We start from the raw sequence: 55,367 nt of genomic DNA, 5'->3' as shown, positions 1-55,367 counted from the left end.
CACTTTGGGTTCTCTCCTTGTGTGCAGGTGGTGCGTCCCACCGTATGACGGCGGGCGGGAAGGAAGTTCGGGGGTCTCGGCATACGGGCGGCCGTAGGTCGCCGGCCGCCCGTTCTCAGTCTTACGCCGTCCGGTCGAGAGCGCGCAGCGAGCGGTCCGTGATCGAACGGGCGCCGCGGCCGATCGCGATCGTGCCGGACTGGACCAGTTCCTTGATGCCGTACGGCTCCAGCATCTTGAGCATGGCGGACAGCTTGTCGCTGGAACCGGTGGCCTCGATGGTCACGGCCTCCGGGGAGACGTCGACGGTCTTGGCGCGGAACAGCTGGACGATCTCCACGATCTGGGAACGCGTCTCGTTGTCGGCGCGGACCTTCACGAGAACGAGTTCGCGCTGCACGGCCTGGCCGGGCTCCAGCTCGACGATCTTCAGCACGTTGACGAGCTTGTTGAGCTGCTTGGTGACCTGCTCCAGCGGCAGGTCCTCGACGGTCACCACGATGGTGATGCGGGAGATGTCGGGGTGCTCGGTGACGCCGACCGCGAGCGAGTCGATGTTGAAGCCGCGCCGGGAGAACAGGGCGGCGATGCGGGCGAGGATGCCCGGCGTGTTCTCCACCAGGACGGAGAGCGTGTGCTTGGACATGGTCTTTTTGCTCTTCCTTGCCTGTTGAGGTCAGTCGTCTTCGTTGTCGCCGAAGTCGGGGCGGACGTCCCGGGCGGCCATGATCTCGTCGTTGGAGGTGCCGGCGGCGACCATCGGCCAGACCATCGCGTCCTCGTGGACGATGAAGTCGATGACGACCGGGCGGTCGTTGATGGAGTTGGCCTCCTCGATGACCTTGTCCAGGTCCTCCGGGCGCTCGCAGCGCAGGCCCACGCAGCCCATCGCCTCGGACAGCTTCACGAAGTCCGGCACGCGCGTGCCCTTGGCCTCCGGGTTGATGTCCTCGGGGCCGCTGTGCAGCACGGTGTTGGAGTAGCGCTGGTTGTAGAAGAGGGTCTGCCACTGGCGGACCATCCCCAGGGCGCCGTTGTTGATGATGGCGACCTTGATCGGGATGTTGTTCAGGGCGCAGGTGGTCAGTTCCTGATTGGTCATCTGGAAGCAGCCGTCGCCGTCGATCGCCCAGACCGTCTGGCCCGGCTGCCCGGCCTTGGCGCCCATCGCGGCCGGGACCGCGTAGCCCATCGTCCCGGCGCCGCCGGAGTTGAGCCAGGTGGCGGGCTTGTCGTACTGGATGAAGTGCGCGGCCCACATCTGGTGCTGGCCGACGCCCGCCGCGAAGATCGTGCCCTCGGGGGCCAGCTGACCGACGCGCTCGATGACCTGCTGCGGGGAGAGCGAGCCGTCGTCCGGCAGGTCGTAGCCGAGCGGGTAGGTCTGGCGCCACCGGTTCAGGTCGCTCCACCAGGCGCTGTAGTCGCCCGTGTGGCCCTCGCTGTGCTCCTTCTGCACGGCCTGCACCAGGTCGGCGATGACCTCGCGGGCGTCGCCGACGATCGGCACGTCCGCGGCGCGGTTCTTGCCGATCTCGGCCGGGTCGATGTCCGCGTGGACGATCTTGGCGTAGGGGGCGAAGCTGTCCAGCTTGCCGGTGACGCGGTCGTCGAAGCGGGCGCCGAGGGCGACGATCAGGTCGGCCTTCTGCAGCGCGGTGACCGCGGCGACGCTGCCGTGCATGCCGGGCATGCCCAGGTGCTGCGGGTGGCTGTCGGGGAACGCGCCGAGCGCCATCAGGGTGGTGGTGACCGGCGCGCCGGTCAGCTCGGCGAGGACCTTCAGCTCGGCCGTGGCCTGCGCCTTGAGGACTCCGCCGCCGACGTAGAGGACGGGCCGCCGGGCGGTGGTGATGAGCTTGGCGGCCTCGCGGATCTGCTTGGCGTGCGGCTTGGTCACCGGGCGGTAGCCGGGCAGGTCCATCACCGGGGGCCAGGTGAAGGTGGTCTTCGCCTGGAGGGCGTCCTTGGCGATGTCGACCAGGACCGGGCCGGGGCGGCCGGTGGAGGCGATGTGGAACGCCTGCGCGATGACCCGCGGGATGTCCTCGGCCTTGGTGACGAGGAAGTTGTGCTTGGTGATCGGCATGGTGATGCCGACGATGTCCGCCTCCTGGAAGGCGTCCGTGCCGATCGCCTTGGAGGCGACCTGGCCGGTGATCGCGACCAGCGGCACCGAGTCCATGTGCGCGTCGGCGATCGGCGTCACCAGGTTCGTCGCGCCCGGGCCGCTCGTCGCCATGCAGACGCCGACCTTGCCGGTGGCCTGCGCGTAGCCGGTGGCCGCGTGGCCGGCGCCCTGCTCGTGCCGGACCAGGACGTGCCGCACCCGGGTGGAGTCCATCAGCGGGTCGTAGGCCGGCAGGATCGCGCCGCCCGGAATGCCGAATACCGTGTCCGCGCCGACCTCCTCGAGGGAGCGGATGAGGGACTGCGCACCCGTGACGTGCTCGACGGGGGCGGACTGCTGTCCTCCGGAACGGGGCCGCGGCTGCGGATGGTGGGCCCCGGTGGCCTGCTCGGTCATCGGCATTCTCTTCTCGATGCTGAGGGTTTTTGCGAGGTTCGGGCGGAGTGGGAGCACTGCACGAAAGTCACTCGTGCAACAAAAAACCCCTCGTGCCGGAAGGCAAGCGAGGGGAGCGCGCCGGTGAGGTCGCTGGGGATTCCGGATCGTCCTCCGGTGGGTCCCAGCTCAGCCGACGCGCTGTCCAAGTACGAGAATTCGGGTGCGCATGGGACTGACCCTCCCCCCGGCACGCACCACGTGTCAAGTGGGTGGGACGGGCGTCTCAGAATGTGAACGAAGGGCACTGCCGCCTCCGAAGACAGCGGGTACACCCCCGGTGTACACCCCCGCCGCCTTCCCTGCGAACGCCGGTTCGGCCGGGGCGTGCGGCACCGGATAGTGGCCGGATCCGAGCGCCCGGCGCAGCCGGTACTCGTCCAGCGGACCGGCGAACGCCATGCCCTGTCCATGGGTGCAGCCCATCGCGCGCAGCGCCACCACCTGCTCGGGCAGGTCCACGCCCTCGGCGACCGACTGGAGCCCGAGGTCCCCGGCGATCCGCAGCAGACCGCTGGTGATCTTGTGCAGCCGCGCGGACTCGACCACACCCTCGACCAGGCTGCGGTCGAGCTTGAGGATGTCCACGGGCAGCCGCCTGAGCGCCGTGATGGCCGCGTAGCCGCTGCCGAAGCCGTCCAGCGCGATCCGCACCCCGAGCCGGCTGAGCGCGGTCAGCCGCCGCTCCAGCTCGTCCAGCGAGACCCGCGGATCGGTGTCGGACAGCTCGACGACCAGCGCCCCGGGCGGCAGCCCGTGCCGGGTCAGCAGCGCCTCCACCGAGCCCAGCGGCGTCGAACGGTCCAGCAGCCGCCGCGCGCTCATCCGCACCGCCACCGGCACCGCGACCCCGGTCGCGGCCCGCTCGGCCGCCTGCTGCACGGCCTCCTGGAAGATCCAGCGGTCCAGTTCGGCGGTCTTGTCGCCGTCCTCGGCCACCCGCAGGAACTCGGCGGGCGTGAACAGCACCCCCTGCGAGGAGCGCCAGCGCGCCTGCGCGCAGACCGCCGTGATCCGGCCGTTCTCCAGGCACACCACGGGCTGGTGCAGCAGCGTGAACTCGCCGTCGTGCAGCGCGGCACGCAGGCGCGTGGCCAGCTCCGCCTTGCGGACGACGTCCTGCTGCATCTGCGGTTTGTACAACTCGACCCGGCCCTTTCCGGCCGACTTCGCGCGGTACATCGCCAGGTCGGCGTTGCGCAGCAACTCGCCCGCGCCCAGGCCCGGTTCGGCGAAGGCCACGCCGATGGAGGCGTTGACCCGGACATCGTTGCCGTCGATGGCGTACGGCTGGGAGAGGGTCGTCCTGAGGCGGTCGGCGAGCTCCAGGATGTTCCGCTCCCGGGCGGCACGGTCGCGGGTGCCGTCCCCGACGATCAGGGCCGCGAACTCGTCGCCGCCCAGCCGGGACGCGGTGTCGCCCTGCCGGACCGCGTCCTGGAGCCTGCGGGCGGCCTGGATGAGCAGCTCGTCCCCGGCCTGGTGGCCGATCGTGTCGTTGACGGCCTTGAAGCCGTCCAGGTCGATGAAGAGCACCGCCGTACCGCGCAGGGCGGCGCCCCGGTCGGTGGCCCGGCGGCCGGACAGGGCCTGCTGCACGCGCTTGGTGAACAGCGCGCGGTTGGGCAGGTCGGTCAGCGGGTCGTGCTCGGCGTTGTGCTGCAACTGCGCCTGGAGGCGCACTCTTTCGGTCACGTCCCGGCTGTTGAAGATCAGCCCGCCGTGGTGCCGGTTGACGGTCGACTCGACGTTGAGCCAGCCGCCCTCGCCGGAACGGAACCGGCACTCGATGCGGGTGGTGGGCTCCTCCAGCGGGCTGGCGGCGAGGAAGCGGCGCACCTCGTGCACCACACAGCCCAGGTCCTCGGGGTGGATGAGCGCGGCCAGCTCGGTGCCCACCAGGTCCTCGGCGGGCCGGCCGTACACCCCGGCGGCGGCCGGGGAGACGTACCGGAGGATGCCGTTCGGGGCGGCGATCATGATGACGTCGCTGGAGCCCTGGACCAGGGAGCGGAAGTGGTTCTCCTTCTGGGCCAGTTCCTGGGTGAGGGTGATGTTGTCCAGCAGCATGATGCCCTGCCGCATGACGAGCGCCAGCACCACGGCGCCCGCGGTGATCAGCACCACGTGGTCGGGCCTGCGGCCGTTGAGGACGTTGTACAGGATGCCCAGGGTGCACACGGCTGCGGCGAGGTACGGGGTGAGGGCGGCGAGGGAGCCGGTGAGCGGGCGGCCGGCCGGGTACCGGCTGTGCTCGCCGCCGGGCGCGGGCAGGAGCGGGGGGTGGTGTCCCGTACTCCGCTGGCCCGGCACGTGCTCGTGGACCACGCGCGTGTGCCCGTCCGCCGCGCGGGCCTCCTGCGCGCTCCCGCGCCGGGGGGCGGCCCAGGGGGCGTAGGCGAGCAGCAGCGAGCCGGCGAACCAGCCCGCGTCCAGCAGCTGCCCGGAGCGGTAGCTGCTGTGCAGCAGCGGCGAGGTGAACAGGGCGTCGCACATCACGGTCAGCGCGAGCGCGCCGATCGCGGTGTTCACCGCCGTACGGTTGCCCGGGGCGCGGCGGAAGTGCAGCGCGAGGACCATGCTGACGAGCGCGATGTCGAGCAGCGGGTACGCCAGCGACAGCGCGGCGTGCGCCACGCTGGAGCCGTCGATCCGGGCCGCCTGGGCGAGCGCGAGGCTCCAGGACAGGGTGAGCAGCGAGCCGCCGATCAGCCAGGCGTCCAGACCCAGACAGATCCAGCCGGCCCGCGACGCCGGCCGCTTGGCAAGCACCAGCAGGCCCACGATGGCGGGCGGCGCGAAGCACAGGAAGAACAGGTCGGCGTAGCTGGGGCTGGGCACGGCCCGGCCCAGCACCACCTCGTACCAGCCCCAGACCGCGTTGCCCAGCGCGGCCATGGTCGAGGAGAGGGCGAACAGCAGCCAGGCCGAGCGGAAGCGCACGCGCCGGCTGCGGGCGTACAGGAAGCAGGAGACGGCGGCGGTGCCGGCCGCGGCGCTCAGGCCGAAGTCGCCCATGATGAGCGCGACTTCGTTCGTGCCCCAGCCGGACGCGGCTCCGACGGCGTAGGCCGCGCAGATCAGGGCGAGGACGAGCTGCTCCAGCAGCCGGTTGCCGCCGGCGGCGGCCTGGCGGCGGGGCGGCGGCGCCTCGTGCGGGTGCGGTGCGCGCACCGCTCCGTCGAGGGTGGTCGTCACAGAGGGCGGGGCGCTCACCGGGGCCTCCCGGTCTGCGCCGCTCCCGGGTCCCGACGGTCCCGGTGCGCTGGGTGCGCATGCCTGCGGCGGCCGCTGTGCCTGCGCTGGTGATGGCTGTGGTGGCTGGTGTGGTGGCCGCGCCTGCGCGCGGCCGTGCGCCAGGGTCGCCGTCGGCGGCTCCGCCGCGTCGGATCGTTCGTCCATAGGCCGTGCATCGCCCGTCGCCCCCCTCACAAATCTGAAATGTCCATCCCCGGCGCCGAACGGTCAGCGGCGCAGCCCCTGTCGGGACGATACACCAGGATCGTCACTCAGGGACATAGTGTCTCTACGCTCCGTGACGACCAGCGGGGATGCGGGCACGGGCCGCGTCCGAAAGGTTGCGGAGGGTGTCGGAAGCGGTTTAGCGCCCGGTATCTCCCGCCGCCCCCGGTCCGGTCGTAAGGATCACGTTGCGCAGCGGCTCCTGGTTCACGTACCGGGTCAACTGGTCCACGAGGAGCCGCTTCGCGCGGGGCAGGAAGGCCGACGACGGGCCGCCGACATGCGGGCTGATCAGCACTCCTGGCGCCTGCCACAGGGGATGGCCCGGGGGCAGCGGCTCGGGATCCGTGACGTCCAGGGCGGCCGTGATCCGGCCCCGCTCCAGCTCGGCGAGGAGCGCCTTGGTGTCGACGACGGCTCCGCGCGCGACGTTCACGAGCAGCGCGCCGTCCTTCATCCGGCCGAGGAAGTCGGCGTCGACAAGCCCCCTGGTGGTCTCCGTGAGCGGGGTGCAGAGGATCACGACGTCCGCTTCGGGGAGCAGTGAAAGCACATCGGTGATCGGGTGCACAAGACCGCGCGCCGTGGTGCGCTGGGAGCGCGCGATGCGCGCCACCCGCGCTACCTCGAAGGGAGCGAGCCGGTCCTCGATGGCGGCACCGATCGCCCCGTAACCGACGATCAGCACGTTCTTGTCGGCGAGGGCCGGGTGGAAACCGCCCAGCCAGCGCTCCTGCTGCTGGGCGCGGACGAACTCGGGGACGCCGCGCAGCGCGGCGAGGGTCAGGGTGAGCGCCAGCTCGGCCGTGCTCGTCTCGTGCACCCCTCGCGCGTTGCACAGCCGCACCCCCGGCGGGATCGCCGGCAGCCGGTCGGTGATGTCGTCGACGCCGGCGGTGAGCGTCTGGATGACCCGGACGTTCGTCAGGTGCTCCAGCGGGCCGACCCGGACCGACAGCCGCTTCATGTACGGCACGACGTACACGGCGCACTCCGCGGGGTCGCCGGGAAACGGCTGGTCACCGTCGTCTCCCCCGTCCCAGAACAGGTACCGGGGGCCAGCGGGCAGCCCCTTGATCTCCTCGGGCGGAATGGGAAGCCACACCTGTGAAGTCATGCCAGGAGGCTATGTCAGGCACGCGCGCGTGCAGAGGTTAGGTTGGGGGCCGGGCAGAGGGAGGTTCACGAGCAGGTGGAGCGCAGGACGATCGGCGCGGGGGGACTCGCGGTGGGGGCCGTCGGACTCGGGTGCATGCCGATGAGCTGGGCGTACAGCGGATCGCGGCAGCGGGGTGACGAGTCGCTCAGAACCGTGCACCGGGCGCTGGACCTGGGCTCCGACCTGCTGGACACCGCGGACATGTACGGGCCGTTCACCAACGAGCTGCTGCTGGGCCGGGTGCTGAAGGACCGGCGCCGGGACGCCTTCGTGTCCACGAAGGTGGGGCTGCTGGTGGGCGAGCAGCACATCGTGGCCAACGGCCGCCCCGGCTATGTGCGGCGGGCCTGCGACGCCTCGCTGCGGCGGCTGCAGACGGACGTGATCGACCTGTACCAGCTGCACCGCGCCGACCCGGAGGTGCCCGTCGAGGAGACCTGGGGCGCGATGGCGGACCTGGTGCGGGCCGGGAAGGTGCGGGCGCTGGGTCTGTGCGCGGTGGGGGCGCGCGGCGGGCGCCGCACGGGCGCCGGCCTGTACGACGCGACGCTGCGCCAGTTGCAGCGGGTCCAGCAGGTGTTCCCGGTGAGCGCGGTGCAGGCGGAGCTGTCGGTGTGGTCGCCGGAGGCGCTCCGGGCGCTGCTGCCGTGGTGCGAGGCGCGCGGGGTGGGCTTCCTGGCGGCGATGCCGCTGGGCAACGGCTTCCTGACCGGCACGCTGACGCCGGGCGAGGGCTTCGAGCCGGACGACGTGCGCGCCCGGCATCCCCGGTTCACCGCGGAGATGATGGCGGCCAACCAGCCGATCGTCGTGGGCCTGCGGCGCATCGCCCGCCGGCACGGCGAGGAGGTCACCCCGGCCCAGGTGGCGCTGGCCTGGGTGCTGGCGCAGGGCCGCCATGTGATCGCGCTGCCGGGCACCAAGCGGGAGCGCTGGGCGGCACAGAACGCGGCGGCCGCCGGGCTGCGGCTGACCGCGGAGGACCTGACGGAGGTGTCCCGGCTGCCGGCCGCGCAGGGGTCGTGGGACTGAGGTTTCCCCCGATCGGTTGCCGGGGACCGGGAACCCGGGAGTGCGCGGGCGGTGTCGGACAAGGAGAGCGACAGCGACAGCGTGCCGTTCGGACCGCCGCGTCGAAGGGACCATGATCGTGCAACGTGGAGCTGTGACGGCGGTGTTGGCCGCGGCCGCCCTGATGCTGACGGCCGGCTGCTCCTCCGGCGGGCAGGGACGGCCGGAGCGGGCCGGGCGCACGGCGGACGGGACGGCGTCGGGCACCTCCTCGCCGCGGGCCACCGAGTCCGTGCCGCCGGCCAAGGGCTCGGTGCGGGTGCTGCGCACGGTGGCCGAGGGGCTGAAGACGCCGTGGGGACTGGCTCCGCTGCCCGGTGGCGGGCTGCTGGTGTCGTCCCGGGACGAGGGCACGATCAGCCGGATCGACGAGAAGACGGGCCGGAAGACCGAGCTGGGCACGGTCTCCGGGGTCTCCCCGGCCGGCGAGGGCGGCCTGCTGGGCATCGCCCTCTCCCCCGACTACGCCTCGGACCACATGGTCTACGCCTACTTCACCTCGGCCTCGGACAACCGCATCGTGCGCATGCGCTACGACGAGCGGAAGCCGGCCGGTGAGCAACTGGGCGCCCCGGACACGGTGTTCAGGGGCATCCCGAAGGGCTTCATCCACAACGGCGGCCGGATCGCCTTCGGCCCGGACGGCATGCTGTACGCGGGCACCGGCGAGAGCGGGCGGAAGGGGCTGGCGCAGGACCGGAAGTCGCCGGGCGGCAAGATCCTGCGGCTGACCCCGGACGGCGAACCGGCGCCGGGCAACCCGTTGCCCGGCTCGCCGGTGTACTCGTACGGCCACCGGAACGTGCAGGGCCTCGCCTGGGACGGCCGGCAGCGGCTGTTCGCCTCGGAGTTCGGCCAGGACACCTGGGACGAGCTGAACGCCGTCAAGCCGGGCGGGAACTACGGCTGGCCGCGGGCCGAGGGCAGGTCCTCCGACCCCTCCTTGCAGAACCCGGTGGCCCAGTGGCGCACCGACGACGCCTCCCCCAGCGGGATCGCCCTCGTGAACGGCGTGGTCTGGATGGCGGGCCTGAAGGGCGAGCGGCTGTGGCGTGTCCCGCTGAACGGCACGTCGGCCTCGGCCGCCCCGCAGGCGTTCCTCACCGGCACCTACGGCCGCCTGCGTACGGTCGTCCCGGCGGGCGGCGACAGGCTGTGGCTGGTGACGAGCAACACGGACGGCCGGGGCAGCCCGGAGAAGGGGGACGACCGGGTGCTGGAGCTGCGGGTGCGGTAGCCCCGGCCGACCGGCTCACCCCGCGTCCGGCGCCGTCGGCTGCTCGTCCGGTTCCGTCCCGCCGGGTTCCGTCCCAGCCGGGGCCGGGCCCGGCAGGCGTATCACCGCCTTGCCGGAGGCGAGGTCTATCGGGCCGCGGCCGGGGTCGTTGTCGCCCACGTCCTCGCGGGTCAGTTCCAGTCGTTTCTGTTCGTCCCGGGTGTGTTTGCGCCCCGGTGCGAACAGTTCCTCGAACGCGTTGAACACGGCTCCCCCCTCATTGCCGGTTTTCTCCAGCGTAGGTCTCAGCCCGGTGTGTCGGCAGCGAGCGGCCCGGCCGTGAACAGTCCCAGCCGGTGGGCCACGGCCGCCGCCTCGCCCCGGCCCGAGACGCCGAGCTTGCTGAGGATGTTGGAGACGTGGACGCTCGCGGTCTTCGGGGAGATGAACAGCTCCTCGGCTATCTGGCGGTTGGTGCGGCCGGCCGCGACCAGGCCGAGGACGTCCCGCTCCCGGCTGGTGAGGCCGAGCGCCGCGGCCGGGTCGGCGGGGCCCGGCCGGGCGGCGCGGGTCAGGGTGAGGCGGGCGCGCTGGGCGAGCCGGGCGACGGCGTCGGCGAGGGGGCGGGCGCCCAGGTGGGCGGCGACCGCCGCGGCCAGCCGGAGCAGTTCCACCGCGCGGTCGCGCTCGTCGTCTCCGCCCTCGGCCAGCAGCGCCCCGGCCAGCCGGTGGCGGACCCGGGCGAGGTCGTAGGGCCGGTCCAGGCACTCGAAGGCGGCGACGACCGGGGACCAGGTGCAGGCGGTGTCCCGGCCCTCCGCGCGCAGCAGTTCGGCCCGGGTCCACTGGTCGTAGGCGTGCCAGAGCGGGACGCCGGTGGTGAGGGTCCGTCCGGCGGCCGAGAGGCGGTCGAGCATCTCGGCTCGGCCGGGCCGGGCGGCGGGCAGGGTGCGGGCGTCGGCCTCTGCGGTGGCGGCGGCCAGCAGCAGCGGCCAGCCGTAGCGGTGGGTGCCGGGCGGGAAACCGGCGTCCAGGGCCGGGAGCAGGGCAGCGCGGGCGTCGGCGATCCGGCCGTCGGCGGCGGCGACCCCGAGGGTGATGCGGGCCAGGGGCAGCAGCTGCTGGGGCATCGGGTCGTGCGTGCCGTACCAGGCGCGGGCGGCGGCGAGTTGCCGGCCGGCCTCGGCGAGGTCGCCGCGGGCCAGCGCGAGGTGGGCCAGGCGCAGGGCGCCGGCGCCGCGGGGCTTGGCGCTGTGGCCGACCCGGGTGGCGTGCGCGGCGGCCTCGGCGGCCTCCTGCCACTGGCCGAGCGAGTACAGCGCCTCGGACAGGTTGCCCCACGCCCAGGCGCCGGAGTCCAGCAGCCCGTATCCGCGGCAGAACTCGATGCCCTCGCGCAGCAGCGGGACGGCCTCCCGGTCGCGGCCGACGCTCTGCAGCGCGGACGGCAGGTTCACATAGGCGCGGCCCGCGACATGGTGCATGCCCTCCGCGCGGGTCTCCCGCAGCACCTGGCGCATCTGCGCGAGGCCGGCCTCCGGGTCACCGGACTCCACGGTCAGGCCGCCCAGGGTGAGGCGGGCGTGGAGTTCGGTCTCACGGGCACCCACCATCCCCGCGTACTCCACCGCCCGCTCGGCGGCGGCGAGGGCCTCGGGTCCCGGCCGGCGCTGCATGGACCAGTTGGCGGCGACCGCCAGCACCTCGGCGTGCACCTCGGACGGCGGCAGGCCGCGCACCAGGTCCTGGGCGGTGGCCAGTTCCCGCCAGCCGTCGCCGCGGGCCAGGGCCTGGACGAGCCGGGAGCGCTGCACCCAGAACCAGGCGGCGCGCAAGGGGTCCGGTTCCTCCTCCAGGAGGCGCAGGGCGCGCTTGGTGATCTTCAGGGCGCGTTCGCGTTCGCCGCCGAAGCGGCCCGCCACGGCGGCCTCGGCCATCAGGTCGAGGTAGCGCAGCGGGGTGGTGGCCGGGTCGCAGCCGCACGGGGGGTAGACCTCGGTGTAGTCGACCGGGCGCAGGGCGGAGCGCACCTCCTGCGGGGCGCTGTCCCACAGCTCCATCGCCCGTTCGAGCAGCCCGAGTTGTTCGGTGTAGGCGTGCCGGCGGCGGGCGACGACGGCGGCGGCCAGGACGGCGGGCAGGGCCTTGGCGGCGTCGTGTGCGTGGTACCAGTAGCTGGCCAGGCGCATCACGCGGGCGTCGGCGGGGACGAGGGCCGGGTCGGCCTCCAGGGCCTCGGCGTAGCGGCGGTTGAGCCGGGAGCGTTCGCCGGGCAGCAGGTCGTCGGCGACGGCCTCGCGGACCAGGGAGTGCCGGAAGCGGTAGCCGTCGCCGGCCCGGGTGGCGGTGAGCAGGTTGGCGCCGACGGCGGCCCGCAGCGCCTCGATGAGGTCGTCCTCGGTCAGCTGGGCCACGGCGGCGATCAGCCGGTACTCCACGGTGGAGCCGCCCTCGGCGACGATGCGGGCGACCCGCTGCGCGCTCTCGGGCAGTGCCTCGACCCGGACCAGGAGCAGGTCGCGCAGGGAGTCGGTGAGACCGGTGCAGTTGCCCTCGGCGGCGGCGACGGCGAGCTCCTCGATGAAGAAGGCGTTGCCGTCGGAGCGTTCGTAGATCTCGTCCACCTGGGCGGGGTCGGGTTCGGCGGCGAGGATGCCCGCGATCTGGCGGCAGGCCTCCTCGCGGGTGAAGCGGGCGAGTTCGATGCGGCGGACGGTGCGCAGCCGGTCCAGTTCGGCGAGCAGGGGGCGCAGCGGGTGGCGGCGGTGGATGTCGTCGGAGCGGTAGGTGGCCAGGACGAGGAGGCGGCCGGCGCGCAGGGTGCGGAAGAGGTAGGCGAGGAGGTGGCGGGTGGAGGCGTCGGCCCAGTGCAGGTCCTCCAGGACGAGCACGACGGTGTGTTCGGCGGCGACCCGCTCCAGCAGCCGGGCGGTGAGTTCGAACAGGCGGGCCATGCCCTGTTCGTCGTGGCGGCCGGCGCCGGCCTCGCCGAGGTCGGGCAGCAGCCGGGCGAGTTCCTCCTCCTGGCCGGCCGCGGCGGCGGCGAACTCCTCGGGCAGGGCGTCGCGCAGGGCCCGCAGCGCGGTGGAGAAGGGGGCGAACGGCAGCCCGTCGGCGCCGATCTCCACGCAGCCGCCGACGGCGACGACGGCTGTGAGCCGGGCCGCGGCCGTGGCGAACTCCTCCACGAGGCGGGTTTTGCCGACGCCCGCCTCGCCGCCGAGCAGCAGCGCCTGCGGCTCGGCCGCGGCGGCACGGGCGAGCGCGTCGTTCAGCGTGCCCAACTCGTCGGTGCGGCCGACGAACACGGGACTGACGGACCTGGTCTCCACGGGCCCGAGCATGGCACGAGGCCGGGACGGCCCGGCACCGGTTTTCCACAGCCCCCGTGTGATGGTCGTACCGGTGGCCGGGAGAGCCACCGGGAGCGTCGTGCCCTCGGCCGAAAGGGCCGTACGGCTCCGCCGGGGAGCCGTACGACCCTGGGACCCTGAGCGGCCGACCCCCGTCCGGCCGCTCTGCGCCCCCGCCGTCACGCGGTGCGCGCCAGCCGGTGCCGGCGGGGCCGGTCGGTATGCGACTCGGCGGCCGGGGCTCCGTGGCCGGCGGACTCCGCCCGGCGGGCGGCGCGGCGGAGGCGGACGACCTCGCGGGCCAGGCGCTCCTGCTGGGCCGTGCGGCGCAGCTCGGCGGAGCGGACCTGGTGGAGTTCGAACTGGTACATGGCGGATCCTTCGGAGAGTCGGTGTGGTGCTCGCTTTCTGCGATGCCTCCACCTTCGTCTCCCAGGGGGGTCTGCCACATCGGGAGAGTTCCGCATCTTCGCGCGGCCGGCGGGCCGCACGCGCGCGTAAGGGGCCTTAGAGCGTCGGTAAGGTGCGCGCGGACTCCCTAAGGCCCCTGTCGACCTGCGCTTTCTCAGCCGGCCGAGGGCAGGCCGAGCAGGGCGTCGGAGTACTTCAGGACGGCCAGGAGCAGTCCGATGACACCGAGCGAGACACCCGCCCAGGCCACCGACCTGATCCAGGGGGCCTGCGGGCGGCCGGGTGCGCCGAACGCGGGCCGGACCAGCACGACCACGCCGGTGACCAGCGCGGCCAGCGCGAACAGGCCGGCCCACAGGGCGGTGGTGTGCCAGGCGTCGCCGTAGACCTCCTTGATCTGCCGGGCGACGCTCGCGGTGGAGGAGGTCTGGAGCTGGCCGACGAGCTGCTCGCGCGCGGAGGCGACGGTGCCGATCCAGCCGCCGCTGAGCGAGACCAGGCCCAGCGCTGCGGAGACGACGGCGCCGGCGCCCTGGCCGACCCCGGAGGACGCCTTCCCGCCGGCGGCTTCCGTCGCATCGCCGTCCTCGCCGTCCTCGCCGTCCTCGCCGTGCTCACCGCTCGCGGCTTCCGCGGAAGCCTCCTCCTGCGCCGCGTCCGGAACCTGCTCCTCGGCGGTCTCCTGCCCGGCACGGCCGTCCCGGGCGTCGACCGCCGCCGTCGTCTCGTCGTCCTTGCGCGCCTCGGTGCCGGCCCCCGTGCCGGTGCCGGCGCCTTCCGCTGTTTTCGTTGCCATGCCCGGCACCGTACGGACGCTCTCTGAGAGGTCTCTTAATGATCGCTGTGCGCGGTACGCGCGCGTGCCGCGCGCCACTCGGGCCGGAGCAGGGCCCAGATCTCGGTGCTGGCGCGCACCCCCCGGTGCGGGTAGTTCTCCCGGAGGACGCCCTCGCGGGTCATGCCGAGCCGCCTGGCCACGTTGATGCTCGGCTCGTTGGCCGAGGAGGCGTACCACTCCACCCGGTGCATGCCGCGCTCCTCGAAGGCCCAGTCGAGCAGCACCCGCATCCCGCGCGTGACCAGTCCGCGCCCGGCCGCGGCCGGCTCCAGCCAGCAGCCGGCCTCGCAGACCCCGCTCGGGGTGTCCCAGACGCGGAACAGCAGCCCGCCGACGAGCCGGCCGTCCCGCCAGATGCCGTGCACGCTGCCGGCGTCGGCGCCGCGCTTGTCGGCGTACGACTTCAGCCAGCCGCGGGCTCCGTCGAGGTCGCGGACCACGTCCGCCAGGCCTATGTGCCGGCCGATGAACTCCCGCCCCCGGTCTATGTTCGCCAGCAGTTCGGCGGCGTGCCAGACCTCCAGGGGCCGCAGTTCGGCGCCGTCGTCACCGAGCGATCTCACGTACATCGTGCCGTTCTTCCTTCCGCAGTTCGTCCACCGGGACCCGGCCGAGCCTCTCATGCGCGGCCCGGGACCCGGGCGGCCGGCGGTGATCCCCCCACCTGGACGTCGAGCGAGGTGCCGCGCTCCGCGCGCGGGATGACACGGGTGCGCAGCCGGTCCATCAGGTCGCTGGTGTCCCGGGACTGCGGCGGGGACTCGGGTACGACGGTCAGGTGCGCGGTCCCTCGCCGGTGCCCTAGGCGTTGTCCGGGGCGAGTACGCCGAACGGGCCGGGGCCGCGCCCGCAGTGACGCCGCCGAAGGCGAGGAGCCACAGCAGGACGGTGGTCGGGCGGTGCCGGAACTCAGGCGGAGCGTCAGTCGAACTGGTCTCCGAGCGCCATGACCATCGTCCCGGCGATCAGCAGCCACAGGGCCCTGCGGGTACGGCCCCGGGAGCCGAGCACCGCCGCGAGGGCGCAGACGACGGCGCCGAGGGCGTAGGCGGCGGGGACGCGGGCCGGGGCGGAACCGGTGAGCCGCAGCAGGGCGGCGGCGAGCCCCGCGAGACAGAGGAGCGCTCCGGTGCCGCCGGCGACCCACCGGGCCCGCCGGGCGTCCCCGGCGTACTCCTCGGCAGCCTCGGTGACCTCGGTGTCTTCAGCGCCTTCGGTGTCCTGCGTGTCCTCGGCTATCCCGGGTTCGGTGTCGGAATCGGTGCGTCCACTCATGGCGGGCGAGCGTACCGCCTCGCGGTGGGAAAACCTGGTGCGGGGCGGTGCCTTCGGCTGCTAGGCAGGGCGTTCGTGACCGACACATCCCGCACTCCCGACGCGCTCACCCGCCGTCTCGGCCATCCGCGCTACCCCCGCAGCAACGGCTACGACGCCCGCTGGACCATCGAGAACCAGATGGGCCCGCACGCGCTGTGGCTGCTGGAGTGGCTGGCGCCCGCGCTGGGCCTCGACCGGCTGCCGCCCGGTGCCCGGGTGCTCGATCTCGGCTGCGGACGTGCCATGACCTCCGTCTTCCTGGCCAGGGAGTACGGCCTCCAGGTCGTCGCCGCCGACCTGTGGGTGAAGCCCGGCGACAACGCCGTACGCATCGCCGAGGCGGGCGTGGCCGACCGGGTGCTGCCCGTCCACGCAGAGGCGCACGATCTGCCGTTCGCCGAAGGGTCGTTCGACGCGATCGTGTCCGTCGACGCCTACCAGTACTTCGGCACCACCGACCTCTACCTGCCCACGCTGACCCGGCTGCTGAAGCCCGGCGGCCGGATCGGGGTGGTGGTGCCGTCGGTGCGGGAGGAGATCGAGGGGGCCGAACCGCCGGCGCACCTGGCGGACCACTGGGACCCGGGGTTCTGGGCGTTCCACTCCGCCGGCTGGTGGCACCGGAACTGGACGCGCACGGGTGCCGTGTCCGTCGAGGCCGCCGACTGGCTTCCGGACGGCTGGCGGGACTGGCTGCTGTGGAGCGAGGTGTGCGCCGAGGAGAGCCCGAGCGAGTTCATGGCCGGGCTGGCCCGCGACTCGGTGGACCTGCTGAACGCCGACCGCGGGCGCCTGCTCGGGTTCACCCGGGTGGTGGGCCGCCGCATCTAGCGGTACGGCCCCGGGGGGCATGCCTCCGGGGCCGTACGGCTGTGCTCGGGACTCAGCCCTCGCTGACGCCCAGCTTCTCCAGGATCAGCTCCTTGACGCGGGCCGCGTCGGCCTGGCCGCGGGTGGCCTTCATGACCGCGCCGACCAGGGCGCCGGCCGCGGCCACCTTGCCACCGCGGATCTTGTCCGCGATGCCCGGGTTGCCGGCGATGGCCTCCTCCACGGCGGCGGTCAGCGCGCCCTCGTCGGAGACGACCTTCAGGCCGCGCTTGTCGACGACCTCGTCCGGGGTGCCCTCGCCCGCGAGGACGCCCTCGATGACCTGACGGGCCAGCTTGTCGTTCAGGTCACCCTTCGCGACCAGCTCGGTGACCCGGGCCACCTGCTGCGGGGTGATCGCCAGCTCGTCCAGCGTCTTGCCGGACTCGTTGGCGCTGCGCGCCAGTTCACCCATCCACCACTTGCGGGCGGAGGCCGCGTCGGCACCGGCGTCGATCGTGGCGACGATCGGCTCCAGCGCGCCGGCGTTGAGGATCGCCTGCATGTCGGTGGCGGAGATGCCCCACTCGGCCAGCAGCCGGGTGCGGCGGGCCAGCGGCAGCTCGGGCAGGGCCGCGCGGATCTCCTCGACCCACTCGCGCGAGGGCGCGACCGGCACCAGGTCGGGCTCCGGGAAGTACCGGTAGTCCTCGGCCTCCTCCTTCACGCGGCCCGAGGTCGTCGACCCGGTGTCCTCGTGGAAGTGGCGGGTCTCCTGCACGATCGTGCCGCCGGAGGACAGCACGGCCGCGTGCCGCTGGATCTCGAAGCGGGCCGCGCGCTCCACGGAGCGCAGGGAGTTGACGTTCTTCGTCTCCGAGCGCGTGCCGAACTTGTCGGCGCCCTTGGGCATCAGCGACAGGTTCACGTCGCAGCGCATCTGGCCCATCTCCATGCGGGCCTCGGACACGCCGAGCGCGCGGATCAGCTCGCGCAGCTCACGGACGTACGCCTTCGCCACCTCGGGGGCGCGCTCGCCGGCGCCCACGATCGGCTTGGTGACGATCTCGATCAGCGGGATGCCGGCGCGGTTGTAGTCCAGCAGGGAGTGGGACGCGCCGTGGATACGGCCGGTGGCGCCGCCGACGTGCGTCGACTTGCCGGTGTCCTCCTCCATGTGGGCGCGCTCGATCTCCACGCGGAAGACCTCGCCGTCCTCCAGCTGCACGTCGAGGTAGCCGTTGAAGGCGATCGGCTCGTCGTACTGGGAGGTCTGGAAGTTCTTCGGCATGTCCGGATAGAAGTAGTTCTTCCGGGCGAAGCGGCACCACTCGGCGATCTCGCAGTTCAGCGCGAGTCCGATCTTGATGGCGGACTCGACGCCGGTCGCGTTGACGACCGGGAGCGCGCCGGGCAGGCCGAGGCAGACCGGGCAGGTCTGGCTGTTCGGGTCGGCGCCGAGCGCCGTCGAGCAGCCGCAGAACATCTTCGTCTTGGTGCCGAGTTCGACATGGACCTCAAGGCCCATGACGGGGTCGTACGACGCCAGCGCGTCCTCGTACGACACCAGGTCGGTCGTGGTGGTCACGGTGAAACTTCCCTCTCAGCCCAGCAGGACGTCGTCGTCGCCCAGCCGCTTCAGCTCGCGGTAGAGGATGGCGAGGCCGGTGACGATGCCGGCCGCGGTGACGACGGCGTCGACGAGCCGCAGCGTGTCGTTCTCGGCGCGCGCCTTCTTGATCTGCTTGGCGGCGCCGACCGCACCGAACGCGGTGGCGGCCATGGACAGGTACGTACCGGACTTGGACTTCTTGAAGCCCTTGGCCTTGGTCAGTGCGCTCACAGCGACGGAGCCTCCTCCAGCAGCGGGTGACCCCACTTTTCCACGAAGGCGGCCTCGACGGCGGCGCCCACCTTGTACAGCCGGTCGTCCTTCATCACCGGGGCGATGATCTGCAGGCCGACCGGGAGGTTGTCCTCCGGGGCGAGGCCGCAGGGCAGGGACATGGCCGCGTTGCCCGCCAGGTTGGTCGGGATGGTGCACAGGTCCGCGAGGTACATCGCCATCGGGTCGTCGGCGCGCTCGCCGATCGCGAACGCGGTGGTCGGGGTCGTCGGGGAGACGATCACGTCGACCTGCTCGAAGGCCTTGTCGAAGTCCTGCTTGATCAGCGTGCGGACCTTCTGGGCGCTGCCGTAGTACGCGTCGTAGTAGCCGCTCGACAGGGCGTACGTGCCGAGCATGATGCGGCGCTTCACCTCGGGGCCGAAGCCGGCCTCGCGGGTGAGGGAGGTGACCTCCTCGGCGGAGTGCGTGCCGTCGTCGCCGGTCCGCAGGCCGTAGCGCAGGCCGTCGAAGCGGGCGAGGTTGGAGGAGCACTCGGACGGGGCGATCAGGTAGTACGCCGACAGGGCGAGGTCGAAGGACGGGCAGTCCAGCTCGACGATCTCGGCGCCCAGCTCCTTCAGCAGCTCGACGGACTCGTCGAAGCGCTGGATGACGCCGGCCTGGTAGCCCTCGCCGCGGAACTGCTTGACCACGCCGACGCGCATGCCGGCGACGCTGCCGTTGCGGGCGGCCTCGACCACCGGCGGGACCGGGGCGTCGATGGAGGTGGAGTCGAGCGGGTCGTGTCCGGCGATCACCTCGTGCAGCAGGGCCGCGTCCAGGACCGTGCGGGCGCAGGGGCCGCCCTGGTCGAGGGAGCTGGAGAAGGCGACCATGCCGTACCGGGAGACCGCGCCGTACGTCGGCTTCACGCCGACCGTGCCGGTGACGGCGGCCGGCTGGCGGATGGAGCCGCCGGTGTCGGTGCCGATGGCGAGGGGCGCCTGGAAGGAGGCGAGCGCGGCGGACGAACCGCCGCCGGAGCCGCCGGGGATCTTGGTGAGGTCCCAGGGGTTGCCGGTCGGGCCGTAGGCGCTGTTCTCGGTGGAGGACCCCATGGCGAACTCGTCCATGTTGGTCTTGCCGAGGATGACGACGTCGGCGGCCTTCAGCCGCTTGGTGAGCGTCGCGTCGTACGGCGGGATCCAGCCCTCGAGGATCTTCGAGCCGACGGTCGTGGGCACGCCCTCGGTGGTGAAGATGTCCTTGAGCGCGAGCGGGACGCCGGCCAGCGGGCCGAGCTTCTCGCCGCGCTCCCGCTTCTCGTCCACGGCACGGGCCTGGGCGAGGGCGCCCTCGCGGTCGACGTGGAGGAAGGCGTGCACCTTCTCGTCCACCGCCTCGATCCGCGCGAGGTGGGCCTCGGTGACCTCGACCGCCGTCAGTTCGCCGGAGGCGATCTTCGCGGCGGTCTCGGCCGCGGTGAGCTTGATGATGGCGTTGTCCGTCATGGTGGTCACTCCTCCCCCAGGATCTGCGGCACCTTGAAACGCTGCTGCTCCTGGGCCGGGGCGCCGGAGAGCGCCTGCTCGGGGGTGAGCGAGGGACGGACCTCGTCCGGCCGCATGACGTTCGTCAGCGGGAGCGGGTGCGAGGTCGGCGGTACGTCTTGGTCGGCGACCTCGCTGACGCGGGCCACCGCGCCGATGATGTCGTCCAGCTGGCCGGCGAAGTGTTCAAGCTCTTCGGGCTTCAGCTCCAGACGCGCCAGCCGGGCGAGGTGGGCGACCTCCTCGCGCGTGATGCCAGGCATGCAGCGATCCTCTGGGGTGAGTGTGTGTGGTTTGGGCCCAATCCTATGGGGCGGGGCCGTGTGCCCGTGAAACGGTTTACCCCGGCCGCTGCCTCACCGGTGCCGGCCGTCCCAGGCGGGGCTTCTCAGGAAGTGGTTGTCGTACAGCTCCTGGACCTCCAGCAGGCTCTCCGGGGTGGCCTCGCCGAGGCGGATGCGCTGGAGGTGGCGGAAGTACCCGAAGCGCTCGACGCCCGGGGCGATGACGATGAGCAGGTCGGCGGTGCTGCCGGGGGTGGCGGCGAAGGCGTGGGGGCGGTCCGGCGGGACGATGATCAGGTCGCCGCGCCCGGCGGTCACGACGTCGTCGCCGGAGAGGACCTCGGCCTCGCCGTCGAGCAGGTAGAACATCTCGGCCGAGTTGTGGTGTACATGCGGTCGGGCGCCGTCGGCGCCCTCGGCGAGCGTGACGCGCACGGTGGACAGCGCGCCGCCGCTGGCGCTGCTGTCGGCCAGCAGTCGCACGCCGACGGGGGCACCGCCGAGGACCTCGGCCTCGGCGTCCCGGACCAGCACGGTCTCGTCGAACCTGGGCACGAACAGCGACATGCGGCATCCCCCTCGTGTGGCGCCCGCTGCGGGGCGGTCAGACCGCGAAGAGCAGTCCGGCACTGATCAGTACCACGATCGCGGTGGCGAAGTGGATCCCGAAGGCGGCGGCTTTCGTTCCGCCGTTGCGCAGGACTATCAGCGTGTCCGCGAGCGGCACGAGTGCCACGCAGACCATGAACCAGGCCTCGGCGCGGGCTCCGGCGAAGGCGAGCAGGGCCAGTCCCAGCAGTCCGAAGGTGCCGTCCCGCAGCCCCTTGACCGACAGGTAGGCGCGGGCGTCGCCGCGCGGGTCGGCCGGGACGCCGTAGCCGGCCGCCGCCGGACCCGGCTGGAACCAGAACCGGTAGCCGAGGAACACGCAGAACAGGTCGAGCAGGACGGCCAGGGTGTACGCGGTGACGGTCATGTCATCTCTCCTCACTAGCAGCGCTAGGAACGAGAGCGAGGCTAGCAGAGCGATGACAGAATGACTAGCGCTGCTAGAATCGCGGTCATGCCGATCCAGACGCGCCGGGAGCGCGAACGAGGGGAACGCGAGCGGCTGATCGTCACGGCCGCCAGGGAACTGGCGGAGGCCGAGGGCTGGGACGCGGTGACCACCCGCCGGCTGGCCGCCGAGATCGAGTACAGCCAGCCGGTCCTCTACAGCCACTTCAACGGCAAGGACGCGATCATGGCGGCGGTGGCGGTGCAGGGGTGCGCCGACCTCGCGACGGAGCTGCGGCAGGCCCGCACGGCGGCGCACGGCACGCGGGAGGCGCTGGCGGCGGTGGCGCGGACGTACACGTCTTTCGGCAGGCGCCGGCCCGCCCTCTACGACGCGATGTTCACCCTCCTGGTGGACCTGCCGTTCGCCACAAAGGAGGCTCCGGCACCGCTGCGGGAGGCCTTCGCCGAACTGCGCCTCGCGGTGGAACCGATCGCGGCGGAGGGCGACGACCCCGTGCTGCTGACGGAGACGTTCTGGGCGGGACTGCACGGCTTGGTGACGCTGATGCGGAGCGGCAGGCTGCCGGAACCCGCGCACGAGGCGCGCCTGGCACTGCTGATCGGCCGCTTCGCCGGGGCCTGAGGCGCGAGGCCGCCGCCGACGGCGGCCGGGGTCTCACGGAGACCGGCGCGCGCGGGGTGGGGGACCTACTCGGCGGCCGGAAGCGCGGCGGGCGGCCGCTGCCACCCCCGGGACCCGCGTGCCAGCAGCCACGCGGTCGCCTCCTCGGGAGGCATCGCGGCGGCGACCAGCCAGCCCTGCACCGCGTCGCACCCCAGATCGCGCAGCCGCTCCCAGGTCTCGTCGTCCTCCACGCCCTCGGCGACGACGAGGAGGCCCAGCGAGTGGGCGAGGTCGACGGTGCAGCGCACGATCTCCGCGTCCTGGGCGTCGACGGCCAGCCGGGCGACGAAGGAGCGGTCGATCTTCAGCTCGCTGACCGGCAGCCGCCGCAGGTGCACCAGGGAGGAGTAGCCGGTGCCGAAGTCGTCCAGGGACATCTTCACGCCGTGGCCGGTGAGGCCGGCGAGGGTGTCGGCGGCCCGCTGCGGGTCCTCCAGCAGGACGTGTTCCGTTATCTCCAGCTGGAGCGCTCCGGCGGGGACCCCGTGCCGGGCGAGGCGCGCGGCGACCGATCCGGCGAATCCCGGGGTGTGGACGTCGCGCGGGGAGACGTTGACGGCGACGGGCACCCGCAGGCCCTGTGCGCGCCACCGGGCGACCTGGCCGAGCGCGGTCTCCAGCACGTACTCGGTGAGGTGGGGCATCAGCCCGGAGGACTCGGCTATCGCTATGAACTCGTCCGGCGGTACCTTGCCGCGCTCGGGGTGCACCCAGCGGACCAGTGCCTCCAGGCCGGCCACCTGTCCGTCGAAGCGGACCTTGGGCTGGTAGTGGAGCTGCACCTCGTGCGCGTCCAGCGCCCGGCGCAGGTCGCCCAGCAGACCGAGGCGGTCCGGGGTGTTGGAGTCGCGCTTGGACTCGTAGACCTCGACGCCCGTGCGGTCCCGCTTCGCCTGGTACATGGCGACGTCGGCGCGGCGCAGCAGCCCCTCGGCGTCGAGGGCGTGGTCGGGGAAGACGGCGACGCCGGCGCTGGCCTCCAGCACGAGGGTGAGGCCGTCGAGGTCGAGCGGGGAGCTGAGGGCGGAGACCAGGCCGCGGGCGACCCGCGTGGCCGACGTGGTGGAGTCGGCGACGGGCAGTAAGACGGCGAACTCGTCACCGCCGAGCCGGGCGGCCTCGGCGCCGCGCGGCAGGGCGAGCCGCAGCCGGTCGGCTATCTGGAGCAGCAGCCGGTCGCCGGCCAGATGACCGAGCGTGTCGTTCACCGAGCGGAAACGATCGAGATCGATCAGCATGAGCGCGGCACGGGCGCCGATGCGCTCGGCGTCGTCCAGGGCCGTCCAGATCCGCTCCAGCAGCCACTGCCGGTTGGGCAGCCCGGTCAGCGGGTCGCGCAGCTGCTCCTCGGCGCGGGCGCGGGCCATCCACAGCGTGGAGTCCAGGGCGATGAGCGGGATGGCGAAGAGCGGGAGCAGGATCGGCTGCGCGTCGGCGACGACGCACAGCAGGGGCGCGATGCCGAGCAGCGCCACGGCGACCAGACCCTGCCTGACCAGGGCGGTGCGGGCGACGGTGGGCACCCCGCCGCCGCGCGGGGCGTGCAGGTACCACAGCAGGCCGCGGCTGACGGCGAGGTAGGCGACCGCGACCAGGACGACCTGCGGGGCCGTGGCGATGCTCCAGGTCGCGGGCCGCCAGGGCGCCTCGACGCTCGGGACCCGGCCGAACGCGCCCAGCACCAGCGCGCCGGCGCCGATGCCGAGGACGTCCACCGCGCCGTGCAGCACGCCCTGGCGCCATCGGTGCCGGCGGGCGATGCCGACCAGTACGACGACGGTGAGGCTGACCAGGCCGGCCGGCACCCAGCCGTACAGCAGCAGGACGGCGAGGGTGAGGGCGGCGCCCGATCCGGTGCCGCCCCACCAGCGGGCGCGGCCCAGCATGACGAGGTGGCCGACGATGACGCCGGTCAGCAGGGCCAGCGACCAGCCGACCGTGCCGCCGGGGAAGAGCGCGTGGTGGCCGATGTAGGCGCGGTAGAAGGCGGCGCCCAGGGCGAAGCCCGCGGCGGCCACGAGGGCCGCGGGCAGCGCCGGCCAGGACGGGTGCCGTTCGGTGTCGGCGCCGGACAGGCCCGGGGCGGGCTCGAGGGCCGCCAGGGGCGCGTGGGCTTCGGGGGCGGCGCCCGGTCCGGCCGGGCGCGGCTGTCCGCCGGTACGCCCGTCGGCCCGGCCGGTCCACCGGTACCCACGCCATGCGACCGCGCGGCGGCGCAGGCGCAGCCGTGAGTCCGGGGCGGCGCTCTCGGTCGGTTCCATTCCCGTCCCTCTCACAGCCGGCGGTGCCCACGCCACGCGGCCCGATGCCCGACAACCATCAGCAGCTCCGCGCCAAAGAAACCTTCCCCGCGCCCCTGGAGGGCACGGAGATTCCCCAGCCGAAGCCGGGCACGGCAGGCGCACACCTCAACAGTAGGCCGCGGAAGGCTTCCACGGGCAGCGGTCTCCGACGGTTGCCCGAATGCGCCCGGGCCACCCGTATGCATCTGATATGCGCCGATCGGGTGGCCTTCAACCGCTACTCCCCGGTCGGAAGCGCGACTTCGGCCGCCGCTTCGGGGCCCTGTTCCAAGAGGACGGTGAAACCGTCCTCGTTCAGAACGGGAACCTTCAGCTGCATGGCCTTGTCGTACTTCGATCCGGGGTTGTCACCCACTACGACGAACGAGGTCTTCTTCGACACCGAACCGGTCACCTTCGCGCCCTGGCCCTGCAGCGCCTCCTTGGCGCCGTCCCGGGTGAAGTTCTCCAGCGTGCCGGTGACGACGACCGTGAGCCCCTCCAGCGGACGCGGCCCCTCGTCCTCGCCGGAGGACTGCTCCTCCAGCGGGACCCCCGCCGCCTTCCACTTGCGGACGATCTCGCGGTGCCAGTCCTCCGCGAACCACTCCTTGAGGGCGGCGGCGATGATGGGGCCGACGCCGTCGGTGGCCGCCAGCTCCGCCTCGGTCGCCTGTTCGATGCGGTCGATGGAGCGGAACTCGCGCGCGAGAGCCTGCGCGGCGACCGGGCCCACGTGCCGGATCGACAGCCCGTTCAGGAACCGGGCGAGCGGACGGGACTTGGCGGCCTCGATGTTCGCCAGCAGGGCGAGGGTGTTCTTCTTCGGCTCGCCCTTCTGGTTGGCGAAGACGGTGACGACCTTCTCCTCGCCGGTCTTGGGGTCGCGCTTGGGCAGGCCGCTGGCCGCGTCGAGGACGTAGGCCTTGATGGGCAGCAGCTTCTCCACCGTCAGGTCGAACAGGTCGCCCTCGTCCACCAGGGGCGGCTCGGCCGGCTCCAGCGGGCGGGTGAGCGCCGCGGCGGCCACCTCGCCGAAGTGCTCGATGTCCAGGCACTCCCGGCCCGCGAGGTAGGAGACCCGCTCCCGCAACTGGGCGGGGCAGGTACGGGCGTTGGGGCAACGCAGGTCGATGTCGCCCTCCTTCATGGGCCGCAGCGGGGTGCCGCACTCGGGGCACTCCCCCGGCATCACGAACTCCCGCTCGCTGCCGTCCCTGAGGTCGACCACCGGGCCGAGGATCTCCGGGATGACGTCACCGGCCTTGCGGAGCACGACCGTGTCGCCGATGAGGACGCCCTTGGCCTTGACGACCTCCTGGTTGTGCAGGGTGGCGAACTCGACCTCGCTGCCCGCGACCGTGACCGGCTCCACCTGGGCGTACGGCGTGACACGGCCGGTGCGGCCGACGCCCACCTTGATGTCGATCAGCTTGGTGTTGACCTCTTCCGGCGCGTACTTGTAGGCGATCGCCCAGCGCGGGGCACGCGCGGTGGAGCCGAGCCGTCCCTGGAGGCGGATCTCGTCCAGCTTGACCACGACACCGTCGATCTCGTGCTCGACGGAGTGGCGGTTCTCGCCGTAGTGGGCGATGAACTTGCGTACGCCGTCGAGGTCGTCGACCACCCGGTTGTGCGGGGAGGTGGGCAGGCCCCAGGTCTTCAGCAGGTCGTAGGCCTGGGAGAGCCGGGTCATGCCCGTGTAGCCCTCCAGGGCGCCGATGCCGTGGACGACCATGTGCAGCGGGCGGGTGGCGGTGACGCGCGGGTCCTTCTGGCGCAGCGAACCGGCGGCGGCGTTGCGGGGGTTGGCGAAGGGCTTGTCCCCGGCCGCGACCAGGCGTTCGTTGAGTTCGAGGAACTTCTCCATCGGGAAGTAGACCTCGCCGCGGATCTCCACCAGGTCGGGCACCTTGTCGCCCCCCAGGCGGTCCGGGATCTCCGCGATCGTCCGGACGTTCGGCGTGATGTCCTCGCCGGTACGGCCGTCGCCGCGGGTGGCCGCGCGCGTGAGCCGGCCCTTCTCGTAGGTGAGGTTGACGGCGAGGCCGTCGACCTTCAGCTCGCACAGGAAGTGGTACGTCTGGTCGCCGAGTTCGCGCGCGATGCGCTCGGCCCAGGCGGCCAGCTCGTCGTCGTTGAACGTGTTGTCGAGCGAGAGCATCCGCTGGCGGTGCTCGACCGCGGTGAACTCCGTCTCGTACGACCCCGCGACCTTCTGGGTGGGCGAGTCCGGGGTGCGCAGCTCCGGATACTGCTCCTCCAGGGCCTCCAGAGACTTCAGGAGCTGGTCGAACTCCGCGTCGCTGACGACGGGAGCGTCCTTCACGTAGTACCGGAAGCGGTGCTCCTCGATCTGCTCAGCGAGCTGCGCGTGCTTGTCACGTGCCTCGGCGGGCACTGCCGTCTCCGCCTGCTGCTTGTCGCCGGCCACCGTGTTGTCCTCCCGTTACTCTGGGTTGTCCGCGAGGGATCTCGCCGCCCGGACGCAGTGGGCGAGCACCTGGCGCGCGTAGGCGGGTGAAGCGCCCGCGAGACCGCATGCCGGGGTCACCGTGACCGCTTCCGCGAGCAGCCCCGGATGCAGCCCCAGCCTGCGCCACAGCGTCCTGACACCCATGACGCTACCGGCAGGGTCTGACAACGGGCCGTCCGTGCCCGGCACGACACCGGCGAACAGGCGCGTGCCTCCCTCGACGGCCTCGCCGATCACCTCGTCGTCACGCTCGGTGAGAAGTGCGAAGTCGAAGGAGACGGCCGCCGCGCCGGCCCGCCGCAGCAGCGCGAACGGGACGTCCGGGGCGCAGGAGTGCACCACCACGGGGCCGCCGGCGTGCGTGCCGACGACGTCCCGGAGCGTGGCCTCCACGATCTGCCGGTCCACGGCCCGGTGGGTGCGGTAGCCGCTCGCGGTACGGACCTGGCCGCGCAGGACGGCGGTGAGGGACGGCTCGTCGAGCTGGAGGACGATCCGGGCACCGGGAACGCGGCGCCGCACCTCGTCGAGGTGCAGCCGCAGCCCCTCGGCGAGCGAGGCGGCCAGGTCCCGGCAGGCGCCGGGGTCCGACAGCGCGGCCTCGCCGTTCTTCAGCTCCAGGGCGGCGGCCAGCGTCCACGGCCCGACCGCCTGCACCTTCAGGTCGCCCTCGTAGCCCTGCGTGAACTCCTCCAGGGCGTCCAGGTCCTCGCCCAGCCAGGACCGCGCCCGCCTGGTGTCCCGGCCCGGACGGTCCCCGATCCGCCACCCGCTGGGCTCCACGCGCGCGTACAGCTCGACCAGCATCCCGGCGGTCCGGCCGATCATGTCGGCCCCGGGCCCGCGCGCGGGCAGCTCCGGAAGGAAGGGGAAGTCCTCGAAGCTGCCGGTGACCGTCTTGGCGGCTTCCCGTGTGTCCCCGCCGGGCAGGGAGCCGACGCCGGTGGCCCCCGGGAACCTGAACTGGCTGTTTTCGCTCACCCCGGCAGGGTACGTACGCCGGCCGGGGGACTCACAACCAGTGGGCGCCGTACCGGCGCAGAAGGGCGCACAGCCCCTGCGGATCGGCGACCGCGAGGTGGTTGCGGAAGCGGCCCCGCCCCCAGGCGAGATCCGCGAGGCCGGCGTCGTCGAAGATCTCGCCGAGGACCGGCCGGCCGGCGAGCGGGACGCGCACGTCACCGCCCGCGAGGACGAGAGCGGCCTCGGTCCGGGGCCAGACCTGTGCCAGCCAGGCCCGGATCGCGGGGCCGCCCGCCGCGGTCACCGCCCGGGCCGTACCGTCAGGTCGTTGACCTCCGCGTCCCGCGGCAGGTCCAGGGCCATCAGGATCGTCGTGGCGACCGACTCCGGGTCGATCCACTGGGAGGCGTCGTACTCCTTGCCCTCCTGCTGGTGGACCTTGGCCTGCATGGGGCTCGCGGTGCGGCCGGGGTAGACGGAGGTGACGCGGACGCCGGCTGCGTGCTCCTCCTGGCGCAGGGCGTCGGCGAGGGCCTTCAGGCCGTGCTTGGAGGCGGCGTACGCGGACCAGCCGGCGTGAGCGCTCAGACCGGCACCGGAGTTGACGAAGATCACATGGCCGCGGGCCGCCCTCAGCTGCGGCAGGAAGTGCCGGGTCAGCTCGGCGGGCGCGACCAGGTTGACGTTGAGCTGGTGACGCCAGGACTTCGGGGTCAGGTCGCCGACGTCGCCGAGGTCGACGACGCCGGCGATGTGCAGCAGGGAGTCCACCCGGTCCGGGAGCGTCTGGTGGGAGAACGCCCAGGACAGCTTGTCCGGGTCCGCGAGGTCGCCGACCAGGGTGCGCGCGCCGGGGAACTCGGCCGCAAGCTCCTTCGCGCGGCCCGCGTCGCGCGCGTGCAGCACGAGTTCGTCCCCGCGCGCGTGCAGCCGGCGGGCGACGGCCGCGCCGATGCCGGAACCGGCCCCGGTGATCACATGAGTAGCCATGCCTGCCATGCTCGCATCAGTGGCGCCCGGCCTGCTCCTCCAGGTAGGCCAGCGCCCCGGCCGGCTCGTCGGCGAAGAAGACCAGCTCGGCCAGCGGGCGGGGCAGGAAGCCCTCGGCCTCCATGCGGCGGAACTGCTCGCGCAGGCCGTCGTAGAAGCCCGCGGTGTTCAGCAGCACGACCGGCTTCTCGGTGCGGCCGTGCTTCTTCAGCTCCAGGATCTCGGTGGCCTCGTCCAGCGTGCCGGTGCCGCCCACCATGATCACCACGGCGTCGGCCTTCTCCAGCAGCAGCTTCTTGCGTTCGGCGAGGTCGGCCGCGATGACCATCTCGTCGGCGCCGGGGCGCGCCTTGTTCGCGAGGAACTCCACGGAGACGCCCAGCAGTCTGCCGCCCGCCTCCTGCACGCCGTCGGCGACCACCTTCATCAGACCGACGTCGGAGCCGCCCCAGACGAGGGTGTGGCCGGCCTTGCCGATCCGTTCCGCGAACTCGCGCGCGGGGCGCGTGTACCGCTCGTCGAGGTCGGCGGCGGACAGGAAGACACAGATGTTCATGCCCCCTACCGTACGGTCCGCGGCCCGGGCGGGAAGAAGGACGGCCCCTCCGGGCGCTGCACCGGTATGAGCCAAGGACACACGATCACGATCGAGAAGAGCGACCGGCACGTGCGCGTGGTGCGCGGCGGCCAGGTGCTCGCCGAGTCCGACCGCCCCCTGGAGCTGCGCGAGACGGGCTGCCCGGTGCGGTACTACATCCCCGCCGAGGACGTACGCCTCGACCTGCTCACGCCCTCCGACACGCACACCGTCTGCCCCTTCAAGGGCACGGCGTCCTACTGGTCGCTGCCGGACGCGCCCGACCTCGTGTGGGCGTACCCGGACCCCAAGCCCGGCGTGGCGGAGATCAAGGACCACTACTGCTTCTACGACACCGACGTGTCATGACCGGTGAGTCCCGTGTCGTACGGCAGTCTGCACGGGCATGGACAAGAAGACGACTTCGCGCGACGGGACCTCCCTCGCGTACCACGTGACCGGCCAGGGGCCCACGGTGATCCTGGTGAGCGGCGCGATGTCCACCGGTGGCACCCTGCTGCCCCTGGCGGAGCGCCTCGCGGAGCGCTGCACGGCCGTCGTCTACGACCGCCGGGGCCGCGGCGAGAGCGGCGACACGCCGCCGTACGCGGTCGAGCGTGAGGTCGAGGACCTGGCCGCGCTGCTCGACGCGGTGGGCGGCGACGCGGCGCTGTTCGGGGTCTCCTCGGGCGGCGCGCTGGTCCTGCACGCGGCGGCGGGCGGGCTGCCGGTGCGCCGGGCGGCGGTGTACGAGGTGCCGTACGCCGACCACCTGGCGGGCGGCGCCACGCGGGAGGCCGTCTACAAGGAGCAGCTGAACAAGGCGCTCGCCGAGGGCCGGCGCGGGGACGCGGTGGAGCTGTTCCTGCGCCTGACGGGCCTCGGCGAGGAGATGATCCAGCGCGCCCGCCAGTCCCCGATGTGGGCCGGCATGGAGGCCGTCGCCCCCAGCCTGGCCCACGACGACGCGGTCATGGGCGACGGCCTGCTCCCCCGCGCGCGGCTGGCCGGGATCTCCGTCCCCGTCCTCGCGGTCGCGGGCGGCGCGAGCCCGGAGTGGATGCACCGGGCGAGCCAGGCGGTCGCGGAGGCCGTGCCGCAGGGCAGGTACCGGATCCTGCCGGGCCAGACCCACATGGTGGAGCCGGACGTACTGGGGCCGGTGCTGGCGGAGTACGTCGCGGGTTAGGAGCGGCGGACCGGGCTCAGACCGCCGCCGCCGCGCGCGTGGTGGACGCGATCGTCGCCGAGCCCACCACGCGCGTGCCGTCGTACAGCACGATCGCCTGGCCGGGGGCGACGCCGCGGACCGGCTCGGTGAAGGTCACCTGCAGGGAGCCGTCCACCAGCTCGGCCGTCACCTCCGTCTCGCCGCCGTGGGCGCGCAGCTGGGCGGTGTAGGTGCCGGGGCCGGTGGGGGCGGCGCCGCACCAGCGGGGCTTGATCGCGGTGAGGGCGGTGACGTCGAGGGCGGTGGCCGGGCCGACGGTGACCGTGTTGGTGACCGGTGAGATGTCCAGGACGTAGCGCGGCTTGCCGTCCGGGGCCGGGGTGCCGATCCGCAGGCCCTTGCGCTGGCCGATGGTGAAGCCGTACGCCCCGTCGTGGGTGCCCAGCTTGGTGCCGGTCTCGTCCACGATGTCGCCCTCGGCCCTGCCGAGCCGCTTGGCCAGGAAGCCCTGGGTGTCGCCGTCGGCGATGAAGCAGATGTCGTGCGAGTCCGGCTTCTTGGCCACCGCCAGGCCCCGGCGCTCGGCCTCCGCGCGGATCTCCTCCTTGGTGGTGACCGTGTCGCCGAGCGGGAACATCGCGTGCGCGAGCTGCTTGTCGTCGAGCACGCCGAGGACGTACGACTGGTCCTTCGCCATGTCGGAGGCGCGGTGCAGCTCGCGGGAGCCGTCCTCGTTCACGATCACCTTGGCGTAGTGGCCGGTGCAGACGGCGTCGAAGCCGAGGGCCAGCGCCTTGTCCAGCAGCGCGGCGAACTTGATCTTCTCGTTGCAGCGCAGGCACGGGTTCGGGGTGCGGCCGGCCTCGTACTCGGCGACGAAGTCCTCGACGACGTCCTCGCGGAAGCGGTCGGCGAGGTCCCAGACGTAGAACGGGATGCCGATGACGTCGGCCGCGCGGCGGGCGTCGCGCGAGTCCTCGATGGTGCAACAGCCCCGCGCGCCGGTGCGGAACGACTGCGGGTTCGCGGAGAGCGCGAGGTGGACGCCGGTGACGTCGTGACCTGCTTCCGCGGCCCGCGCGGCGGCGACGGCGGAGTCCACTCCGCCGGACATGGCGGCGAGGACGCGGAGGGGGCGGGTGCGCTGCGGGGTGTCAGTCATAACCCTTCCAGAGTACGGGGGCGCGGGAACCTGGTCGGCCGGATATCCGTTGACGATCACATGGGGGCGACGACTGGGACGACCACGGGGGCGACGGCCGGCGACGGCGACGGGCGGCTGGGCCGGCGGGCGCTGCTCGTCGGCGGGGCCGCGGCGGCCGTGGGCACGGCGGTGCTGGCCCGCGAGGAGCTGTCGCGGCTGTGGTGGCGGCTGCCCGGGGTGGACAAGCCGCGGGTGGCGGGCGCGGTGGACTTCCGGGGTGCGCGCTGGGTGGCGGCCTCGGCGGCGAACTACCGGCGGGCGGACCGGCCGGCCGACTACCGGGTGGACCGGGTGGTCGTCCATGTCACGCAGGGCGGTTACGCGTCGGCGGTGAAGGTGTTCCAGGACCCCGCGCACGGCGCCGCGGCGCACTACATCGTGCGCAAGGACGGGCGGGTCACCCAGCTGATCCGCGAGCTGGACGTCGCCTTCCACGCGGGCAACCGGGAGTACAACGAACGCAGTGTCGGCATCGAGCACGAGGGCTTCGTGGAGGACGCCTCCTCCTTCACGGACGCGATGTACGCGGCCTCGGCCCGGCTGACCGCGGCGATATGCGGGCGGTACGGCATACCCGTGGACCGGGAGCACATCATCGGGCACGTGGAGGTGCCGGGCACGGACCACACCGACCCGGGGCGGTTCTGGGACTGGGAGCGGTACCTGCGCCTGGTCCGCGCCGAGCACGCCGAGAGCCCGGCCTGATCCGAACGACAGGCCCTAGGTGAGCCCGGCCGCCCGGGCGCGTTCCACCGCCGGGCCGATCGCCTTCGCGACGGCCTCGACGTCCGCCTCGGTGGAGGTGTGGCCGAGGGAGAAGCGCAGGGTGCCGCGGGCCAGGTCCGGGTCGGTGCCGGTGGCGAGGAGGACGTGGCTGGGCTGGGCGACGCCCGCGGTGCAGGCGGAGCCGGTGGAGCACTCGATGCCCTGGGCGTCCAGCAGGAGCAGCAGGGAGTCGCCCTCGCAGCCGGGGAAGGTGAAGTGCGCGTTGGCCGGGAGCCGGCCCTCGGGTGCCGGGTCGCCGCCGAGGACGGCGTCCGGTACGGCGCTGCGCACGGCGTCGACCAGCTGGTCGCGCAGGGCGCCGATCTCCCGGGCGAACCACGTCCGCTGCTCGGCGGCGAGCCGGCCGGCGACGGCGAAGGAGGCGACGGCCGGGACGTCGAGCGTGCCGGAGCGGACGTGCCGCTCCTGGCCGCCGCCGTGCAGGACGGGTACGGGGGTGTGCTCACGGCCGAGGATCAGCGCGCCGATGCCGTAGGGGCCGCCGATCTTGTGGCCGGAGACGGTCATCGCGGCGAGGCCCGAGGCCTCGAAGTCGACCGGGACCTGACCGAAGGCCTGGACCGCGTCGGCATGCAGCGGAACACCGAACTCGCCGGTGACGTCGGCGAGTTCACGGACCGGCATGATCGTGCCGATCTCGTTGTTGGCCCACATCACGGTGGCCAGGGCGACGTCGTCGGGGTTGCGGGCGATGGCCTCGCGCAGCGCCTCGGGGTGGACGCGGCCGTAGGAGTCGACGGGGAGGTACTCGACGGTGGCGCCCTCGTGCTCGCCGAGCCAGTGCACGGCGTCGAGGACGGCGTGGTGCTCGACGGGGCTGGCCAGGACGCGGGTGCGGGCCGGGTCGGCGGCGACGCGGGACCAGTACAGGCCCTTGACGGCCAGGTTGTCGGCCTCGGTGCCGCCCGAGGTGAAGACGACCTCGCTGGGGCGGGCGCCGAGCGCTTCGGCGAGGGTCTCGCGGGATTCCTCGACCGTGCGGCGGGCCTGCCGGCCGGATGCGTGGAGGGAGGAGGCGTTGCCCGTGATGCTCAGCTGGGCGGTGAGCGCCTCTGCCGCCTCCGGGAGCATCGGGGTGGTCGCGGCGTGGTCGAGGTATGCCATGGTGAGGCCGATTCTACGGCGCCGGGTCCCTGCGGCTGGCTCTGGGCGCCTTGCGTCGGCTGCACCTGGGCTCGGTGGCGGCGGCTGCGGCTGCCCCGTCGTCCTCGGGGTGTTCAGCCGTCACAGGCTCCAGGACACCGTCCCCGAGATCTCCATCGCCGTCACCAGGACCGCCAGGTCGGCGAGACCGAGAGTGAGACCCAGGTAGGCCCGGCCGCGGCGGGTGGTGCCGCGCCAGAGGGCGACCGCGGCCAGGACGATGGCGATCGGGCCGAGGAAGACGTTGAGGACGAGCAGGCCGAGGAGGCCGAGGATGAAGGACGCGACGGCCATGCCGTCGGCGTCGCGGGTGCGCGGGCGGGTGTCGGTGCGGCCGGGGGCCGGTGCGGTGAGGTGCATGGTGCTCAGCTCCTGAGGTCCTTTCCGGTGGTCAGTTGGCCGAGGTGTGGCGGCGGCGCCCGTGGCGCTCGCGCATCGCGAACACGCCGAGCCAGACGGCGATGACGGCGGCCAGGACGGCGGTGACGGTCAGCGGCGCGTGGGCGACGGTGCCCAGCACGACTCCGAGCAGCATGAGCGCGGCGACGAGGAACAGCATGGGATGGAATCCCCCCTCCGGGATGCCTCGTGTTCAGCCGGTGTGAAGTTTCGGTGAACAGTTGTAGTAACAGTTGTTCACTGACTTCGAGTCTAGCGCTCCCCACGGCTTTTCAATTCCAGAGAACAGTTGTTAACTGGATGACATGAGTCACACCCTCGGCATCCGGCAGGCCCAGAAGCAGAAGACCCGGCAGGCGTTCCTCGACGCGGCGCTCGCCCTGCTGGAGGAGCAGAGCCTGAGCAGCCTGGGCCTGCGCGAGGTCACCCGGGCCGTCGGTGTCGCCCCGACCGCCTTCTACCGGCACTTCCGCTCGACCGCCGACCTCGGTGTGGCCCTGGTCGACGAGGCGCTGGGCAGCCTGCACCCGATGGTGCGGACGACGGTGTCCACCACGGGCGACAGCGAGGAACGCATCACCCGCGCCGTCGAGCTGATCGCCCGCCACGTGGAGGCGTATCCCGCGCACGTCCGCTTCATCGCCCGGGAGCGGCACGGCGGGGTGCAGCCGGTGCGCGAGGCCATCCGGGCCCAACTGGTCCGGTTCGCCGAGGAGGTGAAGGCCGAGCTGGCCAAGGACCCGGAGGCGGCGGGCTGGAGCGACGACGACCTGCTGATGCTCGCGCACCTCTACGTCGACCAGATGCTCATCACCGCCTCCCTGTTCCTGGAGGCGCTGGAGGCCCCGGAGGAGGAGCGGGAGCGGGTGACGCAGCTCGCCACCCGCCAGCTGCGGCTCATCAGCATCGGCCGCAGCCACTGGCTTCACTGACGCGGTCAGCCCTGCCGAGCCGCTCCCTGGGCCTGTCCCGGCTGCCCGCCACCCGGCCCACCGCAGCCACCCCCCTGGTCGCCGGGCGCACCGCTGGGCAGGTCCGAGGGCACCCCGGTCGGCGTACCGGTCGCCACCCCGCCCGGCTTCCCCGTGGACGCGCCCGACGGCGCCCCGGAAGGCGCCCCGGACGGCGCCCCGCTCGGCCGCCGACCCGACGCGCCCCCCGTCGGCATCCCGGACGGCGCCTGACAGCCCTGCCGTTCCCCGGAGTCACCGCCGGACGAGGAGCGAGTCACCCGAGCCGCACGCGGCCGACGGCGGGGAGAGCGCCGGCCGGACGGCGGCGGGGACGAGACGGGCACGCTTCACGAGAGTCGGCTCCGGTGAGGATGAGAGAGTCCTGTCCGCCGGCTGTCAGTTCCCGGGCCGGGACCCCTCGTACAGCGCCGTGACCGAACGTGCCGCCGCCAGCAGTTCCGCGCGGGCCTCGGGCGGGTCCAGGATCTCCACCTGGTCGGTGAACGCGAGGAGTTGGCGTACGGCGCGGAGCGTGGGGTAGGCCAGCCGCGCGGTGACCCACTCGCCCACGCCGTCGTCGTCGGGCACCGCCGTCAGCTGCGCGGCGGCCATGCGCTGGAACAGGTCGAGCCGGTCGCGCCGTACCCGCACGGTGACCTCGACGGCGTCCTTCCGCTCCTCCACCTGCCGGCGCAGCACCTCCCAGGCGTCGGCGAGTTCGACGCCGGGCCGGCGCCGCACTGGCTCGTCCAGCAGCCGGGCCGAGCGCACCCGGTCGGCGCGGAACAGCTGCGGCCGGCCGCGCCGGTCGGCGACCAGGTACCAGGTGCCGGCCTTGGCGACGAGGCCGTACGGATCCACGGTGTACGTCCGCGGCTCCCGCTCCCCGCTGTGCCGGTAGCGCAGCCTCAGGCGCCGGTCGGAGAACACCGCGTCCTGGAGCACGTCCAGGTCGACGGCGGGCCGCGGGCCGCTCATCCAGCGGGTGGCGTCGACGAGGACGCGGCGGCTGGTCACCTCGGCGGCGGGCCGGTGCGGCGCCGGGAGCGCGGCCATCACCTTGCGCAGCGCGGAGCCGAGGGCCGCGTCCAGGCCGAGCGCGGCGTGGGCGCCCTGGGCGGCCAGCACGAACAGGGCCCGGGACTCGTCGGCGGTCAGCCCCGTGACGTCGGTGCGGAAGCCGGGGAGGAGGGCGATGCCGCCGTGCCGGCCGCGCTCGGCGTACACCGGGACCCCGGCGGCGGACAGCGCCTCGACGTCCCGGTAGACGGTGCGGACCGACACCTCCAGCCGGTCGGCGAGTTCGGGCGCGGGCACCCGGCCCCGGGTCTGCAGGAGCAGCAGGATCGACAGCAGCCGGTCGGACTTCACGGCGAAAGGATCCCGCCGCGTGCGTACCCCGCGCAAATGTTGACGGATTCTGTCAGGTTATCCGTGGATGCTCGCTGCACCGACTCACGAGAGGTGCATCCCATGACCACCACCGGCTTCACCGACCCGCGCCCCCTCTACGCCCGCGCCACCGAGCAGGCGGCCGCCCTCATCAGGACAGTGCGCCCGGAACAGCTCGCCGGGCCCACGCCGTGTACCGAGTTCGACGTGCGGGGCCTGCTGAGCCACATGGTCGGCGGCACCCTGCGGATCGCCGTGGTCGGCGAGGGCGGCGACGGACTCGCGGTGGAACCCGTCGCCGAGGGCGTCGCCGACGACGGCTGGGCGGCGGCCTACGACGAGGTGCGCGTCCGCGTGCTGAAGGCCTGGGAGAGCGACGAGCGCATGGCGGCCGCGGTGCGCGTGCCGTGGGGCGAGGTGCCGGGGCACGCGGCGCTGTCCGGGTACGTCATGGAGATCGTGACGCACACCTGGGACCTCGCCGAGGCCGTCGGTCATCCGCACGAACTGGACCCGGAACTCGCCGAGTTCGCGCTCGCCACCGCCCGCCGGGTACTGCCCGACTCCCGTCCGCGTGACGCGCAGACCCCCTTCGACACCCGACGCGAGGCCCCCGCAGGGGCGGACGCCTACGGGCAGCTGGCGGCCTGGCTGGGGCGCGAGCCGCTCAGCCGAGCCTGACCCGGGCGAGCTGACGGGACTGGGCGACCAGGCGGTCCGCGCTGTCCCACACCTCGGCGTCCTCCTCCAGGAAGCCGCCGGCCAGGTTGCGGGTGGTGATCGACACCCGCAGCGGGCCGGGGGCCGGACGGTGGCGGACGTGGACGGTGAGTTCCACGGTCGGCACCCAGCCCTTGAGGCCCATTTCGAAGGCGGTGGGCGGGAGGGCGTCCACGGCGAGGAGCAGCGAGAGCGGGTCGGCGTCGCGGCCGTCGGCGAGCCCGAACCAGGCGCGCATCTCGCCCTTGCCGGAGGGCGCGCCGAGCGCCCAGCCGAGGGTGGCGGGATCCAGCTTGAGCATCAGCCGTTCGGTGATGGCGGAGCTGCCGTCGACCGGGGCGGGCCCGTCCTCGGGGCCGAAGCACTGCTCCAGCGGCGGGATCGGGGGCGGGGTGGCCGTCGTACGGACGTCGTCGGGCAGGGCGCCGAGGTCGCCGTAGGAGGCGAGGACGCGGATGCGTTCGACCTCGTTGCCCTCGTCGTCGTACTGGAAGAGCGAGGCCTGGCCGGTGGAGAGGGTCCGGCCGGTGCGGACGGTCTCGGTGCGCACGACCGCGGGGCCCGGCTGGGAGGCGGTCAGGTAGTGCGCGGAGATCGTGAACGGGTCCGGGTGCGGGAGGCTGTCCGCGAGGGCCCGGCCGAGCACGGCCAGCAGGTAGCCGCCGTTGACGGCGCTGATGATGGTCCAGCCGGCCGAGAGGTCGATGTCGTAGACGCCGGGCTCGCGCCGGGTGACCGCGGTGTCGCGGTCGAACTCGCTGTCGCCGATCAGGGCCCGTACGGCAGGGACGGAAGCTGCTTCTGGCATGGGTGAACGGTACAGCAGGAAACTACTAAGCGGTAGCTTTTTGCGTGACGGCCGGATGACGTGATCCGGCCTCCGGGTGAGGTTCCGGCAATTTCTCGGTAAGTGTCCTGACACGTCCACAACCCCGCCCCGCCGATCTCCCTCTATGGGGACATGAGCCTCACCGGGACTCCGTTCCTCTACCTGACCGTCGTGCTGTCCGTGGTCGCCCTGATACTGCCGCTCGTCCTGTGGTCGCGGATGCGCGGGCCCAAGCCGCTGCGTGCCGTGGCCCGGGTGCTGATGCTGCTGTTCGCCCAGGGCACGGCCGTCACGCTGGTCTTCGTGCTGGTCAACAACCAGAACAACCTGTACGACAGCTGGGCCGACCTGCTCGGCACCGGCAACCACGTCCAGCAGGCCACCGACCTCGGCCGGGACGGCACCGGCGGTATCGCGGTGAAACGGTTGCCCAAGGTGAGACAGACCTTCACGGCCGCCGACGGGCCCGGCATGCGCGCAGCCGGCGGGGTGCGGGTCACCCAGCTCAGGGGCCGGGTCTCCGGCGTGAACGCCGAGGTGTACGTCTGGCTGCCGCCGCAGTACGACGAACCGGCCTACCGCCACACCACGTTCCCGGTGGTGGAACTGCTGCCGGGCTACCCCGGCTCCGCCAAGGCCTGGTTCGGCTCGATGAAGGCCCACGAGCAGTTGCTGCCGCTGATGCGCAGCGGCCGGGTGGCGCCGTTCATCCTGGTCGCCCCGCGCACCAACCTGCTGGCCGGCGTGGACACCGGCTGCGCCAACATCCCGGGCCAGGTCAACGCCGACACCTGGCTGAGCATCGACGTGCCGAAGATGGTCATGGACAACTTCCGGGCCCAGCCGGCGCCCCAGGGCTGGGCGGTGGCCGGCTACTCGGCGGGCGCGCACTGCGCGGTCAAGCTGGCCGTGGCCCATCCGGACCGGTACCGGGCCGCGGTGAGCATGTCCGGCTACAACGACCCGATCGGCGAACGCAACTCCCTCGCCGCCCAGACCCCCGCGCTGCGCGACGCGAACAACCCCTACCTGCTGCTGCGGAAGGCGGCCGAACCGCCCCGGATCGCGCTGTACCTCTCCGGCGAGTCCGGCGACGGCTACCAGGCGGGCATGGCCCTGGAGTCCGTCGCCAAGGCGCCGACCACCGTGCGGGTGGTGTTCCTGCCGCGCAGCGCGGGCGGTCACACCATGGCGCTGTGGCGTCCGCAGGTGGACACCGTCTTCCGCTGGCTGACCCTGCAGATGGGCCAGAGCCACGCCAGGGGCCGGGACACGTCCGTCGCCGGAGCCACTACTCCTCCGTCACCGTCGACCGGCGGTTCCACGCACGCGGCGCTCGCCAGTGGAACCGCATCGCGAGCAGGCGCAGGACGAAAGCCGTGACGACCGCGAGACTGCTGGTGAGGGGGTTGAGCGCGTCGTAGCGGATGCACAGCACGACCATCGTGGCGCCGACGATCGCGGGGACCGCGTACAGGTCGCGGTCCCAGCGCAGCAGCGAGGGCACCTCGTTGGCCAGCACGTCCCGCAGCACGCCGCCGCCCACGGCGGTGGCCAGGCCCAGCGTCGCCGACGCGGTCAGACCGAGGCCGTAGCTGTACGCCTTGGTCGTACCGCTGACGCAGAACAGGCCGAGGCCCGCCGCGTCGAAGACGAGCACCGCCGCCTGGATGCGCTCCACGTGCGGGTGCAGGAAGAAGACGACGAGCGCGGCGAGCAGCGGGGTGACGAAGTACCCGAGGTCCGTGAAGGCGGCCGGGGGTACGGCTCCGATGACCAGGTCGCGGAACAGTCCCCCGCCCAGCGCGGTGACCTCGGCGAGCACGGCGATGCCGAAGACGTCGAAGTTCTTCCGGACGGCCAGCAGGGCGCCGGAGATCGCGAACACGAAGATGCCGATGACATCGAGCGTGTGCTGGACGGAGGGACTGAAGAGTTGCTGGAGCTGCACCCTGACATTCTCACCTGTCGGAGTGCATGAACCTTACAAAGCCAGGCTCACAGCGCGGGTTTCCCTGTGGTGAACAGCCAGGTGTCGAAGAGATCGTCGAGCTGCTGCCCGCTGACGCGCTCGGCGAGGCGGATGAAGCCGGCGGTGTCCGCGTTGCCGTACCGGTGGAGCTTCGTCCAGGCCGGGAGCAGCTTGAAGAAGGCCGTGTCGCCGATCCGCTCGCGCAGCATCTGGAGCGCCATCGCGCCGCGCTGGTAGACGGCGGAGGCGAACATGGTGTCCCGCTGCGGGTCGGCGACCTTGATCTGCCAGAAGGCCGAGTCGGCCGGGCGGGAGGTGTAGCCGGCCAGGAAGGAGTCGTGCGCGGTGCGGGTGCCCTGGTGCTCGGCCCACAGCCACTGGGCGTAGGTGGCGAAGCCCTCGTTGAGCCAGATGTCCTTCCACTGCGCCACGCTCACCGAGTCGCCGAACCACTGGTGGGCCAGCTCGTGCACGATGGTCGTCTCGTTGCGCACGGCCGAGTAGGCGGGTTTGCTCTGCACCTCCAGCGAGAACCCCGCCTCCGGCATGTCGTCGACGATCGCGCCGGTCTCCTCGAAGGGGTACGGCCCGAAGACCTGCGACCAGTAGTCGGTGGCGGCGGCCGTGACGGCGTACACGTCGACGTTGTTGCCGTTCTTCAGCACGGGGTCGATGGCGACGTAGATCGGGATGCCGCCGGGTGTACGCCCGGTGCGCACGTCGAACTTCCCGATGGTGGCGGTGGCGAGGTAGGTCGCCATCGGCTTCGACTCCCGCCAGTGGGTGTACGTCGAGCCGCCCTTGTCGTACGTCGACACCAGCCGGCCGTTGGAGACGCCGGTCAGGCCCCGGGGGGCCTTGATCCGGATGTCGTAGGTGGCCTTGTCGGCGGGGTGATCGCTCGACGGGAACCAGGTGGAGGCGGCGTTGGGTTCACAGGCGACGAAGACGCCGTCGGGGGTCTTCATCCACCCGTAGTCGGAACCGAAGATGATCGGCCCGCCGAGGGCCTGCGGTATGCCGCCGTAGGTCACGGAGACGGTGAAGACCCGTCCCCTGGCGAGCGGATGGCGCGGGGTGACGGTGATCTCGTCGCCGTCGCGCGTGAACCGCGCGGGTCTGCCGTCGACCTGGACATCGGTGACCTCCAGCTGCTGAAGGTCGAGGTCGAAGGAGGAGAGCTTCTGGGTGGCGCGTGCCGTGAGGGTCGTACGGCCGTCCAGGCGGCCGGTGTCCGGGGCGTAGGCGATGTCCAGGTCGTAGTGGCGGGCGTCGAAGCCGCCGTTGCCCAGCCGGGGGAAGTAGGGGTCGCCGATGCCGGGGGCGCCGGGGGTGGGGGCGGAGGAGGCGGCGATGACGAGGAAGGAGGCTGCCGCGGTGGCGACAGCCCCCAGACGTGCCGAACGGGAGAGTCCCATGTGTCGTCCCTTTCGAGCGTGCCGATCAGCGGTCGGACACGGACGACTCTTCACTCTCCCGTACGGGCATGTACATGACTTTGCCTAGTCGTCATGTGCTACTTGCCGGTTGACTCCTGGGAGTCGGCGCCGGACGCCTTGCCGGCCTCGGCCGCGCGGCCGGTCTCCTCGGCGACGGCCTCGGTGCCACCCGAACCCTCCGCGGGGGCGTCGGCCGCGGCACCGGTGGCGGCGGTGGGCTCCTCCGCGGGGGCGTCCGCCCCGGGCGCGGCCTTCTCGGCCGAGACCTTCGCGCCGGGACCGGTCTTCACACCGGAATCCGCCACTTCTTCGGAAGCCGCCGCCTCGGAAGCCGCCTCCTCATCGGAAGCCTCTTCCTCAGAAGCCGTCTCTTCTTCGGAGGCCGCCTCTTCGGTGGAAGCCTCTTCGTCGGAAGCCGCCTTGCCGGAAGTCACCTTCCCCTCGGAGGTGGCCTTCTCCTCGGAAGCCGCCGCCTTCTCGGAGACCGCCGCCGCTGCAGCAGCCGCCGTCTCCTCGGCGGCCGTCGCCTTCTCGGCAGCCGTCGCCTTCTCCGACACCGGTTCCTTCTCGGCAGAACCCGCGGCGAGCACCGCGTCCGGTACCAGCTCCGACGCCTCCTTCGCCGCCGTCAGCAGGACCGTGTCCTGCGGGGCCTGGTCCTCGAAGTTCTCCGGGTGGTGGCAGGCCACCCGCTGACCGGGCCTCAGCTCGACGAGCTGCGGCTCGGTCGTCTTGCAGATCTGCGTCGCCTTCCAGCACCGCGTGTGGAAACGGCAGCCGGAGGGCGGGGCGATCGGCGAGGGCACGTCGCCGCGGAGCAGGATGCGCTCGCTCTTCTGGCCCCGGCGCTTGGGGTCCGGCACCGGCACCGCGGACATCAGCGCCTTGGTGTACGGGTGCATCGGCGACTCGTACAGCGAGGTGCGGTCGGCGAGTTCCACGATCTTGCCGAGGTACATCACGGCGATCCGGTCCGAGACGTGCCGGACGACCGAGAGGTCGTGCGCGATGATCACGTAGGTCAGGCCGAGTTCCTGCTGGAGGTCGTCCATGAGGTTCACGACCTGCGCCTGGATCGACACGTCCAGCGCGGAGACCGGCTCGTCCGCCACCACCAGCTTCGGCTTCAGGGCGAGCGCGCGGGCGATGCCGATGCGCTGGCGCTGACCGCCGGAGAACTCGTGCGGGTAGCGGTTGTAGTGCTCGGGGCTGAGACCGACCAGCTCCAGGAGCCGCTGGACCTCCTTCTTCACCCCGCCCTCGGGCTCCACGCCCTGGAGCCGGAAGGGCGCCGAGACGATGGAGCCGATGGTGTGCCGGGGGTTCAGGGAGCCGTACGGGTCCTGGAAGATCATCTGGATGTCGCGGCGCAGCGGGCGCATCTGCCCGGTGCCCAGCCGCGTGATGTCCCGGCCCTCGAAGCTGATCTTCCCGCTGGTCGGGTCCTGGAGACGGGTGATGACCCGGCCCATGGTCGACTTGCCGCAGCCCGACTCGCCGACCACGCCCAGGGTCTCGCCCTTGCGCACCTCGAAGTCGATGCCGTCGACGGCCTTCACGGCGCCGACCTGGCGCTGCAGGATGCCCTTCTTGATTGGGAAGTGCTTGGTCAGGCCCTCGACCTTGAGCAGCACCTCGCGGTCCGCGGAGCCTTCGGCTGCCGACGCCTGCTGCGGGATCACAGCCTCGTCCGTCTTCTTGGTCTCACTCACAGCTTCGGCGCAATCTCTTCGGTCCAGATCCGCTGGCGGTCCTCGGTCGGGAGGTGGCAGGCGGACCAGTGCCCGGTGCTCACCTGCTCCAGCTCGGGGCGCACCGTGCGGGTGACGTCCCCCTTGGGGATGTCCGCGTAGGGGCAGCGCGGGTGGAAGGCGCAGCCCGAGGGGACGTTGATGAGGCTCGGCGGGGAACCCTTGACCGGGATGAGCCGCTCGGAGGTCTCGCGGTCGATGCGGGGCATCGAGCCGAGCAGGCCCCAGGTGTAGGGGTGCTGCGGCTGTTCGAAGACCTCGCCGGCCGGACCGCGCTCCACGCACCGGCCGCCGTACATCACGAGGACGTCGTCGGCGATCTCGGCGACCACGCCGAGGTCGTGGGTGATCATGATGACGGCGGAGCCGAACTCCTTCTGCAGGTCCCGGATCAGGTCGAGGATCTGCGCCTGGACGGTCACGTCGAGGGCGGTGGTCGGCTCGTCCGCGATGAGCAGCTCGGGGTTGTTCACCAGCGCCATGGCGATCATGGCGCGCTGGCGCATACCGCCGGAGAACTCGTGCGGGTAGCCGTCGATACGCTTGGCCGGCTCGGGGATGCCGACCCGGTCGAGCATCTCGATGGCCCGCGCGCGGGCGACCTTCTTGCTGACGTCGTGGTGCACCCGGTAGGCCTCGACGATCTGGTCGCCGACCTTGTAGTACGGGTGCATCGCCGACAGCGGGTCCTGGAAGATCATCGCCATCTCGCGGCCGCGGAGCTTGCGCACCTCGTCCGGGGCGGCGCTGACCAGTTCCTTGCCGTCCAGCCAGATCTCGCCGGACATCTGCACGTTCTTGCCGCGGGTGCCGAGCCGGTGCAGGCCCATGATGGCCTGCGAGGTGACCGACTTGCCTGAGCCGGACTCGCCGACGATGGCGAGGGTCCTGCCCTTCTCCAGCGAGAAGCTGAGGCCGTCGACGGACTTGACCAGGCCGTCGTCGGTCGGGAAGTGCACCTTGAGGTCACGGACCTCCAGGAAGGCCTCGGATGCCTTGGCGGGCGTGGGCTCGCCCACGGCCGCGCCGGTCTTGGAGAGTTCGGTCACGAGAGCCTCACCCGCGGGTCGGCGGCGGCGTAGAGCACGTCCACCAGGAGATTTGCGATCACGACGAAGAAGGCGGCGAGCAGGGTCACGCCGAGGATGGGGGGCAGGTCGTTGTCGGTGATGGCCTTCACCGCGTACTCGCCGATGCCGTGCAGCGAGAAGACGTACTCGGTGATCAGGGCGCCGCCGAGCAGCAGACCGAGGTCCATGCCGAAGACGGTGATGATCGGGGTGAGGGCCGCGCGCAGTCCGTGCCGGACCACGACGTTGCGCTCGCGCAGACCCTTGGCACGGGCCGTGCGGATGAAGTCCTCGTTCATCGTCTCCAGCATGCCCGAGCGGGTGAGCCGCGCATAGATGGCGGAGTACAGCAGGGCGAGTGAACACCACGCCGGGAAGAGGGTGTTGGCCCACTGCGAGGGGTTCTCGGTGAACGGGACGTACGTGGTGCCGAAGATCGGCCACTGGTAGGTGAAGAGCAGGAGCGCCAGGTTGCCCGTGAAGAACATGGGGAGCGAGACACCGGCGAGCGCGACACCCATGAAGGCACGGTCGAAGAACGAACGGGGCTTCAGCGCGGAGACCACACCGATCGCGACGCCCGACAGCACCCACAGCACGGCGGCACCGACGGCCAGCGAGATGGTGACCGGGAGCCGGCCGGTGAGCTGCGGCCAGACCGCCTCGTGGGTCTTGAAGGAGTAGCCGAAGCACGGCGCGTTGCAGTGCACCGTAGTGGGGCCGACGTTGTAGTCGGCGCCGGCCACGATCCCCTTGATGAAGTGCCAGTACTGGACGTAGACGGGCTGGTCCAGACCGAGGTTGTGCTTGACCGCGGCGATGTCCGCCTGCGACGGGCTCTTGCCGATGTACTGCTGCGCCAGCTGGTCCGCTGTCTGGCCGGCGAGCCGTGGCAGCAGGAAGAAGATGGCAAAGGTGACCGCGGAGACGACCAGCAGCAGGATCACTGCTGCGAACGTCCGGCGGAGGATGTACGAGATCACGGGGACCGGCGCTGGTGCCCGCGGGCCGCGAAGCCCGCGGGCACCAATGCCTTCACCTGCCTTCCGGGGCTGCTACTTCGACGCGACGCCGATGTTGAGGTAGTCGTACTGACCGCTGAAGGCCGCCGTGGAGACCAGGTTGGTGTAGTTCTGCGGGCGGGCCAGCAGGACCTTGAAGTAGGTCAGCGGAACGAGGACGGCGTCGTCCATGGTCTTCTTGTCGATCTGCGTGTAGAGGCTGTTGCGCTCGGTGTTGTCCTGAGTGCCGATCGCCTTGCTCAGCAGAGCGTTGACGTCCTTGTTGTCGTACTGCGACAGGTTGGTGTTACCGGACTGGCTGATCGCCTTGCCGTTGAGGATCTGCTGCAGGAAGCCGTAGCCGGACGGCCAGTCGGCGCCCCACTGCATCATCTCCAGGCCGATGTTCTGCTTCTTGGTGAACTTCGGCACGCCCGCGTAGTCGGTGAAGTACTTGCCGGACGGGTACTGCTTGAGGGTGGCGTTGATGCCGACCTTCTTCAGCGAGGCGATGATCGCCGTGGCGGCGTCGATCTCCTGCGGACGGTCCGAACGGGCCGAGATGTTCGTCGAGATCGACGACTTGCCGCAGGCCTTCAGCTGCTCCTTGGCCTTGGCGACGTCACCCTTGTGGCCGTCGGTCGCGTAGACGTCGGACTGCGCGTAGCCCGGGATGTCCGGCGGCAGGACGGTGGAGGCGATCTCACCGCGGATGGGGCCGCCCTCGGCGGTCTGCACAGAGACCTTGTCGATGGCGTACTGGACGGCCTTGCGGCACTCGACCTTGTCGAACGGCGCGACCGTGGTGTTGATCGCCAGGTAGACCAGACGGCCACCGTAGGTGTTGTCCGTGTTGGCCTTCTTCGACGGGTCGGTGACCACCTGGGCCTGCGTCGCGGCCTGGACACCGGTGCCGCCGAGGTCGATCGCGTCGCCCGCGAGGACGTCCTTGTCGATCGTCTCCGGGTTGACCTTCAGCTTGACGACGATCTTGTCCGGCAGCTGCTTGCGCAGCGGGTCCGTCTTGGCGTCCCAGTTCTCGTTGCGGACGAGGACGGCCTGCTGGCCGTCCTCGTAGCTCTGGAACTTGTACGAGCCCGAGGAGACGATGTGCTTGACGTAGTCGACGCCCGTGTCCTTCGCCTTGGGCACCGGGGCCGTCTGCGGGGCGGCGACCAGGTAGTCGAACTCCTGGAAGGCCTGCTTCAGGTGGAAGACGACCGTGGTGTCGTCCGGCGTCTCGATGGAGGACAGGCCCTTGTCGCTCTTGTCCTTGTACGGACCCTTGTACTTGTCGCCGCCGGCCAGGAACTGCTGGAAGTAGTTCGGGCCGAGGGAAAGCACGTCACGCGCGAAGTTCGAGCGCTCGACGGCGTACTTGACGTCCTTCGAGGTGATCGGCGAACCGTCGTCGTACTTCAGGCCCGGACGCAGCTTGTACGTCCAGGTCTTGCCGCCGTCGCTCGGGACGCCCTTGCTCGCGGCGAGGTCCGGGACGAGGGCGTTGCCCTCCTCGCCGGGGCCGGGCTTGAAGGTCATCAGCGGGCGGGCCCACAGCCGGCTGAGGTTGTACATGTACGCGTAGTACGTGTTGCCGGGGTCGAACGAGTCCGGGACGTCGGACAGCTCGTAGGTGAGCGTGCCGCCCTTCTTGTCGGACGCGTTGACGACGCCCTTGGTCGCGGCGTTGGCCCCGGCCGACTTGGTGCCGTTCTCGTTCTTGTTGTCATCGGCCTTGCTGCAACCCGCAAGAAGCAGGCTGGCGGAGCCGACGGCCGCGATCGCGGCCAGCGCTGACCTTCGCATGATGGGCGCTTTCCCCTCCATAGTTGGAAACTTTTCGGGCTCTCTGCGGCAGGCGTCAGCGGCTGCGCGGGTCGAGAGCATCGCGGAGACCGTCACCGAGCAGGTTGAAGGCCAGGACGGTCACGAAGATGGCGAGACCAGGGACGATCATGAACATGGGGTCGACCTGGTAGAAGGTGACCGCCTCACGGAGCATGCCGCCCCAGGACGCCTGCGGGGGCTGGATGCCGACGCCGAGGAAGCTCAGGGACGCCTCGAAGAGGATGTTGGTCGGGATGAGCAGCGTCGAGTAGACGATGATCGGGCCGACCAGGTTGGGCATCAGCTCCCGGAACAGGATGTACGGGGCCTTGGCGCCCATGCCCCGGGACGCGTCGACGAACTCGCGCTCGCGCAGGGCGAGCGTCTGGCCCCGGACGATGCGGCCCAGGTAGGGCCAGTTGAAGAAGCCGATGACGAAGATCAGCACGCTCAGGTGGAGCGGCAGCCCGTTGAGACCGAACGCGCCGCCCTGCAGGGTGGCGGAGATGGCGATCGCGAAGAGCAGGAGGGGGAAGGCGAGGAAGGTGTCCATCAGCCGGCTGATGATCGAGTCGACCCGCCCGCCGTAGTAGCCCGCGATGACACCCATGACGGCGCCGATCACGTTGGACAGGATGGTGGCGCCGAAGGCGACCACCAGCGACACCCAGGAGCCCTCCAGGATGCGGGTGGCGAGGTCCCGGCCGAACTTCGGGTCCACGCCGAGCGGGTGGTCCGCGCTCATGCCGCCCCAACTGCCCTGGGGAAGGGAGGTGTTGGGGTCGATCAGGTCCTGGTTGAAGGCGTTGGGGTCGAGCCCGAGCAGGGCCTGGATGGGCCGCGAGAGGACGGCGAGGAGGATCAGCAGGATCACGATGACGCCGCCCGCGACGGCCACCCTGTCCTTCTTGAACCGGGTCCAGGCGATCTGGCCCAGGGAACGACCCTCGATCTGCCCCTTACCGGCACCCTCCAGCACAGCCTCCGGCTGTACCTCGGCTGCCGCCCCGGTGGTCTCGATCGGTGCGGTCACGGTGAGCGACCCCTCTCGCCGGTGGTGACCGGCCTGCGCCTGCCGCGGATTGCGGCTTTGTCGACTTGCCATCGAGCATGAGGTCTCGACCTCATGTCTGAGTCGGGAGTCTTCAGCGTCGCTGCGATCACCCGCCAGAGCTGGCGGCGAAAGTATGCGCAACCGTGATGCAGTCCGGGGGATTCCGTTATCCGAACAGTGGGTAACGGCCCTCGGACGCGGCCCAGTTGGGACAGAACGGTGATTTCTGCGCGGCTCGGGACAATCGGGCGATGTCTACGCGCGCAGAAGTGTGTCGGCGGTGTGAATTCTGCGATCCACTCCCGGAAGCCTGCCGTCGGCCCGGTGGACCCGTCCGGATCAGTAGCCGCCGTGCGCCGGTGGGTAGCCGTACCCGCCGGCCGGGGCCTGCGGCGGGACCGGCGCCTGGAGCTGGGGCTGCGGCGCGGGCACGTGGGCCTCGCGGTCGTAGAAGGGGCGCGCGTTGGATCGCATCCACATCACCACCGGGTCGTAGTCGTCACTCATCGCGACCGTCGACACCGGCAGCCCCTCCGGGACCGCGCCGATGGACTGCTGCATCATCGCGCGCACCGAGTCCACCGCGGCCGGCGAGGTGTCGTACACGTCCAGGCCGATGACGAGGTACGGCGCCCCGAGCGCGGGCTGCACCCAGGCGCGGCGCAGCGAGCGGAGCGCGGGCGTGCGGTGCGCGTTCTGCGCGAGCAGGGCGTAGAACTGGGGGATCTCGATGCCGGGTTCGGACAGGCGCAGCGGGCCGGCGGGCTGGCGGTCCAGGCCGGTGGCGATGCGGCGCAGATCCAGCCAGGGGATGCCGACACCGCCGCCCGGGGCGTGCGGGTTGAGCCAGAGGCCGTAGTGGTCGGGGTAGAGGGTGCGGGCCACGTCCAGGCCGTCGACCACTTCGTAGGAGCGGTTCCAGCCGCTGGCCGACAGCTCCTGGGCGGAGGTGACGCAGGGGGCGTAGTGGAAGCCGTCGACCTCCATGTTCCCGTACTGGGCGTCCGGGGAGCCGGCCTGGCCGTGCCACAGCAGCATCCAGATCTGGCCGGAGGAGGGGGTGGCGAGGGCGCGGAGCAGGGCCTCGTAGGCGTCGTAGCGTCCGGGCGTGACCTGGCGCAGCATGTGCTCGACGCTGCCGCTGTGGCTCGCGCTCACCTGGTGTACCGGCCCTTCTTTTCAGTGCCCCGCGTTCAAAGACAGCTTAAGCGCCTGGCAGCCCGGGGCCCTCTGTCCGTGCGCGGGCCCGGGTGTGCGGTGGGTTGTCGCGCCCCCGCGGCGGAGCCGCATGTCGAATGCAGCCCCGTGCCCCTTCGGTGCGTTCAGTGGCCGTATTGGTAGAACGGCCGCACGTTCGTCTTCAGCCAGTCGGAGACCGGGTCGTCCGCCACGTCCATGAGGATCAGGTTGACCGGCCACTTGACCGGGACTTTGCCGAGGGCACGGCCCAGGGCGTCCAGGGGCAGGGTGCGCACGTCGCCCTCCCACTGGGAGAGTTCCACGCCGACGAACATGACCGGTTCGGCCGTCTCGATGGCGGCCAGGCAGCGGCGGGCGGTGAGCACCACGCCGATGCCGGCGAACTCGGCGGAGGCGGCGGAGAGGAAGTCGACCGGGTCGTCCTGCCAGTCGGGCTCGAAGAGCCGGACCCGGCCGCCGGTGCCGGGACCGTCCAGCGGGGTGCGGCCGGCCCGGCACAGTTCGGCCACGGCCGCGGGCGGCAGCGGAACGCCGACCACACCGCCCGGGTTCACCGCGATGCCCGCCTGCGGGGGCAGGCCGCGGGCGAACTCGACCGCGGGGGCGATGGTGTACGACATGTGGGCACCGGCCGCCTGGCGCAGCTGCTCCTCCGAGCTGAACACCGGGACGTACGTCTGGCCGCCGATGTCCATGGTCGGCAGGTCCAGCGGGCCGCTGTGCGGGCCCCCGCCGTTGGGCAGCGGTATCCACAGGAAGCTGCGGCCGAGGACCTCGATGATCCGGCCGCCCGCCGAGGGGATGCCGAGGGAGGCCGACAGCACCTCCTCCAGCTCGTTGCCGGGCCAGCCGCCGTGCGGCTGGGGGTGCGCCTGTGCCGGGAAGTCCGCGGGAAAGTCCGCCGGGAAGTCCATCTGCCTACCGCCTGCTGGGAACCACTGCTGTGAGCATGAAGGCTAGCGGGTGGCTGTGACAGTCCCTCACCGAGTGAAGCCCACGCGCCTGAGGACGTCCGCCGCGTCCCGGTCCAGCAGCACCGCCGCGCCGCAGCCGGCGGGCAGCTCGCCCTTCTCCACCGCGCGCAGCAGCCGGGCGGTGGTGCGGCGGTGGCGGCGGAAGGCGTAGCGGGACACGCCCCGGCCGCGCTCGTGCTGGCCCTGCCGGGCCGTCTCGGGGCTGACGTCCAGCAGGAGCAGGTGCAGGGTGCCGCCCCGGCGCCGGGCCTCGCGGGCCAGCCAGGCGCGCACCCAGGCCTGGGTGCCGCAGTCGTGCACGACGACTCCCTCCCCGGTGCGCAGGGCGCGGCGCAGGGCGGCGTAGTGGGCGAGGCGGACCAGTGGGCGGTACAGCGCGTAGGGCAGGCGGCGGGGGACGCGGGCCGCCCAGCGGTCGCGGGCGTCCTGGGAGTCGATGCGGTGGCCGGTGACAGCGCGGTGCATCAGGGTGGACTTGCCGCTGCCGGGCAGCCCGGTGATCACCACCAGGTCGCGGGGGCCGAAGAGCAGGGCGTGCGGGCTGCGGCCGGCGCGGTCGCGCAGGTCGCGGACGACCGGGGCGGGCCGGTCGGCGCCGCGCCGGCGGGCCAGGGCGGAGGGCGGCTTCGGCACCGCGATGCCGGCGTCGGTGGCGTAGGCCGAGGTCCTGTTCACCGTGATCGTCCTCCCAGTGGGCTCGGTCGTCCCATCCCCGTTGTATGTAAAGAGAAGGTAATGGGCAACGGTCGGCGCTTCGTGTGCGTAGTGCCACAGGTCGGTCACAAGCAGCGCGCTCTGGCTGGCCGCGGTGCGGCGTGCAATGATGTGCGCGCCAACTGCATACCGGCCGTTTGAATCCGCGCGGGAGAGTTCCCAGCCGTACGTCTGTGCCGCTGGGGCGCCGAAGGAGCAAGTCCCTCCCTTGAATCTCTCAGGCCCCGTTACCGCGCGGGCGAGGCACATCTGAAAAGCGGGCCGCTGTGACAGTGGCTCCACCCAAGGTGCAAGCCCTGATCGTCCCTGTGGCGGTCGTGGCGAACCTCTCAGGTTCCGATGACAGATGGGGAGGAACGTTCCTCGCCCCATCCCTGTTCCCTGGGAGACGACCGACCGATGAGCAGTACCGAACCCACTGAGCTGCGCCACACCGCGCTCGATGCCGTGCATCGTTCGCTCGGTGCGACGATGACCGACTTCGCCGGCTGGGACATGCCCCTGCGCTACGGCTCCGAGCGCGACGAGCACCTCGCCGTGCGCACCCGGGCCGGACTGTTCGACCTCTCCCACATGGGTGAGATCACCGTCACCGGCACCGAGGCCGCCGCGCTGCTGAACCACGCCCTGGTCGGCAACATCGCCTCCGTCGGCGTCGGCCGCGCCCGCTACACCATGATCTGCCAGGCCGACGGCGGCATCCTGGACGACCTGATCGTCTACCGCCTGGCCGAGACCGAGTACATGGTGGTGGCCAACGCCTCCAACGCCCAGGTGGTGCTGGACGCGCTCACCGAGCGGGCGTCCGGTTTCGACGCCGAGGTCCGTGACGACCGGGACGCGTACGCGCTGATCGCCGTCCAGGGCCCGGAGTCCCCCGGCATCCTGAAGTCGCTCACCGACGCCGACCTGGACGGCCTGAAGTACTACGCGGGCCTGCCCGGCACGGTCGCCGGCGTCCCCGCGCTGATCGCCCGCACCGGCTACACCGGCGAGGACGGCTTCGAGCTGTTCGTGAAGCCGGAGCACGCCGTCGAGCTGTGGCAGGCGCTGACCAAGGCCGGCGAGGGCGCCGGTCTGGTCCCGTGCGGGCTGTCCTGCCGGGACACGCTGCGCCTGGAGGCGGGCATGCCGCTGTACGGGCACGAGCTGACCCGCGAGCTGACCCCCTTCGACGCCGGGCTCGGCCGGGTGGTGAAGTTCGACAAGGAGGGCGACTTCGTGGGCCGCGAGGCGCTCGCCGAGGCCGCCGCCCGGGCTCAGGAGAACCCGCCGCGGGTGCTGGTCGGCCTGGTCGCCGAGGGCCGCAGGGTGCCGCGCGCCGGGTACGCCGTCGTCGCCGGCGGCGAGGTGATCGGCGAGGTCACCTCCGGTGCCCCGTCCCCCACCCTGGGCAAGCCGATCGCCATGGCCTACGTCGACGCGGCGCACGCGGCGCCGGGCACCGAGGGCGTCGGCGTGGACATCCGGGGCACCCACGAGCCGTACGAGGTCGTGGCGCTGCCGTTCTACAAGCGCCAGAAGTGACACCGTCGTAGCCCCGCGTCGTGCCGGAACGTGACGTCGGGCACATCAGCGCTGCTCGCGCACGTTCTCAGCAGTCCCCCATTCATCAGCACTCCCCCGCGTACAGGAGAATTCAGGCCATGAGCAACCCCCAGCAGCTGCGCTACAGCAAGGAGCACGAGTGGCTGTCGGCCGCCGAGGACGGCGTCGCGACGGTCGGCATCACGGAGCACGCGGCCAACGCGCTCGGTGACGTCGTGTTCGTCCAGCTTCCCGAGGTCGGCACCACCGTGTCCGCGGGCGAGACCTGCGGCGAGCTGGAGTCGACGAAGTCGGTCTCCGACCTGTACTCGCCGGTCACCGGCGAGGTCACCGAGGTCAACGAGGACGTCGTCAACGACCCGTCGCTGGTGAACTCCGCCCCCTTCGAGGGCGGCTGGCTGTTCAAGGTACGCGTCGCGGAGGAGCCGGCCGACCTGCTCTCCGCCGACGAGTACACCGCCTTTTCCGCCGGCTGAGGAGTCGTAGCCCTGTGACTGTTCTGAACACGCCCCTGCACGAGCTGGACCCGGAGATCGCCGCCGCGGTCGACGCCGAGCTGGACCGCCAGCAGTCGACCCTGGAGATGATCGCCTCCGAGAACTTCGCGCCGCTCGCGGTGATGGAGGCCCAGGGCTCGGTGCTGACCAACAAGTACGCCGAGGGCTACCCGGGCCGCCGCTACTACGGCGGCTGCGAGCACGTCGACGTCGCCGAGCAGATCGCCATCGACCGGGTCAAGGAGCTGTTCGGCGCCGAGTACGCCAACGTGCAGCCCCACTCCGGCGCCTCCGCCAACCAGGCGGCGCTGTTCGCGCTGGCCCAGCCCGGGGACACCATCCTCGGCCTGGACCTGGCGCACGGCGGCCACCTGACCCACGGGATGCGGCTGAACTTCTCCGGCAAGCAGTTCAACGTGGTCGCCTACCACGTGGACGCCGGGACCGGCCTGGTCGACATGGCCGAGGTGGAGCGGCTCGCCAAGGAGCACCGCCCGAAGGTGATCATCGCGGGCTGGTCGGCGTACCCGCGGGAGCTGGACTTCGCCGAGTTCCGCCGGATCGCCGACGAGGTCGAGGCCTACCTGTGGGTGGACATGGCGCACTTCGCGGGCCTGGTCGCGGCGGGTCTGCACGCGAACCCGGTGCCGTACGCCGACGTGGTCACCTCCACCACCCACAAGACGCTGGGCGGCCCGCGCGGCGGCATCATCCTGGCGCGCGGCAAGGACTTCGCGAAGAAGCTGAACTCGGCCGTCTTCCCGGGCTTCCAGGGCGGTCCCCTGGAGCACGTGATCGCGGCGAAGGCGGTCTCCTTCAAGGTCGCCGCCTCCCAGGAGTTCAAGGAGCGCCAGCGCCGTACGGTGGAGGGTGCCCGCATCCTCGCCGAGCGCCTGACGGCTCCGGACGCCCGTGAGGCCGGGGTGAACGTGCTGTCCGGCGGCACCGACGTGCACCTCATCCTGGTCGACCTGCGCGAGAGCGAGCTGGACGGTCAGCAGGCCGAGGACCGCCTCCACAAGGTCGGCATCACGGTCAACCGCAACGCCGTCCCGAACGACCCGCGCCCGCCGATGGTCACCTCGGGTCTGCGCATCGGTACGCCGGCCCTGGCCACCCGCGGCTTCACGACCGAGGACTTCGCCGAGGTCGCGGACGTGATCGCCGAGGCGCTGAAGCCGTCCTACGACGCCGAGGCCCTCAAGGCGCGCGTGAAGGCGCTCGCCGACAAGCACCCGCTGTACGCGGGTCTGAACAAGTAAGTCACCTTTCGCGGGGCACCGCGCACACTGGATGTACCGGTGTGCGCGGTGCCCGCGCCCCTGTACCACCTTTTGTGCACCACCCGTATTGAGGAGTCACCCGTGGCCATCTCGGTCTTCGACCTGTTCTCGATCGGCATCGGCCCGTCCAGCTCCCACACGGTCGGCCCGATGCGCGCCGCGCGCATGTTCGCCCGCCGGCTGCGCAACGAGGACCTGCTCGGCTCGGTCGCGTCCCTGCGCTGCGAGCTGTACGGCTCGCTCGGCGCGACCGGCCACGGCCACGGCACCCCGAAGGCGGTGCTGCTCGGCCTGGAGGGCGCCTCGCCGCGCACGGTGGACGTGGAGACCGCCGACGACCGGGTGGAGACGATCAAGGCCGCGGGCCGGCTGAAGGTGCTCGGCGAGCACGAGATCCCGTTCTCCTTCGACGACGACCTGGTCCTGCACCGCCGCAAGGCCCTGCCGTACCACGCCAACGGCATGACGGTCCGGGCGTACGACGCCGAGGGCGCCGAGCTGCTGTCGAAGACGTACTACTCGGTCGGCGGCGGTTTCGTCGTGGACGAGGACGCGGTGGGCGCGGACCGGATCGTGCTGGACGACACGGTCCTGAAGTACCCGTTCCGCACCGGCGACGAGCTGCTCCGCCTGACGAAGGAGACCGGCCTGTCGATCTCCTCGCTGATGCTGGAGAACGAGCGGGCCTGGCGCACCGAGGACGAGATCCGGGCCGGCCTGCTGGAGATCTGGCGCGTGATGCGGGAGTGCGTGCAGCGGGGCATGTCCCGCGAGGGCATCCTGCCCGGCGGCCTGAAGGTCCGCCGCCGCGCCGCCGTATCCGCCCGCCAGCTGCGCGCCGAGGGCGACCCGCTGGCGCACGCCATGGAGTGGATCACGCTCTACGCGATGGCGGTGAACGAGGAGAACGCGGCCGGCGGCCGGGTCGTCACCGCTCCCACCAACGGCGCGGCCGGCATCATCCCGGCGGTCCTGCACTACTACATCAACTTCGTCCCCGGCGCCGACGAGGACGGAGTGGTCCGCTTCCTGCTGGCCGCCGGTGCGATCGGCATGCTCTTCAAGGAGAACGCCTCCATCTCCGGGGCCGAGGTCGGCTGCCAGGGCGAGGTGGGCTCCGCCTGCTCCATGGCCGCGGGCGCCCTCGCCGAGGTCCTCGGCGGCTCTCCCGAGCAGGTGGAGAACGCGGCCGAGATCGGCATGGAGCACAACCTCGGCCTGACTTGCGACCCGGTCGGCGGCCTGGTCCAGATCCCGTGCATCGAGCGCAACGGCATGGCCGCGGTGAAGGCAGTCACGGCCGCGAAGATGGCGATGCGCGGCGACGGCTCGCACAAGGTGTCCCTGGACAAGGTCATCAAGACGATGAAGGACACCGGCGCGGACATGAGCGTCAAGTACAAGGAGACGGCCCGGGGCGGGCTCGCGGTGAACATCATCGAGTGCTGACGCTCCGGGCCCCCGGGCCGCCCGCCTCTCAGGTGGTGCTGAGCATGCCTTCGCGCAGGCGGGCCAGCAGACGCGTGATCAGCCGGGAGACGTGCATCTGGGAGACGCCGAGCCGTTCGCCGATCTGGGCCTGGGTGAGTTCCTCGACGAACCG

Annotated in this window: 54 protein-coding genes and 1 riboswitch (1 of these 55 running past the window's edge); of the genes, 14 read left to right on the top strand and 40 right to left on the bottom strand. The window is 72.0% G+C overall.

All coding sequences use genetic code 11. The features are described 5' to 3' along the window. The 5 genes from ilvC to ACIP4Y_RS29600 all read right to left on the bottom strand — a co-directional run. Positions 1–3: the 5' end (the start) of a ketol-acid reductoisomerase gene (gene ilvC / locus ACIP4Y_RS29620; protein WP_358636176.1), read on the bottom strand. It extends 996 nt beyond the left edge of the window; 3 of the gene's 999 nt are visible here — the first part of the coding sequence; its start codon is at positions 1–3; its stop codon lies beyond the left edge, outside the window. Between the two features lie 118 nt (positions 4–121). Continuing rightward, positions 122–646, bottom strand: coding sequence for an acetolactate synthase small subunit (ilvN, locus tag ACIP4Y_RS29615; RefSeq protein ID WP_358636174.1), 525 nt, complete (start codon positions 644–646; stop codon positions 122–124). A gap of 30 nt (positions 647–676) precedes the next feature. Beyond that, positions 677–2,527 (bottom strand): acetolactate synthase large subunit, encoded by a 1,851-nt coding sequence (locus ACIP4Y_RS29610; RefSeq protein ID WP_401398779.1) that lies wholly within the window; start codon positions 2,525–2,527, stop codon positions 677–679. A 243-nt stretch (positions 2,528–2,770) separates the two neighbouring features. Next, positions 2,771–5,968, bottom strand: a complete 3,198-nt coding sequence (locus ACIP4Y_RS29605; protein ID WP_401398778.1) for a putative bifunctional diguanylate cyclase/phosphodiesterase — start codon at positions 5,966–5,968, stop codon at positions 2,771–2,773. A gap of 199 nt (positions 5,969–6,167) precedes the next feature. Then, the gene (locus ACIP4Y_RS29600; RefSeq protein WP_401398777.1) at positions 6,168–7,145 is read right to left on the bottom strand and encodes a 2-hydroxyacid dehydrogenase; all 978 of its coding nucleotides are present in this window, start codon (positions 7,143–7,145) and stop codon (positions 6,168–6,170) included. Positions 7,146–7,220: 75 nt separating this feature from the next. On the opposite strand from ACIP4Y_RS29600, the gene ACIP4Y_RS29595 reads away from it, so the two are divergent. Together ACIP4Y_RS29595 and ACIP4Y_RS29590 are read left to right on the top strand one after the other, a co-directional pair. Further along, positions 7,221–8,219, top strand: a complete 999-nt coding sequence (locus ACIP4Y_RS29595) for an aldo/keto reductase (protein WP_401398776.1) — start codon at positions 7,221–7,223, stop codon at positions 8,217–8,219. Positions 8,220–8,331: 112 nt separating this feature from the next. Next, positions 8,332–9,495, top strand: a complete 1,164-nt coding sequence (locus tag ACIP4Y_RS29590; protein ID WP_401398775.1) for a PQQ-dependent sugar dehydrogenase — start codon at positions 8,332–8,334, stop codon at positions 9,493–9,495. A gap of 15 nt (positions 9,496–9,510) precedes the next feature. On the opposite strand, the gene ACIP4Y_RS29585 is transcribed toward ACIP4Y_RS29590, so the two are convergent. From ACIP4Y_RS29585 to ACIP4Y_RS29560, 6 genes are all read right to left on the bottom strand, one after another. Next, complete coding sequence (locus ACIP4Y_RS29585; protein ID WP_358636165.1) at positions 9,511–9,741, bottom strand: DUF6191 domain-containing protein; 231 nt, start codon at positions 9,739–9,741, stop codon at positions 9,511–9,513. A 38-nt stretch (positions 9,742–9,779) separates the two neighbouring features. Further along, positions 9,780–12,818 carry an AAA family ATPase gene (locus ACIP4Y_RS29580; RefSeq protein ID WP_401398774.1) on the bottom strand — a complete coding sequence of 1,013 codons (3,039 nt, stop codon included), beginning with the start codon at positions 12,816–12,818 and terminating at the stop codon, positions 9,780–9,782. A gap of 188 nt (positions 12,819–13,006) precedes the next feature. Then, entirely contained in the window at positions 13,007–13,198 is a 192-nt protein-coding gene (locus ACIP4Y_RS29575) for a hypothetical protein (protein ID WP_401398773.1), read from the bottom strand. 194 nt (positions 13,199–13,392) lie between these two features. Next, entirely contained in the window at positions 13,393–14,034 is a 642-nt protein-coding gene (locus ACIP4Y_RS29570; protein ID WP_401398772.1) for a hypothetical protein, read from the bottom strand. Between the two features lie 35 nt (positions 14,035–14,069). After that, a complete protein-coding gene (locus ACIP4Y_RS29565; protein WP_358636157.1) occupies positions 14,070–14,645 on the bottom strand; it encodes a GNAT family protein in 576 nt (191 codons plus the stop codon). A gap of 352 nt (positions 14,646–14,997) precedes the next feature. Next, complete coding sequence (locus tag ACIP4Y_RS29560) at positions 14,998–15,351, bottom strand: hypothetical protein (protein ID WP_401398771.1); 354 nt, start codon at positions 15,349–15,351, stop codon at positions 14,998–15,000. A gap of 75 nt (positions 15,352–15,426) precedes the next feature. On the opposite strand from ACIP4Y_RS29560, the gene ACIP4Y_RS29555 reads away from it, so the two are divergent. After that, positions 15,427–16,224, top strand: a complete 798-nt coding sequence (locus tag ACIP4Y_RS29555) for a methyltransferase domain-containing protein (RefSeq protein WP_401398770.1) — start codon at positions 15,427–15,429, stop codon at positions 16,222–16,224. Positions 16,225–16,276: 52 nt separating this feature from the next. Here ACIP4Y_RS29555 and gatB read toward each other — a convergent pair whose 3' ends face one another. From gatB to ACIP4Y_RS29525, 6 genes are all read right to left on the bottom strand, one after another. Then, complete coding sequence (gene gatB, locus ACIP4Y_RS29550) at positions 16,277–17,791, bottom strand: Asp-tRNA(Asn)/Glu-tRNA(Gln) amidotransferase subunit GatB (protein WP_358636151.1); 1,515 nt, start codon at positions 17,789–17,791, stop codon at positions 16,277–16,279. Between the two features lie 15 nt (positions 17,792–17,806). After that, positions 17,807–18,046 carry a hypothetical protein gene (locus ACIP4Y_RS29545; RefSeq protein ID WP_014675152.1) on the bottom strand — a complete coding sequence of 80 codons (240 nt, stop codon included), beginning with the start codon at positions 18,044–18,046 and terminating at the stop codon, positions 17,807–17,809. Then, positions 18,043–19,542: an Asp-tRNA(Asn)/Glu-tRNA(Gln) amidotransferase subunit GatA gene (gene gatA / locus ACIP4Y_RS29540; RefSeq protein ID WP_358636147.1), complete on the bottom strand. Its 1,500-nt coding sequence runs from the start codon at positions 19,540–19,542 to the stop codon at positions 18,043–18,045. Before gatA ends, ACIP4Y_RS29545 begins: the two co-directional genes overlap by 4 nt. Positions 19,543–19,547: 5 nt before the next feature. Further along, a complete protein-coding gene (gatC, locus tag ACIP4Y_RS29535) occupies positions 19,548–19,844 on the bottom strand; it encodes an Asp-tRNA(Asn)/Glu-tRNA(Gln) amidotransferase subunit GatC (protein ID WP_003973500.1) in 297 nt (98 codons plus the stop codon). A gap of 93 nt (positions 19,845–19,937) precedes the next feature. Then, positions 19,938–20,432 carry a cupin domain-containing protein gene (locus ACIP4Y_RS29530; RefSeq protein WP_401398769.1) on the bottom strand — a complete coding sequence of 165 codons (495 nt, stop codon included), beginning with the start codon at positions 20,430–20,432 and terminating at the stop codon, positions 19,938–19,940. Between the two features lie 37 nt (positions 20,433–20,469). Beyond that, the gene (locus ACIP4Y_RS29525; protein ID WP_401398768.1) at positions 20,470–20,841 is read right to left on the bottom strand and encodes a DUF4267 domain-containing protein; all 372 of its coding nucleotides are present in this window, start codon (positions 20,839–20,841) and stop codon (positions 20,470–20,472) included. A gap of 87 nt (positions 20,842–20,928) precedes the next feature. Here ACIP4Y_RS29525 and ACIP4Y_RS29520 point away from each other — a divergent pair, with 87 nt between their 5' ends. Continuing rightward, positions 20,929–21,507, top strand: a complete 579-nt coding sequence (locus ACIP4Y_RS29520; RefSeq protein WP_401398767.1) for a TetR/AcrR family transcriptional regulator — start codon at positions 20,929–20,931, stop codon at positions 21,505–21,507. A gap of 65 nt (positions 21,508–21,572) precedes the next feature. Here ACIP4Y_RS29520 and ACIP4Y_RS29515 read toward each other — a convergent pair whose 3' ends face one another. The 6 genes from ACIP4Y_RS29515 to ACIP4Y_RS29490 all read right to left on the bottom strand — a co-directional run bounded on the left by ACIP4Y_RS29515 (position 21,573) and on the right by ACIP4Y_RS29490 (position 28,816). Beyond that, the gene (locus ACIP4Y_RS29515) at positions 21,573–23,810 is read right to left on the bottom strand and encodes a putative bifunctional diguanylate cyclase/phosphodiesterase (protein ID WP_401398766.1); all 2,238 of its coding nucleotides are present in this window, start codon (positions 23,808–23,810) and stop codon (positions 21,573–21,575) included. Positions 23,811–24,069: 259 nt separating this feature from the next. After that, entirely contained in the window at positions 24,070–26,265 is a 2,196-nt protein-coding gene (gene ligA, locus ACIP4Y_RS29510; RefSeq protein ID WP_401398765.1) for an NAD-dependent DNA ligase LigA, read from the bottom strand. A 15-nt stretch (positions 26,266–26,280) separates the two neighbouring features. Then, positions 26,281–27,288: a methionine synthase gene (locus tag ACIP4Y_RS29505; RefSeq protein WP_401398764.1), complete on the bottom strand. Its 1,008-nt coding sequence runs from the start codon at positions 27,286–27,288 to the stop codon at positions 26,281–26,283. Positions 27,289–27,319: 31 nt separating this feature from the next. Then, positions 27,320–27,574, bottom strand: a complete 255-nt coding sequence (locus ACIP4Y_RS29500; RefSeq protein WP_401398763.1) for a hypothetical protein — start codon at positions 27,572–27,574, stop codon at positions 27,320–27,322. Next, positions 27,571–28,269, bottom strand: coding sequence for an SDR family oxidoreductase (locus ACIP4Y_RS29495; protein WP_358636127.1), 699 nt, complete (start codon positions 28,267–28,269; stop codon positions 27,571–27,573). Before ACIP4Y_RS29495 ends, ACIP4Y_RS29500 begins: the two co-directional genes overlap by 4 nt. A 7-nt stretch (positions 28,270–28,276) precedes the next feature. Further along, complete coding sequence (locus ACIP4Y_RS29490; protein ID WP_401398762.1) at positions 28,277–28,816, bottom strand: TIGR00730 family Rossman fold protein; 540 nt, start codon at positions 28,814–28,816, stop codon at positions 28,277–28,279. Between the two features lie 66 nt (positions 28,817–28,882). On the opposite strand from ACIP4Y_RS29490, the gene ACIP4Y_RS29485 reads away from it, so the two are divergent. Then, positions 28,883–29,206, top strand: coding sequence for a DUF427 domain-containing protein (locus ACIP4Y_RS29485; RefSeq protein WP_358636124.1), 324 nt, complete (start codon positions 28,883–28,885; stop codon positions 29,204–29,206). 37 nt (positions 29,207–29,243) lie between these two features. Continuing rightward, positions 29,244–30,026, top strand: a complete 783-nt coding sequence (locus tag ACIP4Y_RS29480) for an alpha/beta fold hydrolase (protein WP_401398761.1) — start codon at positions 29,244–29,246, stop codon at positions 30,024–30,026. 16 nt (positions 30,027–30,042) lie between these two features. Here ACIP4Y_RS29480 and mnmA read toward each other — a convergent pair whose 3' ends face one another. After that, positions 30,043–31,170, bottom strand: a complete 1,128-nt coding sequence (gene mnmA / locus ACIP4Y_RS29475) for a tRNA 2-thiouridine(34) synthase MnmA (protein ID WP_401398760.1) — start codon at positions 31,168–31,170, stop codon at positions 30,043–30,045. Positions 31,171–31,230: 60 nt separating this feature from the next. Here mnmA and ACIP4Y_RS29470 point away from each other — a divergent pair, with 60 nt between their 5' ends. Next, on the top strand, positions 31,231–31,917 hold the full coding sequence (locus ACIP4Y_RS29470) for an N-acetylmuramoyl-L-alanine amidase (RefSeq protein WP_358636118.1): 687 nt from the start codon (positions 31,231–31,233) through the stop codon (positions 31,915–31,917). Between the two features lie 15 nt (positions 31,918–31,932). Here the strand turns inward: ACIP4Y_RS29470 and ACIP4Y_RS29465 are convergent, their stop codons facing one another. The 3 genes from ACIP4Y_RS29465 to ACIP4Y_RS29455 all read right to left on the bottom strand — a co-directional run bounded on the left by ACIP4Y_RS29465 (position 31,933) and on the right by ACIP4Y_RS29455 (position 33,700). Next, a complete protein-coding gene (locus tag ACIP4Y_RS29465) occupies positions 31,933–33,102 on the bottom strand; it encodes a cysteine desulfurase family protein (RefSeq protein ID WP_401398759.1) in 1,170 nt (389 codons plus the stop codon). A 120-nt stretch (positions 33,103–33,222) separates the two neighbouring features. Continuing rightward, complete coding sequence (locus ACIP4Y_RS29460; protein ID WP_358636115.1) at positions 33,223–33,501, bottom strand: DUF4190 domain-containing protein; 279 nt, start codon at positions 33,499–33,501, stop codon at positions 33,223–33,225. Between the two features lie 31 nt (positions 33,502–33,532). Next, on the bottom strand, positions 33,533–33,700 hold the full coding sequence (locus ACIP4Y_RS29455; protein WP_358636113.1) for a hypothetical protein: 168 nt from the start codon (positions 33,698–33,700) through the stop codon (positions 33,533–33,535). A gap of 145 nt (positions 33,701–33,845) precedes the next feature. On the opposite strand from ACIP4Y_RS29455, the gene ACIP4Y_RS29450 reads away from it, so the two are divergent. Further along, positions 33,846–34,472: a TetR family transcriptional regulator gene (locus ACIP4Y_RS29450; RefSeq protein ID WP_358636111.1), complete on the top strand. Its 627-nt coding sequence runs from the start codon at positions 33,846–33,848 to the stop codon at positions 34,470–34,472. A 417-nt stretch (positions 34,473–34,889) separates the two neighbouring features. Here the strand turns inward: ACIP4Y_RS29450 and ACIP4Y_RS29445 are convergent, their stop codons facing one another. Further along, positions 34,890–35,864: a helix-turn-helix transcriptional regulator gene (locus ACIP4Y_RS29445; RefSeq protein WP_401398758.1), complete on the bottom strand. Its 975-nt coding sequence runs from the start codon at positions 35,862–35,864 to the stop codon at positions 34,890–34,892. Positions 35,865–35,966: 102 nt separating this feature from the next. On the opposite strand from ACIP4Y_RS29445, the gene ACIP4Y_RS29440 reads away from it, so the two are divergent. Continuing rightward, positions 35,967–36,566, top strand: coding sequence for a TIGR03086 family metal-binding protein (locus ACIP4Y_RS29440; protein WP_401398757.1), 600 nt, complete (start codon positions 35,967–35,969; stop codon positions 36,564–36,566). Here ACIP4Y_RS29440 and ACIP4Y_RS29435 read toward each other — a convergent pair. After that, positions 36,553–37,413 carry a thioesterase family protein gene (locus ACIP4Y_RS29435; RefSeq protein ID WP_358636103.1) on the bottom strand — a complete coding sequence of 287 codons (861 nt, stop codon included), beginning with the start codon at positions 37,411–37,413 and terminating at the stop codon, positions 36,553–36,555. The two genes, ACIP4Y_RS29440 and ACIP4Y_RS29435, sit on opposite strands and share 14 nt — an antisense overlap. Before the next feature lie 153 nt (positions 37,414–37,566). Here ACIP4Y_RS29435 and ACIP4Y_RS29430 point away from each other — a divergent pair, with 153 nt between their 5' ends. Then, positions 37,567–38,817: an alpha/beta hydrolase gene (locus ACIP4Y_RS29430; protein WP_401398756.1), complete on the top strand. Its 1,251-nt coding sequence runs from the start codon at positions 37,567–37,569 to the stop codon at positions 38,815–38,817. On the opposite strand, the gene ACIP4Y_RS29425 is transcribed toward ACIP4Y_RS29430, so the two are convergent. The 10 genes from ACIP4Y_RS29425 to ACIP4Y_RS29380 all read right to left on the bottom strand — a co-directional run bounded on the left by ACIP4Y_RS29425 (position 38,726) and on the right by ACIP4Y_RS29380 (position 50,397). Next, on the bottom strand, positions 38,726–39,385 hold the full coding sequence (locus ACIP4Y_RS29425) for a trimeric intracellular cation channel family protein (RefSeq protein WP_358636098.1): 660 nt from the start codon (positions 39,383–39,385) through the stop codon (positions 38,726–38,728). The two genes, ACIP4Y_RS29430 and ACIP4Y_RS29425, sit on opposite strands and share 92 nt — an antisense overlap. 47 nt (positions 39,386–39,432) lie before the next feature. Next, complete coding sequence (locus tag ACIP4Y_RS29420) at positions 39,433–40,824, bottom strand: M1 family metallopeptidase (protein WP_401398755.1); 1,392 nt, start codon at positions 40,822–40,824, stop codon at positions 39,433–39,435. Positions 40,825–40,922: 98 nt separating this feature from the next. Next, positions 40,923–42,557, bottom strand: coding sequence for an ABC transporter ATP-binding protein (locus ACIP4Y_RS29415; protein ID WP_401398754.1), 1,635 nt, complete (start codon positions 42,555–42,557; stop codon positions 40,923–40,925). Further along, positions 42,554–43,645 (bottom strand): ABC transporter ATP-binding protein, encoded by a 1,092-nt coding sequence (locus ACIP4Y_RS29410; protein ID WP_401398753.1) that lies wholly within the window; start codon positions 43,643–43,645, stop codon positions 42,554–42,556. Before ACIP4Y_RS29410 ends, ACIP4Y_RS29415 begins: the two co-directional genes overlap by 4 nt. Next, positions 43,642–44,649 (bottom strand): ABC transporter permease, encoded by a 1,008-nt coding sequence (locus tag ACIP4Y_RS29405; protein ID WP_358636090.1) that lies wholly within the window; start codon positions 44,647–44,649, stop codon positions 43,642–43,644. Before ACIP4Y_RS29405 ends, ACIP4Y_RS29410 begins: the two co-directional genes overlap by 4 nt. Positions 44,650–44,721: 72 nt before the next feature. After that, positions 44,722–46,494: an ABC transporter substrate-binding protein gene (locus tag ACIP4Y_RS29400; protein WP_401398752.1), complete on the bottom strand. Its 1,773-nt coding sequence runs from the start codon at positions 46,492–46,494 to the stop codon at positions 44,722–44,724. Between the two features lie 34 nt (positions 46,495–46,528). After that, positions 46,529–47,527: an ABC transporter permease gene (locus ACIP4Y_RS29395; RefSeq protein WP_401398751.1), complete on the bottom strand. Its 999-nt coding sequence runs from the start codon at positions 47,525–47,527 to the stop codon at positions 46,529–46,531. Between the two features lie 360 nt (positions 47,528–47,887). Continuing rightward, complete coding sequence (locus ACIP4Y_RS29390) at positions 47,888–48,673, bottom strand: enhanced serine sensitivity protein SseB C-terminal domain-containing protein (protein ID WP_401398918.1); 786 nt, start codon at positions 48,671–48,673, stop codon at positions 47,888–47,890. A 197-nt stretch (positions 48,674–48,870) separates the two neighbouring features. Then, positions 48,871–49,662 (bottom strand): enhanced serine sensitivity protein SseB, encoded by a 792-nt coding sequence (locus ACIP4Y_RS29385; RefSeq protein WP_401398750.1) that lies wholly within the window; start codon positions 49,660–49,662, stop codon positions 48,871–48,873. A gap of 66 nt (positions 49,663–49,728) precedes the next feature. Further along, positions 49,729–50,397, bottom strand: coding sequence for an AAA family ATPase (locus ACIP4Y_RS29380; protein ID WP_401398749.1), 669 nt, complete (start codon positions 50,395–50,397; stop codon positions 49,729–49,731). Between the two features lie 177 nt (positions 50,398–50,574). Continuing rightward, positions 50,575–50,679, top strand: a riboswitch (glycine riboswitch). Between the two features lie 156 nt (positions 50,680–50,835). Here ACIP4Y_RS29380 and gcvT point away from each other — a divergent pair. The 4 genes from gcvT to ACIP4Y_RS29360 all read left to right on the top strand — a co-directional run bounded on the left by gcvT (position 50,836) and on the right by ACIP4Y_RS29360 (position 55,213). Then, positions 50,836–51,963 carry a glycine cleavage system aminomethyltransferase GcvT gene (gene gcvT, locus ACIP4Y_RS29375; RefSeq protein ID WP_358636078.1) on the top strand — a complete coding sequence of 376 codons (1,128 nt, stop codon included), beginning with the start codon at positions 50,836–50,838 and terminating at the stop codon, positions 51,961–51,963. 119 nt (positions 51,964–52,082) lie between these two features. Beyond that, on the top strand, positions 52,083–52,460 hold the full coding sequence (gcvH, locus tag ACIP4Y_RS29370; RefSeq protein WP_358636076.1) for a glycine cleavage system protein GcvH: 378 nt from the start codon (positions 52,083–52,085) through the stop codon (positions 52,458–52,460). Positions 52,461–52,474: 14 nt separating this feature from the next. After that, positions 52,475–53,743, top strand: a complete 1,269-nt coding sequence (gene glyA, locus ACIP4Y_RS29365) for a serine hydroxymethyltransferase (RefSeq protein WP_401398748.1) — start codon at positions 52,475–52,477, stop codon at positions 53,741–53,743. Between the two features lie 102 nt (positions 53,744–53,845). Further along, positions 53,846–55,213, top strand: coding sequence for an L-serine ammonia-lyase (locus ACIP4Y_RS29360; protein WP_401398747.1), 1,368 nt, complete (start codon positions 53,846–53,848; stop codon positions 55,211–55,213). 28 nt (positions 55,214–55,241) lie between these two features. On the opposite strand, the gene ACIP4Y_RS29355 is transcribed toward ACIP4Y_RS29360, so the two are convergent. Beyond that, the coding region (locus tag ACIP4Y_RS29355) for a sigma factor-like helix-turn-helix DNA-binding protein (protein WP_401390687.1) at positions 55,242–55,367 on the bottom strand (126 nt) is incomplete at its 5' end.

The sequence above is a fragment of the Streptomyces sp. NPDC088810 genome (assembly GCF_044750305.1).
Taxonomy (GTDB): Bacteria; Actinomycetota; Actinomycetes; order Streptomycetales; family Streptomycetaceae; genus Streptomyces.
This window is presented reverse-complemented; position numbering and strand designations above follow the sequence as displayed.

Bases quoted from the DNA above. Each gene is read 5' to 3' on its own strand.
- ACIP4Y_RS29580 (WP_401398774.1), bottom strand. From the start codon at position 12,818: ATGCTCGGGCCCGTGGAGACCAGGTCCGTCAGTCCCGTGTTCGTCGGC.
- ACIP4Y_RS29460 (WP_358636115.1), bottom strand. From the start codon at position 33,501: ATGCACCTCACCGCACCGGCCCCCGGCCGCACCGACACCCGCCCGCGC.
- ACIP4Y_RS29455 (WP_358636113.1), bottom strand. From the start codon at position 33,700: ATGCTGTTCCTCGTCGCCGCGCTCATGCTGCTCGGAGTCGTGCTGGGC.
- ACIP4Y_RS29450 (WP_358636111.1), top strand. From the start codon at position 33,846: ATGAGTCACACCCTCGGCATCCGGCAGGCCCAGAAGCAGAAGACCCGG.
- ACIP4Y_RS29590 (WP_401398775.1), top strand. From the start codon at position 8,332: ATGATCGTGCAACGTGGAGCTGTGACGGCGGTGTTGGCCGCGGCCGCC.
- ACIP4Y_RS29520 (WP_401398767.1), top strand. From the start codon at position 20,929: ATGCCGATCCAGACGCGCCGGGAGCGCGAACGAGGGGAACGCGAGCGG.
- ACIP4Y_RS29470 (WP_358636118.1), top strand. From the start codon at position 31,231: ATGGGGGCGACGACTGGGACGACCACGGGGGCGACGGCCGGCGACGGC.
- ACIP4Y_RS29600 (WP_401398777.1), bottom strand. From the start codon at position 7,145: ATGACTTCACAGGTGTGGCTTCCCATTCCGCCCGAGGAGATCAAGGGG.
- ilvN (WP_358636174.1), bottom strand. From the start codon at position 646: ATGTCCAAGCACACGCTCTCCGTCCTGGTGGAGAACACGCCGGGCATC.
- ACIP4Y_RS29390 (WP_401398918.1), bottom strand. From the start codon at position 48,673: ATGCTGCGCCAGGTCACGCCCGGACGCTACGACGCCTACGAGGCCCTG.
- ACIP4Y_RS29570 (WP_401398772.1), bottom strand. From the start codon at position 14,034: ATGGCAACGAAAACAGCGGAAGGCGCCGGCACCGGCACGGGGGCCGGC.
- ACIP4Y_RS29560 (WP_401398771.1), bottom strand. From the start codon at position 15,351: ATGAGTGGACGCACCGATTCCGACACCGAACCCGGGATAGCCGAGGAC.
- ACIP4Y_RS29400 (WP_401398752.1), bottom strand. From the start codon at position 46,494: ATGGAGGGGAAAGCGCCCATCATGCGAAGGTCAGCGCTGGCCGCGATC.
- ACIP4Y_RS29575 (WP_401398773.1), bottom strand. From the start codon at position 13,198: ATGTACCAGTTCGAACTCCACCAGGTCCGCTCCGCCGAGCTGCGCCGC.
- ACIP4Y_RS29525 (WP_401398768.1), bottom strand. From the start codon at position 20,841: ATGACCGTCACCGCGTACACCCTGGCCGTCCTGCTCGACCTGTTCTGC.
- ACIP4Y_RS29490 (WP_401398762.1), bottom strand. From the start codon at position 28,816: ATGAACATCTGTGTCTTCCTGTCCGCCGCCGACCTCGACGAGCGGTAC.
- ACIP4Y_RS29530 (WP_401398769.1), bottom strand. From the start codon at position 20,432: ATGTCGCTGTTCGTGCCCAGGTTCGACGAGACCGTGCTGGTCCGGGAC.
- ACIP4Y_RS29480 (WP_401398761.1), top strand. From the start codon at position 29,244: ATGGACAAGAAGACGACTTCGCGCGACGGGACCTCCCTCGCGTACCAC.
- gatC (WP_003973500.1), bottom strand. From the start codon at position 19,844: ATGCCTGGCATCACGCGCGAGGAGGTCGCCCACCTCGCCCGGCTGGCG.
- ACIP4Y_RS29435 (WP_358636103.1), bottom strand. From the start codon at position 37,413: ATGCCAGAAGCAGCTTCCGTCCCTGCCGTACGGGCCCTGATCGGCGAC.
- ACIP4Y_RS29605 (WP_401398778.1), bottom strand. From the start codon at position 5,968: ATGGACGAACGATCCGACGCGGCGGAGCCGCCGACGGCGACCCTGGCG.
- gcvT (WP_358636078.1), top strand. From the start codon at position 50,836: ATGAGCAGTACCGAACCCACTGAGCTGCGCCACACCGCGCTCGATGCC.
- ACIP4Y_RS29495 (WP_358636127.1), bottom strand. From the start codon at position 28,269: ATGGCAGGCATGGCTACTCATGTGATCACCGGGGCCGGTTCCGGCATC.
- gatA (WP_358636147.1), bottom strand. From the start codon at position 19,542: ATGACGGACAACGCCATCATCAAGCTCACCGCGGCCGAGACCGCCGCG.
- ACIP4Y_RS29485 (WP_358636124.1), top strand. From the start codon at position 28,883: ATGAGCCAAGGACACACGATCACGATCGAGAAGAGCGACCGGCACGTG.
- ACIP4Y_RS29565 (WP_358636157.1), bottom strand. From the start codon at position 14,645: ATGTACGTGAGATCGCTCGGTGACGACGGCGCCGAACTGCGGCCCCTG.
- mnmA (WP_401398760.1), bottom strand. From the start codon at position 31,170: ATGACTGACACCCCGCAGCGCACCCGCCCCCTCCGCGTCCTCGCCGCC.
- ACIP4Y_RS29465 (WP_401398759.1), bottom strand. From the start codon at position 33,102: ATGGCATACCTCGACCACGCCGCGACCACCCCGATGCTCCCGGAGGCG.
- ACIP4Y_RS29515 (WP_401398766.1), bottom strand. From the start codon at position 23,810: ATGGAACCGACCGAGAGCGCCGCCCCGGACTCACGGCTGCGCCTGCGC.
- ACIP4Y_RS29610 (WP_401398779.1), bottom strand. From the start codon at position 2,527: ATGACCGAGCAGGCCACCGGGGCCCACCATCCGCAGCCGCGGCCCCGT.
- ACIP4Y_RS29430 (WP_401398756.1), top strand. From the start codon at position 37,567: ATGAGCCTCACCGGGACTCCGTTCCTCTACCTGACCGTCGTGCTGTCC.
- ACIP4Y_RS29440 (WP_401398757.1), top strand. From the start codon at position 35,967: ATGACCACCACCGGCTTCACCGACCCGCGCCCCCTCTACGCCCGCGCC.
- ACIP4Y_RS29420 (WP_401398755.1), bottom strand. From the start codon at position 40,824: ATGGGACTCTCCCGTTCGGCACGTCTGGGGGCTGTCGCCACCGCGGCA.
- ACIP4Y_RS29385 (WP_401398750.1), bottom strand. From the start codon at position 49,662: ATGGACTTCCCGGCGGACTTTCCCGCGGACTTCCCGGCACAGGCGCAC.
- gcvH (WP_358636076.1), top strand. From the start codon at position 52,083: ATGAGCAACCCCCAGCAGCTGCGCTACAGCAAGGAGCACGAGTGGCTG.